This is a genomic window from Actinomadura miaoliensis, assembly GCF_039536785.1.
Lineage (GTDB): Bacteria > Actinomycetota > Actinomycetes > Streptosporangiales > Streptosporangiaceae > Spirillospora > Spirillospora miaoliensis.
Genome location: NZ_BAAAZG010000020.1, coordinates 114,586 through 170,083, shown reverse-complemented (window position 1 = coordinate 170,083; position 55,498 = coordinate 114,586). Strand labels below are relative to the sequence as shown.

At 73.1% G+C, this 55,498-nt stretch carries 55 protein-coding genes (2 of these 55 running past the window's edge); 26 read left to right on the top strand and 29 right to left on the bottom strand.

The genetic code is table 11. The features are described from left to right. Positions 1-1,019, bottom strand: partial view of a thiolase C-terminal domain-containing protein gene (locus ABD811_RS17715; RefSeq protein WP_344948440.1) — the 5' portion only. 142 nt of this gene lie to the left of the window's left edge; the window shows 1,019 of its 1,161 coding nt (coding positions 1-1,019); its start codon is at positions 1,017-1,019; its stop codon lies beyond the left edge, outside the window. A gap of 364 nt (positions 1,020-1,383) precedes the next feature. Between ABD811_RS17715 and ABD811_RS17710 the strand changes: the two genes are divergently transcribed. Continuing rightward, complete coding sequence (locus ABD811_RS17710; RefSeq protein WP_344948437.1) at positions 1,384-1,914, top strand: flavin reductase family protein; 531 nt, start codon at positions 1,384-1,386, stop codon at positions 1,912-1,914. Positions 1,915-1,939: 25 nt separating this feature from the next. Here the strand turns inward: ABD811_RS17710 and ABD811_RS17705 are convergent, their stop codons facing one another. The 6 genes from ABD811_RS17705 to ABD811_RS17680 form a co-directional block, all read right to left on the bottom strand. Next, on the bottom strand, positions 1,940-3,199 hold the full coding sequence (locus tag ABD811_RS17705; RefSeq protein ID WP_344948511.1) for an ROK family protein: 1,260 nt from the start codon (positions 3,197-3,199) through the stop codon (positions 1,940-1,942). Then, positions 3,199-4,032 carry an ATP-binding cassette domain-containing protein gene (locus ABD811_RS17700; protein ID WP_344948434.1) on the bottom strand — a complete coding sequence of 278 codons (834 nt, stop codon included), beginning with the start codon at positions 4,030-4,032 and terminating at the stop codon, positions 3,199-3,201. The genes ABD811_RS17705 and ABD811_RS17700 overlap by 1 nt, the downstream gene beginning before the upstream one ends. Before the next feature lie 227 nt (positions 4,033-4,259). Then, positions 4,260-5,540: a sugar ABC transporter permease gene (locus tag ABD811_RS17695; protein ID WP_344948431.1), complete on the bottom strand. Its 1,281-nt coding sequence runs from the start codon at positions 5,538-5,540 to the stop codon at positions 4,260-4,262. Positions 5,541-5,551: 11 nt separating this feature from the next. Continuing rightward, on the bottom strand, positions 5,552-6,337 hold the full coding sequence (locus ABD811_RS17690) for an ATP-binding cassette domain-containing protein (RefSeq protein WP_344948428.1): 786 nt from the start codon (positions 6,335-6,337) through the stop codon (positions 5,552-5,554). A gap of 106 nt (positions 6,338-6,443) precedes the next feature. Further along, entirely contained in the window at positions 6,444-7,517 is a 1,074-nt protein-coding gene (locus ABD811_RS17685; RefSeq protein WP_344948425.1) for a sugar ABC transporter substrate-binding protein, read from the bottom strand. Between the two features lie 409 nt (positions 7,518-7,926). Further along, positions 7,927-8,235 (bottom strand): hypothetical protein, encoded by a 309-nt coding sequence (locus ABD811_RS17680; RefSeq protein WP_344948422.1) that lies wholly within the window; start codon positions 8,233-8,235, stop codon positions 7,927-7,929. A 188-nt stretch (positions 8,236-8,423) separates the two neighbouring features. Here ABD811_RS17680 and ABD811_RS17675 point away from each other — a divergent pair, with 188 nt between their 5' ends. Beyond that, positions 8,424-9,107 (top strand): hypothetical protein, encoded by a 684-nt coding sequence (locus tag ABD811_RS17675; protein ID WP_344948419.1) that lies wholly within the window; start codon positions 8,424-8,426, stop codon positions 9,105-9,107. A 13-nt stretch (positions 9,108-9,120) separates the two neighbouring features. Here ABD811_RS17675 and ABD811_RS17670 read toward each other — a convergent pair whose 3' ends face one another. Further along, positions 9,121-9,792 carry a hypothetical protein gene (locus ABD811_RS17670; RefSeq protein WP_344948416.1) on the bottom strand — a complete coding sequence of 224 codons (672 nt, stop codon included), beginning with the start codon at positions 9,790-9,792 and terminating at the stop codon, positions 9,121-9,123. A gap of 191 nt (positions 9,793-9,983) precedes the next feature. Here ABD811_RS17670 and ABD811_RS17665 point away from each other — a divergent pair, with 191 nt between their 5' ends. Beyond that, positions 9,984-11,072 carry an Rv1352/Rv1906c domain-containing protein gene (locus tag ABD811_RS17665; protein WP_344948413.1) on the top strand — a complete coding sequence of 363 codons (1,089 nt, stop codon included), beginning with the start codon at positions 9,984-9,986 and terminating at the stop codon, positions 11,070-11,072. Between the two features lie 4 nt (positions 11,073-11,076). On the opposite strand, the gene ABD811_RS17660 is transcribed toward ABD811_RS17665, so the two are convergent. Then, complete coding sequence (locus tag ABD811_RS17660) at positions 11,077-11,838, bottom strand: putative protein N(5)-glutamine methyltransferase (RefSeq protein ID WP_344948410.1); 762 nt, start codon at positions 11,836-11,838, stop codon at positions 11,077-11,079. A gap of 3 nt (positions 11,839-11,841) precedes the next feature. Next, positions 11,842-12,435 (bottom strand): HAD family hydrolase, encoded by a 594-nt coding sequence (locus tag ABD811_RS17655; RefSeq protein WP_344948407.1) that lies wholly within the window; start codon positions 12,433-12,435, stop codon positions 11,842-11,844. Between the two features lie 122 nt (positions 12,436-12,557). Here ABD811_RS17655 and ABD811_RS17650 point away from each other — a divergent pair, with 122 nt between their 5' ends. Both ABD811_RS17650 and ABD811_RS17645 read left to right on the top strand, forming a co-directional pair. Beyond that, positions 12,558-13,220, top strand: a complete 663-nt coding sequence (locus tag ABD811_RS17650) for a TetR/AcrR family transcriptional regulator (RefSeq protein WP_344948404.1) — start codon at positions 12,558-12,560, stop codon at positions 13,218-13,220. A 247-nt stretch (positions 13,221-13,467) separates the two neighbouring features. Further along, a complete protein-coding gene (locus ABD811_RS17645) occupies positions 13,468-13,698 on the top strand; it encodes a hypothetical protein (RefSeq protein ID WP_344948401.1) in 231 nt (76 codons plus the stop codon). A 15-nt stretch (positions 13,699-13,713) separates the two neighbouring features. Here ABD811_RS17645 and ABD811_RS17640 read toward each other — a convergent pair whose 3' ends face one another. From ABD811_RS17640 to ABD811_RS17630, 3 genes are all read right to left on the bottom strand, one after another. Then, on the bottom strand, positions 13,714-14,859 hold the full coding sequence (locus tag ABD811_RS17640; RefSeq protein ID WP_344948398.1) for a thiolase C-terminal domain-containing protein: 1,146 nt from the start codon (positions 14,857-14,859) through the stop codon (positions 13,714-13,716). 155 nt (positions 14,860-15,014) lie between these two features. After that, positions 15,015-15,317 (bottom strand): Dabb family protein, encoded by a 303-nt coding sequence (locus ABD811_RS17635; protein ID WP_344948396.1) that lies wholly within the window; start codon positions 15,315-15,317, stop codon positions 15,015-15,017. 28 nt (positions 15,318-15,345) lie between these two features. Next, positions 15,346-15,801, bottom strand: coding sequence for a flavodoxin family protein (locus tag ABD811_RS17630; protein ID WP_344948393.1), 456 nt, complete (start codon positions 15,799-15,801; stop codon positions 15,346-15,348). A 117-nt stretch (positions 15,802-15,918) separates the two neighbouring features. Here ABD811_RS17630 and ABD811_RS17625 point away from each other — a divergent pair, with 117 nt between their 5' ends. The 5 genes from ABD811_RS17625 to ABD811_RS17605 all read left to right on the top strand — a co-directional run bounded on the left by ABD811_RS17625 (position 15,919) and on the right by ABD811_RS17605 (position 22,595). After that, the gene (locus ABD811_RS17625) at positions 15,919-17,559 is read left to right on the top strand and encodes a bifunctional lysylphosphatidylglycerol flippase/synthetase MprF (RefSeq protein ID WP_344948390.1); all 1,641 of its coding nucleotides are present in this window, start codon (positions 15,919-15,921) and stop codon (positions 17,557-17,559) included. A 204-nt stretch (positions 17,560-17,763) separates the two neighbouring features. Next, positions 17,764-18,822 carry an LLM class flavin-dependent oxidoreductase gene (locus ABD811_RS17620; RefSeq protein WP_344948508.1) on the top strand — a complete coding sequence of 353 codons (1,059 nt, stop codon included), beginning with the start codon at positions 17,764-17,766 and terminating at the stop codon, positions 18,820-18,822. A 66-nt stretch (positions 18,823-18,888) separates the two neighbouring features. Beyond that, a complete protein-coding gene (locus ABD811_RS17615; protein WP_344948388.1) occupies positions 18,889-20,421 on the top strand; it encodes an AMP-binding protein in 1,533 nt (510 codons plus the stop codon). A gap of 254 nt (positions 20,422-20,675) precedes the next feature. Further along, positions 20,676-20,879 carry a cold-shock protein gene (locus tag ABD811_RS17610; protein WP_344948385.1) on the top strand — a complete coding sequence of 68 codons (204 nt, stop codon included), beginning with the start codon at positions 20,676-20,678 and terminating at the stop codon, positions 20,877-20,879. Between the two features lie 282 nt (positions 20,880-21,161). After that, a complete protein-coding gene (locus tag ABD811_RS17605; RefSeq protein ID WP_344948382.1) occupies positions 21,162-22,595 on the top strand; it encodes a DEAD/DEAH box helicase in 1,434 nt (477 codons plus the stop codon). A gap of 142 nt (positions 22,596-22,737) precedes the next feature. Here the strand turns inward: ABD811_RS17605 and ABD811_RS17600 are convergent, their stop codons facing one another. From ABD811_RS17600 to ABD811_RS17565, 8 genes are all read right to left on the bottom strand, one after another. Beyond that, on the bottom strand, positions 22,738-23,649 hold the full coding sequence (locus ABD811_RS17600; RefSeq protein WP_344948380.1) for an ABC transporter substrate-binding protein: 912 nt from the start codon (positions 23,647-23,649) through the stop codon (positions 22,738-22,740). After that, a complete protein-coding gene (locus ABD811_RS17595; RefSeq protein WP_344948377.1) occupies positions 23,646-24,845 on the bottom strand; it encodes an LLM class flavin-dependent oxidoreductase in 1,200 nt (399 codons plus the stop codon). Before ABD811_RS17595 ends, ABD811_RS17600 begins: the two co-directional genes overlap by 4 nt. Further along, positions 24,842-25,762, bottom strand: a complete 921-nt coding sequence (locus ABD811_RS17590; RefSeq protein WP_344948375.1) for an LLM class flavin-dependent oxidoreductase — start codon at positions 25,760-25,762, stop codon at positions 24,842-24,844. Before ABD811_RS17590 ends, ABD811_RS17595 begins: the two co-directional genes overlap by 4 nt. Beyond that, complete coding sequence (locus ABD811_RS17585; RefSeq protein ID WP_344948372.1) at positions 25,759-26,790, bottom strand: ABC transporter substrate-binding protein; 1,032 nt, start codon at positions 26,788-26,790, stop codon at positions 25,759-25,761. Before ABD811_RS17585 ends, ABD811_RS17590 begins: the two co-directional genes overlap by 4 nt. 11 nt (positions 26,791-26,801) lie before the next feature. Next, a complete protein-coding gene (locus ABD811_RS17580; protein ID WP_344948370.1) occupies positions 26,802-27,527 on the bottom strand; it encodes an ABC transporter ATP-binding protein in 726 nt (241 codons plus the stop codon). After that, complete coding sequence (locus ABD811_RS17575; RefSeq protein WP_344948505.1) at positions 27,524-28,366, bottom strand: ABC transporter permease; 843 nt, start codon at positions 28,364-28,366, stop codon at positions 27,524-27,526. The genes ABD811_RS17580 and ABD811_RS17575 overlap by 4 nt, the downstream gene beginning before the upstream one ends. A 2-nt stretch (positions 28,367-28,368) precedes the next feature. Continuing rightward, positions 28,369-29,430 carry an NrtA/SsuA/CpmA family ABC transporter substrate-binding protein gene (locus tag ABD811_RS17570; RefSeq protein ID WP_344948367.1) on the bottom strand — a complete coding sequence of 354 codons (1,062 nt, stop codon included), beginning with the start codon at positions 29,428-29,430 and terminating at the stop codon, positions 28,369-28,371. Between the two features lie 309 nt (positions 29,431-29,739). Beyond that, on the bottom strand, positions 29,740-30,669 hold the full coding sequence (locus ABD811_RS17565) for a cyclase family protein (RefSeq protein ID WP_344948365.1): 930 nt from the start codon (positions 30,667-30,669) through the stop codon (positions 29,740-29,742). A gap of 35 nt (positions 30,670-30,704) precedes the next feature. Between ABD811_RS17565 and ABD811_RS17560 the strand changes: the two genes are divergently transcribed. After that, positions 30,705-31,892: a serine hydrolase domain-containing protein gene (locus ABD811_RS17560; RefSeq protein ID WP_344948362.1), complete on the top strand. Its 1,188-nt coding sequence runs from the start codon at positions 30,705-30,707 to the stop codon at positions 31,890-31,892. Positions 31,893-31,917: 25 nt separating this feature from the next. Here the strand turns inward: ABD811_RS17560 and ABD811_RS17555 are convergent, their stop codons facing one another. Both ABD811_RS17555 and ABD811_RS17550 read right to left on the bottom strand, forming a co-directional pair. After that, positions 31,918-32,652 carry an SDR family NAD(P)-dependent oxidoreductase gene (locus ABD811_RS17555; RefSeq protein ID WP_344948360.1) on the bottom strand — a complete coding sequence of 245 codons (735 nt, stop codon included), beginning with the start codon at positions 32,650-32,652 and terminating at the stop codon, positions 31,918-31,920. Then, the gene (locus ABD811_RS17550) at positions 32,649-33,275 is read right to left on the bottom strand and encodes an isochorismatase family protein (RefSeq protein ID WP_344948357.1); all 627 of its coding nucleotides are present in this window, start codon (positions 33,273-33,275) and stop codon (positions 32,649-32,651) included. Before ABD811_RS17550 ends, ABD811_RS17555 begins: the two co-directional genes overlap by 4 nt. Positions 33,276-33,326: 51 nt before the next feature. On the opposite strand from ABD811_RS17550, the gene nfi reads away from it, so the two are divergent. From nfi to ABD811_RS17520, 6 genes are all read left to right on the top strand, one after another. Beyond that, positions 33,327-34,028, top strand: a complete 702-nt coding sequence (gene nfi / locus ABD811_RS17545) for a deoxyribonuclease V (RefSeq protein ID WP_344948354.1) — start codon at positions 33,327-33,329, stop codon at positions 34,026-34,028. Between the two features lie 89 nt (positions 34,029-34,117). Next, entirely contained in the window at positions 34,118-34,519 is a 402-nt protein-coding gene (locus ABD811_RS17540) for a Zn-ribbon domain-containing OB-fold protein (RefSeq protein WP_344948351.1), read from the top strand. Continuing rightward, positions 34,516-34,860: a VOC family protein gene (locus ABD811_RS17535; RefSeq protein ID WP_344948348.1), complete on the top strand. Its 345-nt coding sequence runs from the start codon at positions 34,516-34,518 to the stop codon at positions 34,858-34,860. Before ABD811_RS17540 ends, ABD811_RS17535 begins: the two co-directional genes overlap by 4 nt. Before the next feature lie 91 nt (positions 34,861-34,951). Next, positions 34,952-36,526 carry a class I adenylate-forming enzyme family protein gene (locus ABD811_RS17530; protein ID WP_344948345.1) on the top strand — a complete coding sequence of 525 codons (1,575 nt, stop codon included), beginning with the start codon at positions 34,952-34,954 and terminating at the stop codon, positions 36,524-36,526. Between the two features lie 8 nt (positions 36,527-36,534). After that, positions 36,535-38,649, top strand: a complete 2,115-nt coding sequence (locus ABD811_RS17525) for an acetate--CoA ligase family protein (RefSeq protein WP_344948343.1) — start codon at positions 36,535-36,537, stop codon at positions 38,647-38,649. Next, positions 38,636-39,397 carry a glucose 1-dehydrogenase gene (locus ABD811_RS17520; RefSeq protein WP_344948340.1) on the top strand — a complete coding sequence of 254 codons (762 nt, stop codon included), beginning with the start codon at positions 38,636-38,638 and terminating at the stop codon, positions 39,395-39,397. The genes ABD811_RS17525 and ABD811_RS17520 overlap by 14 nt, the downstream gene beginning before the upstream one ends. Here the strand turns inward: ABD811_RS17520 and ABD811_RS17515 are convergent. Next, the gene (locus ABD811_RS17515; RefSeq protein WP_344948337.1) at positions 39,378-40,772 is read right to left on the bottom strand and encodes an amidase; all 1,395 of its coding nucleotides are present in this window, start codon (positions 40,770-40,772) and stop codon (positions 39,378-39,380) included. The genes ABD811_RS17520 and ABD811_RS17515 overlap by 20 nt on opposite strands. A 105-nt stretch (positions 40,773-40,877) precedes the next feature. Between ABD811_RS17515 and ABD811_RS17510 the strand changes: the two genes are divergently transcribed. After that, entirely contained in the window at positions 40,878-41,438 is a 561-nt protein-coding gene (locus ABD811_RS17510; protein WP_344948333.1) for a TetR/AcrR family transcriptional regulator, read from the top strand. A 325-nt stretch (positions 41,439-41,763) separates the two neighbouring features. Here ABD811_RS17510 and ABD811_RS17505 read toward each other — a convergent pair whose 3' ends face one another. The 3 genes from ABD811_RS17505 to ABD811_RS17495 form a co-directional block, all read right to left on the bottom strand. After that, positions 41,764-44,052, bottom strand: coding sequence for a M28 family peptidase (locus tag ABD811_RS17505; protein WP_344948331.1), 2,289 nt, complete (start codon positions 44,050-44,052; stop codon positions 41,764-41,766). Positions 44,053-44,180: 128 nt separating this feature from the next. Next, positions 44,181-44,993 (bottom strand): hypothetical protein, encoded by an 813-nt coding sequence (locus tag ABD811_RS17500; protein WP_344948328.1) that lies wholly within the window; start codon positions 44,991-44,993, stop codon positions 44,181-44,183. Continuing rightward, complete coding sequence (locus ABD811_RS17495) at positions 44,993-46,156, bottom strand: SMI1/KNR4 family protein (protein ID WP_344948324.1); 1,164 nt, start codon at positions 46,154-46,156, stop codon at positions 44,993-44,995. Before ABD811_RS17495 ends, ABD811_RS17500 begins: the two co-directional genes overlap by 1 nt. A gap of 132 nt (positions 46,157-46,288) precedes the next feature. Between ABD811_RS17495 and ABD811_RS17490 the strand changes: the two genes are divergently transcribed. From ABD811_RS17490 to ABD811_RS17470, 5 genes are all read left to right on the top strand, one after another. Then, complete coding sequence (locus ABD811_RS17490) at positions 46,289-46,903, top strand: dihydrofolate reductase family protein (RefSeq protein ID WP_344948321.1); 615 nt, start codon at positions 46,289-46,291, stop codon at positions 46,901-46,903. 76 nt (positions 46,904-46,979) lie between these two features. Further along, positions 46,980-47,852, top strand: coding sequence for a LysR family transcriptional regulator (locus ABD811_RS17485; protein WP_344948318.1), 873 nt, complete (start codon positions 46,980-46,982; stop codon positions 47,850-47,852). A gap of 70 nt (positions 47,853-47,922) precedes the next feature. After that, complete coding sequence (locus ABD811_RS17480; protein ID WP_344948315.1) at positions 47,923-48,984, top strand: tartrate dehydrogenase; 1,062 nt, start codon at positions 47,923-47,925, stop codon at positions 48,982-48,984. Between the two features lie 41 nt (positions 48,985-49,025). Continuing rightward, on the top strand, positions 49,026-50,366 hold the full coding sequence (gene dctA, locus ABD811_RS17475; protein WP_344948313.1) for a C4-dicarboxylate transporter DctA: 1,341 nt from the start codon (positions 49,026-49,028) through the stop codon (positions 50,364-50,366). A gap of 66 nt (positions 50,367-50,432) precedes the next feature. Continuing rightward, positions 50,433-51,317, top strand: a complete 885-nt coding sequence (locus ABD811_RS17470; protein ID WP_344948309.1) for an alpha/beta fold hydrolase — start codon at positions 50,433-50,435, stop codon at positions 51,315-51,317. Positions 51,318-51,440: 123 nt separating this feature from the next. Here ABD811_RS17470 and ABD811_RS17465 read toward each other — a convergent pair whose 3' ends face one another. Continuing rightward, the gene (locus ABD811_RS17465) at positions 51,441-51,851 is read right to left on the bottom strand and encodes an HIT family protein (protein ID WP_344948306.1); all 411 of its coding nucleotides are present in this window, start codon (positions 51,849-51,851) and stop codon (positions 51,441-51,443) included. Positions 51,852-52,046: 195 nt separating this feature from the next. Between ABD811_RS17465 and ABD811_RS17460 the strand changes: the two genes are divergently transcribed. Further along, complete coding sequence (locus ABD811_RS17460) at positions 52,047-52,556, top strand: hypothetical protein (protein WP_344948303.1); 510 nt, start codon at positions 52,047-52,049, stop codon at positions 52,554-52,556. Positions 52,557-52,742: 186 nt separating this feature from the next. On the opposite strand, the gene ABD811_RS17455 is transcribed toward ABD811_RS17460, so the two are convergent. Next, the gene (locus tag ABD811_RS17455) at positions 52,743-54,011 is read right to left on the bottom strand and encodes a flavin-dependent oxidoreductase (RefSeq protein WP_344948301.1); all 1,269 of its coding nucleotides are present in this window, start codon (positions 54,009-54,011) and stop codon (positions 52,743-52,745) included. Positions 54,012-54,114: 103 nt separating this feature from the next. Here ABD811_RS17455 and ABD811_RS17450 point away from each other — a divergent pair, with 103 nt between their 5' ends. After that, positions 54,115-54,873: an IclR family transcriptional regulator gene (locus tag ABD811_RS17450; protein ID WP_344948298.1), complete on the top strand. Its 759-nt coding sequence runs from the start codon at positions 54,115-54,117 to the stop codon at positions 54,871-54,873. A gap of 212 nt (positions 54,874-55,085) precedes the next feature. Next, on the top strand, positions 55,086-55,498 hold the beginning of the coding sequence (locus tag ABD811_RS17445) for a UbiD family decarboxylase (RefSeq protein WP_344948295.1). It continues 1,072 nt past the right edge of the window; 413 of the gene's 1,485 nt are visible here — the first part of the coding sequence; its start codon is at positions 55,086-55,088; the stop codon falls past the right edge of the window.

The window sequence follows — 55,498 nt, the reverse complement described above, 5'->3', positions numbered from 1 at the left end:
TTGATGCCGTGCACGTATCCCTCGGACAGGAACCCGCCGTGGGTGTTGACGGGCAGCTCGCCGTCGAGGGCGATCGCCCCGGACGCCGCGTACGGGCCGCCCTCTCCCTTGGCGCAGAAGCCGTAGTCCTCCAGCTGCACCAGCACCGAGTAGGTGAAGCAGTCGTACAGCTCGGCCACGTCGATGTCTCCCGGGCCCACGCCCGCCATGGCGTACAGGCGGGGCGCGAGGCGGGCGGCCTCGGTGACGGTGAAGTCGGTGCCGGTCCCGGAGAAGAGGCTGTCGCCGCCGCCCCAGGCCGCGCCGGACACCAGCACGGGCGGCCGCCGCAGGTCGCGGGCGCGTTCGCGGGAGGTGACGACGACGGCGCAGGCCCCGTCGGTCTCCAGGCAGCAGTCCAGCAGGCGCAGCGGTTCGGCGATCCAGCGCGACGCCAGGTAGTCGTCCAGGGTGATGGGGTCGCGTTTGAGCGCGCGGGCGTTCTTCACCGCGTTGGCGCGCTGGGTCACGGCGATGTGGCCGAGGTGCTCGTGCGTGGTGCCGTAGGCGTTCATGTGCGCGCGGGTGAACATGGCGAACTGCTGCGGCGGCGCGAAGTACCCGTACGGCGCCTGGTACTGCGCGTCGAAGACGGGTGCGGCGCCCCGTCCGGTGCCGCCCATGCGGAACTCCGAACGCGCGTTGATGGCCCGGTAGCACACCACCGTGTCGGCGACGCCCGCGGCGACCGCCATGGCGGCCTGGCCGACCACCGAGTGCGAGACGCTGCCGCCGCCGAACTGGTCGAGGTACCAGGAGACCTCGGGGACGCCGAGCGCGGGCGCCACCACCCAGGGCGGGGTGGAGTCGCCGACGCGGTGGGTGGCCAGCGCGTCCACGTCGTCGACGGACAGGCCCGCGTCGTCCAGCGCGGCCATGATGGCCCGCACGGCCAGGGTGAGCGTCGACACACCCGAGTTCTTGCTGAACGGGGTGTAGCCGACCCCGGCGATCGCCGCCCGGTCACGGAAGCCCGCCACGCACACCCTCCTTACCAAGCAATCGCTTGTTTACCAGGACCCTACTCCGCCGAAGGTCCTAGGTCCAGGATGGGACTTTCGTCGCGTCCCGCCGGTTACGGGAATCGATCGGGCGCCGGGTGCATTGTGATGCCACGCGGGGGCGGGCGGTCCCGTACGGCCTGACGCCGGAGCCGACCCGGCTTGACACCGCGAACGGGGCCGCCCTATCGTCCAAGCAAGCGCTTGGCTAAGAGAAGGGATCGGGCAGATGGCCGACGCCGCGACAGCGGCCGTGCCGGACGGGGCGGCCACCGGGCCGCCGACCGGCCGGGCCGCGCGCCGCCCGGCCGAGCGACCCGCCGGCCAGGGAGTGGATCGTCGTATGCACGGATCGCCCAACGGCTCGTCGGCGTCCCCGGCCAACGGGGCGGTGACCGACATCGACTCCGCGCGGTTCCGGTCGGTGCTGGGCCGGTTCGCGACCGGGGTGGTCGCCATCACCGGCATCGAGGCCGGCGGCCGTCCCACCGGCCTGGCCGCCAACTCGTTCACCTCCGTGTCGCTGGACCCGCCGCTGGTGGCCTTCTGCGTGGCGCACACCAGCACGACCTGGCCGCGGCTGCGCAGCGCACCCCGCCTGTGCGTCAACATCCTGGGCGAGCGGCAGCTGGACGTGTGCAAGCAGCTGGCCGTCAAGGGCGGCGACAAGTTCGCCGGCATCGGCTGGAGCGCCTCGCCCAGCGGCGGGCCGGTCATCGACGGGGCGCTGGCCTGGATCGAGTGCTCGGTCGAGGACGAGCACGTCGCGGGGGACCACATGATCGTGGTGGCGCGGGTACACCACCTGGACAAGCTGCACGACGGCGAGCCCCTGCTGTTCTACAAGGGCGGCTACGGCCGCTTCGACGGCTGAGCCGCGCGCCCGCGCCCGCCGGCCCTCACGGAACCGGCGCGTCCTCCGGCGTGGTGCGCAGGCGCGCCAGCACCTGGACGGGGTCGGACAGCACGTCGGCGAACGCGAACTCCGCCGCCCCCACCAGCGTGGTGTCGTCCCCCAGCGCGGCCGTGCGCAGCTTCACCCGCTCGCGCGGCGCGGCCAGCGCGCCCGTCGCCAGCACGCTGCGGATCTGCGCGGCCGCGCCGAGGTAGACGTCGCGCAGCGTGCCCCCGAAGATGACCATCCCGGGGTTGAAGATGTTGACCAGGTCGGCGACGCCGCGGCCGAGCCAGGTGCCGACCCGGTGCAGGGCGTCGCGGGCCACGACGTCGCCGCGCGCCGCCGCGTCCACCACCGCGCGCACCGCCTCGCGCCCCGGCACGTCCGGCGACTCGCGCCGCCCGGCCAGGTCGAGCAGGGTGCGCTCGCCGACCTCGGCCTCCAGGCAGCCGCGCGACCCGCAGGCGCAGCGGCGGCCACCCGGGTTGACGACCATGTGGCCGATCTCGCCGCCGTAGCCGTCCTCGCCGCCCAGCAGCCGCCCGCCGGTGATGATGCCGCCGCCGACGCCCACGTCGCCGTGCAGGTAGATCAGGTCGCTGACGCCCACGCCCGCGCCGCGCTCGTGCTCGGCCAGCGCGCCCAGGTTGGCGTCGTTGCACACCGCGACCGGCACGCCGAGGCCGAGCCGCCGCGACAGCACCTCGCCGACGGCCACCTCGCGCACGTCCAGGTTCGGGCCGAACATGACGCGGTCGTCGGAGCGGCGCACGATGCCGGGGAACGCCAGCGCCGCGCCCACGCAGGTCGCCTCGTCCCCGGCCTTGCGCATCAGCGAGCGCGCCGCCGCCGCCAGCGCGCCCACCATCTCGTGCGGATCGGCCGCCGCCCCCGGGGCGGCGGCCGCGGCCGCGGCGGGGCGGGCGGCCTCACGGCGGTCGAGGATGACGCCCCCGAGCCCGACCCGCGCCACGGTGAGCCGGTCGACGCCCACGTCGAACGCCAGCACGTACACCCGCGTCGACTCCGGCCGCACCACCAGCGACGGCCGTCCCGCGCGGCGGCCGGGACGGCGCGGCAGCTCCTCGCGCACCAGCCCGGCCGCGGTCAGGTCGGACGTCAGCGCCATGATGGTGCTGCGGTTGAGCCCGAGGGTCTCGGCGAGGGTGGCCCGCGACGCCGGGCCCCGGACGTGCACGAAGCGCAGCAGCGCGCCCAGGTTGTGCCGCCGGATCTCCTCCTGGGACGGGCCTGCCTTCATCATGCGGGCGGCTCCGCCGCCTGCGGGGTGACGTCCGCGCCGAGCGGGCCGCCCGCCGGTCCGCCCGGACGCTCGTCCGGCGGCTCCAGGGTCGCGCTCCGCCCGGCGGTGATCAGCTCGACGACCTGGGTGTGGGTGACGTCGGCGGTGCGCACCTGGGCGACCATGCGGCCCAGGTACAGCGCGGCGATCCGGTCGGACACCGCGAACACGTCGTTCATGTTGTGCGAGATCAGCACCACGGCCAGGCCGCGGTCGGCCAGGCGCCGCACCAGCTCCAGCACCTGCCGGGTCTGCGCCACCCCCAGCGCCGACGACGGCTCGTCCAGGATGACGACCTTGGAGTCGCCGAGCACCGCGCGGGCGATCGCGACGGTCTGCCGCTGCCCGCCCGACAGCGCCCACACCGGCTGGCGCACCGAACCGGTCATCCGCACCGACAGCCCGGCCAGGATGTCGGCGGCGACCTCCTCCATCTCGGCCTCGTCCAGCACCATGCCGCGGCGGCGCTCGCGGCCGAGGAACAGATTCTGCACGATGTCGAGGTTCTCGCACAGGGCCAGGTCCTGGTGGACGACCTCGATGCCGAGCGAGGCCGCCTCGCGGGGGTTGTCGACCCGGACCGGCCGGCCCTCGAACAGGTACTCGCCGCGGTCCCGCCGCACGATCCCGGCCATGCACTTGACCAGCGTGGTCTTGCCCGCGCCGTTGTCGCCGACCAGCGCGGTGACCTCCCCGGGGTAGGCGACGAAGTCGACGTCGTGCAGCACCGTGACGGGTCCGAAGCTCTTGTGGACGCCGCGCAGGTCCAGGACGGGCGTGACTGCTGACATGCCGAGGGGCTCCCACCGTGCCGCCCCGCCGAGGGCTGCGGAGCGGTCCTGACCGGTGAGCCTAGCAGTTCCCCAGCTGGCGGCACCGGCGTCCGGCGCCGCGCGGCCGGCGGGCTGAGCGGGACCGGCCCACGCGGCCCCGCCCGCCGGGGACCCGGTACGGGCCGGGTCCCCGGCTCGGTCGCCGCCCCTGCCGCGCGGGAACCATCCGGACAGGGCGGGCAGGTTCACCGCCCCGTCGCCGCCCGCCGCCGCCGGGCCAGCGCGTCGATGCTGGCGGCCAGCAGCAGCACCGACCCGGTGATGAGGTAGTTGGCGTACGCCTTGGCGCCCAGCAGGCCGAGGCCGTTGGCGATGGTGGCCACGACCAGGCCGCCCAGCACCGCGTCGCGGGCCTTGCCCCGCCCGCCGAACAGGCTCGTCCCGCCGATCACCGCGGCGCCCACGCCGAGCAGCAGCGTGTTGCCCGCGCCCGCGTCGGGGGTGACCGAGTTCAGCCGGGACGCGGCCACGATCCCGCTGAGCGCCGCCAGGCCCGAGCAGATCATGAACACGGACATGCGGATGCGGGTCACGTTGATCCCGGCGCGGCGGGCGGCCTCGGCGTTGCCGCCGACGGCGTAGATGTGCCGCCCGTAGGCGGTGCGGGCGAGCACGAACGTGCACACGATCAGCAGCACGCCCACCAGCGGCACGCCCCACGGGATGCCCGCCAGCGTGATCAGCGGGCTGGGCGCCCGGTCCAGGCTGAGCAGGTAGGTGCCGAACAGCAGCGCCGCCGCGACCACCGCGGACTGGGCGACCACCAGTTCCAGCGGACGGCCCGCCAGCTCGCGCGCCCGCTGCTGCTGCCAGCGCCGCAGCTGGATCGCGGCGTAGCCGACGGCGCAGACCAGCGCCAGCACCCAGCCCAGCCAGACCGGCATGTTCTTGTTGGCCAGCGCGACGATCACGTCGTCGCGCACCGGCACCGTGCCGCCCTCGCCGATCAGCCGCAGCGTGATGCCCTGCAGGCCGAGGAACAGCGCGAGCGTCACCACGAACGACGGTATCCGGATCACCGCCACCAGCCAGCCGATGGCGGTGCCGATCACGATGCCGGCGGCCACCGCCGCCAGCACCGCCACGTACCACGGCTGCCCGGCGTCGACGATGAGCTTGGCCATCACCGCGGAGCACACGCCGCTGGCGACCCCGGCCGACAGGTCGATCTCGCCGAGCAGCAGCACGAACACCAGGCCCATCGCCAGGATCGTCACCGGCAGCGCCTGGACGAACAGGTTGGCGATGTTGCGCTCGCTCAGGAAGGTCTCGGGGCGCAGCGCGGTGAACAGCACCACCAGCCCGACCAGTCCGAGGATCGCCGGGAGTGCGCCGAGGTCGCCCGAGCGCACCCGGCCCCAGTAGTCGAGCGCGGCCGACCGCACGTCGTGCGTCCTGCGGTCGACGGCGAAGTCGGAGTCCGCCAGCGTCGCCGCGGCGGCGCCCTTTGACATTTCGGTGGACATCGCGGTTTTCCTTAGATGGTCTCGGCCGCGGTCGCCGGGGCGAGCCCCAGGTCGCCGGACCGGCCCGCGGTGATCAGTTCGACGACCTGGGCGTGGGTGACGTCGGCGCGCCGCACCTCGGCGGCCACCCGGCCCAGGTAGAGGGCGGTGATCCGGTCCGCCACCTCGAACACGTCGTTCATGTTGTGCGAGATCAGCACGACGGCGTGGCCGGTGTCGGCCAGCCGGCGCACCAGATCGAGCACCTGCCGGGTCTGCGCCACGCCGAGCGCCGCGGTGGGCTCGTCCAGGATGACCACCTTCGACTCCCACAGCGCGGCCTTGGCGATCGCGACGGTCTGCCGCTGCCCGCCGGACAGGCTGGCCACCTGCTGCCGGACGGACTTGACGGTGCGGACCGACAGCCGGGCCAGCGTCTCACGCGCCGCCTCCTCCATCGAGTCCTCGTCGAGCACGATGCCCCGGCGCCGTTCCCGGCCGAGGAACATGTTCTGCACGATGTCCAGATTGTCGGCGAGGGCCAGGTCCTGGTAGACGACCTCGATGCCGAGCGCCGCGGCGTCGCGGGGGCCGCCGATCTGCACCGGCCGGCCCTCGAACTCGATCCGCCCCGAGTCGATCGGGTGGATACCGGCGATGCTCTTGATCAGGGTGGACTTGCCCGCGCCGTTGTCGCCGACCAGGGCCATCACCTCGCCGCGGTGCACGGCGAAGTCCACGTCGTGCAGGACGTGGACGGGACCGAAGCTCTTGTTGACCCCGGTCAGGCGGAGTACGGGTTCACCGTTGTCTGCCACGTGTTTCCCTTCGGGAGCGGGTGGCCCGCGGCGGGCCCCGGGCGCGCGCGGCGCAGCACGGCGCGGGAGGAGCGCGCGCCCCCAGCGGAGGGGCCCGCCACGGGGGTCACTGGATGCCGGCGTCCTTGCACTTGGCGGCGTACTCGCCCTTGCAGAGGTCTTCCTTCTTGACGAACCCGTCGTCCACGACCTGCTTGACGTTCTCCTTGTACACCGCGATCGGGTTGAGCAGCACCGAGGGCACGTCGCGCTTGCCCTGCGGGTCGTTCACCGTGCCGGTGGTCTCGGCCTTCTCACCCTTCAGCAGCGCGACCGCCAGCTTGGCCGCCGCGTCGGCCTCCTGCTTGACCGGCTTGTAGACCGTCATGCACTGGTTGCCGTCCAGGATGTTCTGCAGCCCCTCCAGGGTGGCGTCCTGGCCGGTCACCGGCACCTTGCCCGCCTCGGAGTTCTTCTTCAGGATCGAGATGGCCGCGTTGCCGACCCCGTCGTTGGCGGCCAGCACGCCGTCGATCTTGCCGTTCTGCTGCGTCCACATCTGCTCGAAGATCGTGGCGGCCTGCTGGTTGTCCCAGTTCGGCACCGCCTGCTCGGCGACCTTCTTGTAGGTGGAGACCTTGTCGAGCACGCTGTGCGCGCCCTGGGCGAAGAGCGTGGCGTTGTTGTCGGTGGCCGCGCCGTTGAGGTAGACGATGTTGGCGTTCTTGTCGCCGAGGCACTTCTGCAGGCCCTTGCCGAGCTCCTCGCCGACCTTGACGTTGTCGAACGAGACGTAGTAGTCGGCGACGCCGCCCAGGGTGAGCCGGTCGTAGTCGATCGTCTTGACGCCCTGCTGCTGCGCCTTGCGCTGCACGGCCGCGGCGGAGTTGGAGTCGATGCCGTCCACCACCAGCACGGTGACGCCGTTGGTGATCATCTGGTCGGCGATGGTCTGGAACCGCTGGGTGTCGCCCTCGGCGTTCTGGATGTCGTACTGCACCCCGGCCGCCTTGAACGCCTGCTCCAGGTACGGCCGGTCGAAGCTCTCGTAACGGACCGACGACTTGGTGTCCGGGAGGATCACGCCGATCTTGCCCTTGGACGACTCGGACGAGGTCTCGCCGGAGTCGTCCCCGCACGCGGTGAGCGTGAGCGCCGCCGCCACCGAAACGGCGGTGAGGCTGAGGATCCCCTTGCGCATCTGCACGGGTCCTTTCTCGGGGGTCGGCCGCGCCGGCGCGGCCGGGGGTTGACGGGGTGGGAACGCGCGCGGCACCGTGACCGGGATCACGAACCACGCGTATGTTGTGCCCCGCAACATATGTCGCGCCCCCGGGGAACGCCAAGACACTGCCGCCACCTAATTTGTTGGAGCCGGTAACAATCCCGTAACACGAGATCAACCTGGGTGCCCGCCACCTGCCCGGTCCCGCCGGGCATGCGGCGGCACATCACCGCAGCGTGAGTCGAATGTTTCCCGCCTCAACATTCGCCCGGCCGGAGGCCGCGGGCGGCGGCGGGGGGAGGGCATGCCGAAAGCGTGATCATGCAGGCCCGGTTGCCGGCGGCTGCATGATCACGCCGTCTCGTCCGTCATGCGGCGCGCGGGGTCAGTCCGCGGCCAGGACCGCCGCGACGCGGGCGGCCGCGGCGGTGACGTCGTCGGCGGCCGCGATGCGCTCCGCCCACGACCACCAGTACCACCACCCGTCCGCGCCGTCCTCCACCAGGATGTTCTCCGTGAGAACGGATGCGGCCGGATTCATCACGTGCAGGCTGGGCGAACCGTCGCGCGGGACGGTGAGCCGCGCGCGCATTCCCCGCCGCCGCAGCTCGTCGCCGAGCTTCTCCAGATAGTCGATCCGCGTTGCGGACAACGCGGCCGTTCCCGTGTCAGGCGCCATCTCGTCAGGCGTCATCTCGCTTCTCCAACCTGGGGCGCCCCCGCGCCCCGCCATGGACTCCGCGCGGCCCGACGAGGCCAGCCTTACGCGTCACCGGGACGGACGCAAGCACTTCGAGCAGGTCAGCGCGGCCATCCGGCCCCCATGGCAGGCGATCCGGGATATCTTGCGCGTAGGACACGCATGCGGAAGGCAGGAGACCGATGACGCAGGGTTCCGCGAAGCTCACCAGGCCCGACCTGCCGCTGCCGGGCCGGACCGGCCGCGCTCCCGGCACCGGAAACTGGCACCGCTTCCACTACCCGATCGGCGTGTTCGTCATCGCCTACGGGGCGACCGGACTGCTCACCGCGCTGATCTCCTGGGATGACCGCCGCGCCGAGCTGGCCGACTACCTCGGCTCCGGCCCGGCCGCCCCGGCACTGGTGCTGGTCAAGGTCGTCGAACTGCTGCTCGTGCTGCTCACCGTGGCCGGTCTCGTCCGGCGGCGGGACGTGTGGCTGCTGCCCGCGCTCACCGGCTGGGCGGCCGGTTTCGCCCTGTTCGCCGTGGTGGACGTGGTCAAGGGCCGCTGGGGCGGCCTCCTGGAGCACACCCTGTACCTGGCCGGGTTCGCGTTCCTGCTGTTCCTGTCGTATGCGCTGAGCGTGCGGGCGCGGGTCGGCCGCGGCGCCGTGCGGCGCCCGGGAGAGCGCCCGGTGGCGGGCGCCGGCGCGGGTTCCGACGCGAATTCCGATTCGGGTTCCGATTCGGGTTCCGGCTCGCCGGACTCGGATCTGCGGCCGAGCGGACTCACCCGCACCCAGGAGCTGGCGCTGGAGGCGCTGAACCGCTGGCAGCAGCGCCTCGAGCGGCAGCGGCAGCAGCAGCAACAGCCGCCCGCCTAGGCAGGCACCTGGGTCAGGTGACGATCCAGCCGATGGCGGTCATCGTGCCGGGCGGGACCTCGGTGAACGCCGCGTCCCGCACCGCCACCGTCGCGTGCTCGACGCACCGCCGCCAGGGCACGTCCCTGATGACGTACACCCGCAGGCCGCCCTCGATCCACGCGTGCGCCTGCGGCGGGGGCGCCTGACGCAGCAGCAGGTGCGCGGCGTGCCCGCTCTGCGCCGCGGCCTTGCCGGTGCTCATCGTCACGTCCGGGTTCAGCGCGATCGCCGCGTACGGGGGTTCGGGCGGCGGCTTGGGCTCGTCCTCGTCGGGCAGGTCCAGGCCGGCGACCTGCAGCTTGGCGATCTCGGGCGGCACCTCGTCGACGGCACCGGGCACGAACGCCCGCACCTGCGCGCCCTGGACGTCCACGGTCACCCCGGGGAGCCGCTGCACGTCCGACCACCGCGCCCCGCGCGCCCGCCGCGTCACCTTGCGGATGCGGCCCGCCTCCCAGCGGGCCACGAACGGGTGCCACTCCCCCTCCGGGTCGGCCGCCCGCGGATCGGTGAGCAGCGTCGCGACCGCGGTCGCGGCGGCCGCGCACACCGCGCCGTGGGCGGGCGGTGACGCCTTCTCGGCGCGCGCCACCAGCTGCATCGCCCACGGGGGCTCGTCGAACGGGTCGGTGGAAGGTCGCACGCCTGGAGTATTCCATTCCCCGCCCGGTGCCAAGAGCATGGCCCGTCCGGGACTTCCCCCGGCCGGTTCTGGGTAAAGCAACCCGTATCGTCCCGCCGGACGTATGCACGGGTGCAGGGGAACGTCCGCGGGGCGCGCCTCGTAGGAGGGAACGAGGGAACACGGCGGAGAGGTCGGCTCGGAGGTCGCCGGTGACCAGTGGTGCCTGGAGCAATTCCATACCGGGAATCGGAACGTTCTTCGTCGGCATCGACGTGGCGCCCGGACGCTACCGGTGCGAGGACGGCAAGGGCGGCTGGTGGGTGCGGTTCACCGGACCGGGCGGGGGCGAGCCGGTCGGGTCCTGGCCGCTGCCCGCGGGCCCCACCGAGATCGAGATCGCGCCCACCGACTTCGCGTTCGAGACCCACGTCGGGACGTACTGGCGCAAGATCGCTCCGCCGCGCGGCGAGGACGGTGAAGGGGGCGCGGCCGACGTGCGCCCGGTGGCCGACCCGTCGCTGCGCGCCGAGCTGGACCGCATCGTCGCCCGGCAGCGGCCGCTGATGTGGCTGGCCCCGCTGACCGTGCTCGGCGTCGGCCTGGTCGGCTCGCCCGTGCTGGGGTCGCTGTGGCTGCTGGGGCTGGCGATGCTGGCCATGCTGGTCGCGCTCGGCTCCCCCGCGTTCTCGCTGGACCTGCGGCGCGCCCGCGAGCTGGCCCGCCGCCGCGACCGGTACCTGACCCCCGAGGACTTCGACGAGGAGGGCCGCGCGCTGCTGGCCCGCGTGCAGGCCGCCGTCGACGCGGTGCGCGACTCGGAGGTCAACCAGGAGGGGCTGCTCGACGCGCTGGACAACGCCGTCACCCTGCCCCGCCAGGAATGGGAGATCGCGCAGGTGCTGGCGCGGCAGTCCCGGCTGCGCGGCGAGCAGCGCGAGGTCTCCGAGTCGGCCGGGCTGCCGGAGGTGGAGGCGGCGCTGCGTCCGCTGCGCGAGAAGCTGGACGTCTCCGTGGCGGCCGTGACGCGCCGCGTGGAGGCGCTGGAGCGCTACGCCGAGCGCACCCGCGCCGCCGACGAGGCGCTGCGCGCGCACCGCCACCTGGAGACGCTGGCCGCCAAGGCGCACGAGTACGACGAGCTGCTGGCCGACACCGTCCGCGACGACCTGGCGATCCCGGCCATCGAACGGCTCACCGAGCACAGCGAGGAGCTCGTCCGCACGCTGCGCAGCCGTCTCGCCGAGGCGGCCGAGGCGGGCGGCGAGGCGGGGGGCGAGCTACCGCCGCCGCCCCGGTGACCGCTCAGGCGAGGGCGGCGACGACGATGGTGGCGTCCAGGTCGTCGCAGGCGGCCGGCTCCGGTCGCAGGCCGTGCTCGGCGGCGGCCCGCAGGGCGTCCGGGAGCTGGCGCCGGCTGGTCTCGAACAGCAGGTGGCCGCCGGGCGCCAGCCACGACGGCGCCTCCGCGATGACGCGCCGGGCGACCCGCAGGCCGTCCGCGCCTCCGTCGAGGGCCGTCCGCGGCTCGTGGTCGCGGGCCTCGGGCGGCAGGAGGGCGACCTCGCCGCTGGGGACGTACGGCACGTTGGCGACCAGCACGTCCACCCGGCCCCGCAGCGCGGACGGCAGCGGGTCGAACAGGTCCCCCTCGTACACGTGCGCGGCGGCGAGGTTGCGGCGGGCGCAGGCCACCGCGGCCGGGTCGATGTCGGCGGCGTGCAGGTCGAGGCGGCCGGCGGACGCGGCCAGCACGGCGCCCACCGCGCCCGAGCCGCAGCACAGGTCGACGGCGACGCCGCCCGGCGGGACGAGGGCGGCCGCCCGCCGGGCCAGGAACTCGGTGCGGCGGCGCGGGACGAACACGCCGGGGTCGACGGCGACGCGCAGCCCGCAGAACTCCGCCCAGCCGACCACGTGCTCCAGGGGCATGCCGTCGGCGCGCCGGACGACCATGGCGTCCAGTTCGGCGGGGGTGCGGGCGGCGGCGAGGAGCATGCGCGCCTCGTCCTCGGCGAAGACGCAGCCGGCGGCCCGCAGCCTGGTGACGACGTCGGAGAAGGGCAAGAACTACACCAGCTCCCGGACCTGGGCGGGCGAGCGGAACACCTCGGCGCGCATGCCGACCTCCCGCGCGGCGACGACGTTGCCCTCCCGGTCGTCGAAGAAGAGCACCTCACCTGGGGCGACGCCCAGCCGCTCGGCGCAGATCAGGTACGCGCGCGGGTCGGGCTTGGCCACGCCGATGCGGCAGGAGTAGGTCAGCGCGGCAAAGCGCGACAGCCAGTCGCCGTGCCGGGCCTCGAAGCGCGGCACCAGCTCGTCGATGATGTTGGACAGCAGGCCGAGGGTGCGGCCCCGGTCGGCCAGTTCCACGACCAGTTCGACCATGGCCTCGTCGACGTCGACCCAGCTGTCGAGATCGGCCTCGACCAGGCCGGGGACGTCGGGGAAGCGAGTGCCGAGCCGGTCCGCCACCGCCGCCCAGTAGGCCGCGCCGTCCTGGCCGGCGTCGTAGGGAGGACGGCACTCCCAGTACGCCTCCCAGAAGGCGGTGGCGGACTCGCCGGACACCCCGGCCACCTTCTCGATCCGCCGGATCGCCTCGGGGCTCTGGGTTCGGGCGATCACTCCGTACAGGTCGAACACGATCACATCGGCCATGCGTCCGAGCCTACGGCCCGGTCCGGACCGGAAAGGATCACCAAGCGCTTGGTGCGCGGCGTTAACCTGGTGGTGACAGGCGACTTGAACAAGCGGTTGGGCGCGAGCGGCATAATGAGAGGGTGACGACCACGAGCACCAATTCAGGACGACCCAAAGCCCGCACCACCGGTGAGGGCGCCACCCGCCGCCGCGGCCGCGGTTCGCCCGCGCTGGCCTCGGAGCGGCGTGAGCACCTGATCAGGCTCGCGGCCGAACTGTTCGCCGAGAAGGGCTACCAGGCCACCACGGTACGCGACATCGCCAAGGAGGCCGGGATCCTGTCCGGCAGCCTCTACCACCACTTCAACTCCAAGGAGTCGATCGTCGACGAGATCCTCTCGGGGTTCTTCGACGAGGTGATGTCGTCCTACCGGTCCGTCATCGAGGAGGGGCGCGATCCCCGGGAGACCATCGCCGGGCTGGTGCGCATCGCGTTCGGCACGCTGGAGCCGCACCGCGCCGCCATCACGGTGATGCAGAACGACTGGAACTACCTCAAGGACCGCTTGGACTACCTGACCAAGTCCGAGGACGAGGTCGAGAAGATGTGGGTCGACACCATCCGGGCGGGCCAGGAGCAGGGCCTGTTCCGCGCCGACATCGACCCCAAGCTCACCTACCGGATGATCCGCGACACGATCTGGGTGGCGGTCCGCTGGTTCCGCCCCGGCGGCCGCCTCGACGCCGCCGGGCTGTCCGAGCACTACCTCAAGGTCATGTTCGACGGCATCAACACCCACTGAGACACCGGCCGCACAGAGCCCGGGCGCCCGCCGGCGCCCGGGTTTTCCGTTGCCTGCCGGGCGGGTTCGCCCCTTACCCCATGGAGAGTCCATCGGGCGGTGAAAGCACCGAAACGGAGTGTCGGCGTCTCGTCCACTCTCCTGCCCGCATATCGTGGTAACGATCGCATATTGCCTGGTCAGAGTGACGCTCCGCGCCGACGGGACGCTGCTATCCATATGGGTGGACCGGGGGGAAAGGGGCACGATGACGGCTCAACGGGGTGCCGCCGACCACGGCGAGCCGCCCGAGGCGGAGTTCCGGGCCGCGATGGTCCGCGGCCTGCAGGAGCAGTTCCCCGGCGTCCGCGTCTGGTACGGCGAGGCCACCGGTTCCTGGTGGGCGATGGTCGCGCTGCGCGGCGGTCCCCGCCTGCTGGAGGCCCCGACACCGCAGCAGCTCCGCGAGGCCATCCTCAGCGCCCTGTCCATCGGCTGACCCCCTGTCCCCGCCCTATCCTCCCGGGCGCGTGAGGACGGCCGCGCTTCCGTAGCCGCCGCCGAATCCGGTGACGAGCGCGACGGCGGCGTCCGCGACCTGGTTGACGCCCGTGCCGCGCAGTTGCCGGACGGCCTCGGCGACGTTGTTCAGGCCGTGCACGTACCCCTCCGACAGCAGCCCGCCGTGCGGGTTGACCGGCACCCGCCCGTCCCAGGCGATCTCCCGCGAGCGCAGGACGGCCCCCAGGTCGTCACGGGCGGCCAGGCCGAAGTCCTCGAGCTGGCGCGGGACGAGCCAGCTGTAGGCGTCGTAGAGCAGGGCCACGTCGATGTGGTCGGGTTTCATGCCCGCGGCCTCGTACAGGGGCCCGGCCAGATAGGCGGAGAACACGCGCGTGACGTCCTCGGCCTTGTCCATGGCGGACGCGCCGGGCCCGCCGCCGCGGACGACGGCGTGCACGCGCGGCGCGTCGGGGGCGCGGTCGGCGCGGGTGACGACCAGCGCGCACGCCCCGTCGGTCTCCTGGCAGCAGTCCAGGCGGCGCAGCGGCGAGGCGACCATGGGGCTGTCCAGGTAGGCGGGCAGGTCGACGCGGTCGCGGCGCATGGCGCGGGGGTTGCGGGCGGCGTGCGCGCGGGACTGGTCGACGACGGCGTGGGTGTGCTCCTCGGTCAGGCCGGTGTCGTGCAGGTAGCGCTGCCCGGCGAGCGCGAACTGGTGCACCGGGCCCGCCATGCCGTACGGATGCGTGAACTGCTCCTCGGCGCCCTCGCCGAGCTTGAGGCCGAGGGCGTTCATGCGCCTGCCGGAACGGCCGTTGAGGGCCCGGTAGATCAGGACGGTCCCGGCCAGGCCGGCGTCGACGAGCATGGCGGCGTCGGCGAGGATCGAGGCGCTCTGCGTGCCGCCGCCGTAGATCTCGTTGTGCCAGCCGACCTCGGACATCCCCAGCGCGCGGGCCAGGTACAGCACGGGCGCCGAGTCGCCCAGGTGGTAGCACAGGATCGCGTCGGGACGGTCGACGCCCGCGTCGGCCAGGGCGGCGCGGCACGCCTCGGCGGCCAGCTCCAGCTCGGTGCGGCCGGACGCGCGCGACAGCGCGGTCATGCCGATCCCGGAGATCGCCGCCTTGCCGGAGAAACCCTGTCCGCCGGTCACCGCCCGTCCCTCCGCGCACGGATGCCGACCGCCGGAGACGGGGCGCGATCCGTCCCCGGCGGGCGGCGTCCCAGCGGCCCGCGCGCCCCTGGATGCGCGCGGCCCTATGAGGCGACGCTAACCCGAACCGGCTGACTAGACAAGCGCTTGCTCGGTTACCGCAGCTCGTACTGGACGGCGGCGCGCCGCGCGACGAGCGGCTTGATGTACTGGTCGACGACGGCGCGGTGCGCGGGATGGTCGCGGTAGGCCACGTAGCCGTCCCTGTCGGCGAAGTCGGCCACCACCACGAAGTCGTGGTTGCCGGGGTTGACGCCCGCGTCGGCGCCCACGCTGTACGCCTGGATCTCGGGGATGATCCCCGGCAGTTCCAGCAGCCGGTCCGCGACCTCCTGCTGCTGCTGGGTGGTCGTGCCGTCCACCCAGCCGAACATCACCACGTGACGGAATCCGCTCATGCGCGCCACGTTAGCGTCCCGTGTGCGCTCAGACCTCGCCCAGCTCGGCGGCGACCATGGCGCCCAGCTCCCAGCACTCCTCCAGGTCGGCCTTGCCGGGCTCGCCCGTCACCACCACCGGCGGGCGCACCGCCCGCCACCTCAGGCCCGTCGTGATCGCCTCCAGGGCGCGCAGGGCGCCGGTGGCGTCGTTGTTGCCGTGCAGGTACGCCCCGAACGGACGGCGGACGGTGGCCTCCAGGCAGGGGTAGTAGACGGTGTCGAAGAAGTGCTTGAGCGCGCCGGACAGGTACCCGAGGTTGACCGGGGTGCCCAGCAGGTAGCCGTCGGCCTCCAGGACGTCCACGGCCGTGCAGGTCAGCGCCGGGCGGGCCACCGCCTCCACGCCCGCGACCTGGTCGGTGCCCGCGCCCGCCCGCACCGCCTCGTACATGGCCTGCAGGGTCGGCGACGGCGTGTGGTGGACGATCAGCAGCCTTCTCATCGCAACCGGCTCCAGGGGATCATCGCCTCCGGCGATGATAGGTGAACAGGGATGAACGACCGAACCGGGGAATGAGTTCCCGAAGATCATGGTTGCGGTTCGGCGGAGGTGTCGATCGTGGAACGCACCCGGCCGGAGGCGTCCCTGCGGGCGTCGGCGGCGGTCACCGCGGCCGTCGCCGTACTGCTCGCGGTGCCCGCGCTGGGCAACGCCCCGTCCGCCGTCGTCACGCTGTCGGTGCTGGTGACGGGCAACCCGCTGGCGCCGCCGCACGCGCTGGTGCTGGCCGCGGCCGTCGCCCTGCTGGCGCGCGGCGTGCTGCTGCGCCGCCGCGCCGCCTGGTACGGCCTGCTGACCCTGGTGGCGATGGGCGTGCTCGCCGTGCTGGCGGGCCAGGACCCGCTCTGGCGGCTGCCGCTGCTCGCCGCGGCCGCGGCGGTGCTGTGGCGGCTGCGCGACGGCTTCCCCGTCCGGCCGCATCCCGAGCGGGTGCGCGCGGCGGTGCGCACCGGCGCGGTGCTGGTGGTCGCCTCGGCGGCCGCGGCGGTTCTGGTCGGCGGGGTGTCGGTCCGGTCGGTGGGCCATGACGTGGCGTTCGGCCTCGGCGCCATGGGCGCGCCGCTGGACGGGGCGTCGTGGCTGCCGGGGGTGCTGGGCCTGACCGGCGGGGCGGGGCTGCTGCTCATCGTGATCACGTTGCTGGCGGCCGATCCGGCGCCGCCGCCCGGGGCCGAGGACGAGCGGCGCCGCGTCGCCCGGCTCGTCGCGCACCCGGCGTCCGACACCCTGGCCCCGTTCGCGCTGCGCCGCGACAAGTCGTACGTGTTCAGCCCGGACGGCCGGGCCGCGATCGGCTACCGCGTGCTGTTCGGCGTCGCGGTGGCGGGCGGCGACCCGGTGGGCGATCCCGCGTCGCACGAGGCCGCCGTCGCGCGGTTCCTGGAGATGTGCCGCCGCGCCGGCTGGCGGCCCGCCGTGCTGGGCGCGGGCGCCGAGCTGCTGCCGCTGTGGGCGCCGCTGCGCTCGTTCGGCTTCGGCGACGAGGTGATCATCCGCACGGACGGGTTCGGCCTGGAGGGGCGGCGGATGCGCAACGTCCGGCAGGCCGTCCGGCGCACCCACAACGCGGGCGTGACCGTGCGGATCCTGCGCGAGGGCGAGCTGGCGCCCGAGCTGCGCGAGGCGCTCGGGCAGGTCGCGGCGCGCTCGCTGGGCGGGGCGTCCGAGCGCGGTTTCTCCATGAACCTGGACGAGCTGCTGACCGGCTACCACGCCGGCGCGCTGATCGCCGTCGCCCACGACGGCGCCGGGGAGCCGATCGCGTTCCAGCGGTACGTGGTCGCCGGGTCGGGGATCAGCCTGGACGCGATGCGGCGGGCGCCGGGCGGGCCCAACGGCGTCAACGAGCGGCTGATCGTCGAGGTCGTCGAGTACGCGCGGCGGCACGGCGTGGCGACGGTGTCGCTGAACTTCGCGGCGTTCCGCGAGCTGCTGGAGGCCGAGGAGCGCGGCCTGGCCGAGCGCGCCGGGTACCGGGCGCTGCACCTGCTCGACCCGTGGATCGCGGTGGAGTCGCTGTACCTGTTCGACCGCAAGTTCCGGCCCGCGTACCGGCCGCGCAGCATCGTCTTCCGGTCCTGGTGGGACATCGCCTGGCTGGCGGCGGCGCTGCTGACGCTGGAGTTCGGCCGGCCCCGGCCGGTGCCCGCGCCCGAGGAGCCGCTGCCCGGCGCCGCCGGGCTGCCGCAACGTCCCTGATCAGCACGCCGGGGCGGGGACGCCGCCGCGCCATGCCGGCGGCGGCGCCCGCCCGGCCGTGGTTTTGCCTGCTAGGCTTCCCAAGCGAGCGCTTGGTACGTAATGATGGGACCGGCGTTGTCCCGACCCGGCGGACGCCGGGGGCGCCCCCGCGCACGCGCCGGGCCCGGTGAAGAAGGAGCCGTAGACGTGGCCGACCGCCCGATGAAGTTCTCGACCTTCCACCTGTTCCACCAGAACGCGGGCCAGAGCGCGCGCGAGGTGTACGACTACCAGATCGAGGTGATCGAGCTTCTGGAGGAGCTCGGCTTCGACGGGGTGTGGGTCGCCGAGCACCACTTCCGGGACTACGGGGTGGTGCCCAACATCTTCACCATGCTGGCCCACCTGGCGGCCCGCACCGAACGGCTGCGGCTGGGCACCGGCATCGTCGTGCTGCCCCTGCACAACCCGATCCACGTGGCCGAGGAGGCCGCGATGGTGGACCTGCTGTCGGGCGGGCGCCTGGACCTCGGGGTGGGCCGCGGCTACCAGAGCGTCGAGTTCGAGAACTTCGGGCTCGACCTGGGCGAGGCCCGGGACCGCTTCAACGAGTGCCTCGACATGATGGTCGGTCTCTGGACGCAGGACGGCTACGAGTACAAGGGCCGCTACTACGGCACCGGCCGTCCGCTGACACTGACACCGCGTCCGCTGCAGAAGCCGCACCCGCCGCTGCACGTGGCGGCGATCAGCCCCGAGACCGTGGAGATCTACGCCGCCCGCGGCCTGCCGATCCTGGCCGACCCCGCCGCCCCGTTCCGCAAGATCGCCAAGGCGGCCGAGACCTGGCACGCCGTCGCCGCCGCCAACGACGTGGACACCGCGGGCGCCGAGCTGGTGGCCAGCCGCATCGTGTACGTGGCGCCGACCATCGAGCAGGCCCGCGAGGACCAGGCCCGCTTCGAGGCCGCCTTCGACCGCTCGCGCATCTTCAACGTGCAGAGCGCCCCCATCGACCCGCGCACCGGCGAGGCCGCCAAGGGCTTCGAGTACTACCAGAACCGCTACCTCAAGGGCGGCTCGGTCGACAACGAGTTCCGCTGGGAGCAGCTGGAGGTGATCGGTGACCCCGAGCGGGTCATCGGCCAGATCAAGATGATCCAGGAGATGGGCTACTCCCACCTGATGTGCGACTTCGGCTCGACGCGGCCGATGCCCGTCGAGGAGATGAAGAAGGTCCTGAAGTTCTTCGCCGCGGAGGTCATGCCCGCCTTCCGCTGAGCGAGCGACCGAGCCACGGCACCTCCCCGCCACCACCCCCGGTTTCCGTCACATCCAGGAGGCGCGATGTCCGTCGTACACCGGCTCACACTCGGGGACGTTCTCGGCGAGCACCGGCGGGGCCGGCCGCTCGGCACCGCCGTGGTCGACGGCGACGTGCGGCTGACCTGGCCCGAGCTGGACGCGCGGGTGAACCGCCTGGCGGGCGCGCTGGCCGCCGAGGGCGTCACGGCGGGCGGGCGCGTGCTGTGGCTGGGGCAGAACTCCTTCCGCGTGCTGGAGCTGCTGCTGGCCTGCTCCCGGCTCGGGGCGATCTTCTGCCCGGCCAACTGGCGGCAGTCCGCCGACGAGCTCGCCCACGTGCTCACCGACCTGGCTCCGGCGGTGGTCGTGTGGGAGGAGTCGGAGGCGGTGGAGAAGGCGCGCGGGCAGGTCACGCTCGACGCGCGCTGGGTGCGCTCGGGCGGGGAGGCGGGCTCGGACGGCGCGATCGAGTACGAGGCGTGGGCCGCCGCGGGCGACGCGATCGACCCCGACGCCGACGTGTCCCCCGACTCCCCCGTCCTGGCGCTCTACACCGCCGCGTTCGACGGACGTCCCCACGCCGCCCTGCTCAGCGACGCCGCGCTGGTCGCGCACAGCATGTCGCTGCTGCACGTCCGGCAGATGGAGGACGGGTTCACCTTCCTGGCGTGCGGGCCGCTGTTCCACGTCGGCACGATGATGTTCACGCTGGCCACCTTCCAGCTCGGCGGCACGGTCGTGTTCACCCCGGCCTACGAGCCGGCGGAGGTCTGCCGCCTGATCGAGCGCGAGCGGGTCACCCAGGCGTTCCTGTTCGGCCCGATGATCGACGGGCTCGTCCAGGCCAACAAGGACCGGACCTTCGACCTGTCCTCGCTGCGCTTCGTCTCGCACTCCCCCGAGTGGGACGACATGATCACCGTGGACGACAGCCCCTGGTGCGCGTCGAAGATGGGCGGCTACGGGCAGACCGAGGTCGGCGGCATGCTGACGTTCCTCGGCCTCGGCATGGGCGGCACGGGGGCGGCGGGCCGGCCGTCGCCGCTCACGCAGGTGCGGATCCTGGACGCCTCCGGCGCCGAGGTCCCGCCGGGCGAGGTCGGCGAGATCTGCGCGCGCGGCCACAGCGTGTTCTCCGGCTACTGGAACCGCCCCGAGCTGAACGCGGCCAAGACGGCGGGCGGCTGGCACCACACCGGCGACCTGGGACGGCGCGAGCCCGACGGCACCATCACCTTCATCGGCCCCAGGCTGCGCATGATCAAGTCGGCGAACGAGAACATCTACCCCGCCGAGGTGGAGCGCGCCCTCAAGACCCATCCGGCCGTCGCCGACGCCGCCGTGATCGGGGTGCCGGACGACCGGTTCGGCCAGTCCCCCAAGGCCATCGTGGTGCTCCGGGACGGCGCCGCCGCCACCCCCGACGAGATCATCGAGCACGTGCGCACCGAGATCGCCTCGTACAAGAAGCCGCGGCACGTGGAGTTCGCCGACGAGATCCCCAAGAAGGGCTTCACGCCCGATTACGACGTGCTGGACGAACGCTACGGCGGCGGCGCCTACCCCGGCTCCTGACGCACGCGGACGCGCCGATTTCCTGGGACAACTCGGACATACCGTCCGGCCTCGGCGGTCGCCGGGGCCGGACGGTGTGCGATGCTCCCGAACGTGTGCTAGTCTGACCTGAGTTGCGGTTCCCATAGACTCTGTGTGCGCCTGCCGGTTCGGACAGGCGCATTTTTGTTGTTCTGGATCCTCCGGATGGGGTCATCGCGGCGAACCCGGGTCCACAAGGTGTGCGACCCGGACCGACCCAGAAGGAGACACATATGGCCACCGGCACCGTGAAGTGGTTCAACGCCGAAAAGGGCTTCGGTTTCATCGAGCAGGACGGCGGCGGCGCCGACGTCTTCGCTCACTTCAGCAACATCGCGGCCCAGGGCTTCCGTGAGCTTCAGGAAGGCCAGAAGGTGTCGTTCGACATCGTCCAGGGCCAGAAGGGCCTGCAGGCCGAGAACATCGTCGCCGCCTGACCCTTCTGCGTCCCACTGACGACGCGCGGCGCGGTGCCGCGGCCCACGGCCGCGGCACCGCCCGCCGTCGCCGACGCTGCCCGTCCACCGTCACGGGCGACCGCGCCGAACACCCGCCCGAGCGGGCGGCGCCCATCACACCGACGCGACGGGCCCACCGGCGGCCGTCCGTCACCATCCCTGGTTCGTTCTTGAGACTTCTTCGCACGGCCTCCTACGGCCGTACCGCACCGCGCGGCGGAGCGTTCCTCGATACGTGCCACACCGAGGAAGGCCCTTCGCATGGCCCATGACACCCGCACGTCCCGCACCCGGCCCGCGCGTCTCCGCGGCCGCAGCCGCCGCCGTCCCGCCACCGGGCGGCAGGGGAACGGCGATCTCCCGCTCGATCTCCCGCTCGCACGGAGCGCCACGCCGGTCCTGCCGCCGGCCGCCTCCTTCGCGGACCTGGACATGCCGGCGGCGCTCCTCGCGACGCTGACGCGCCAGGGCGTCACCGAACCGTTCCCCATCCAGGCGGCCGCGCTGCCGGACGCGTTGCGCGGCCGGGACGTCCTCGGCCGCGGCCGGACCGGTTCCGGCAAGACCCTGACCTTCGGGCTGGCCCTGCTCGCCCGCACCACGGGACGGCAGGCCGCGCCACGGCGGCCGCTGGGACTGGTGCTCGTCCCCACGCGGGAACTCGCGCAGCAGGTCACCGACGCCCTCACCCCCTACGCCCGCGCCGTGGGGCTGCGGCTGACGACCGTCGTCGGCGGCCTGTCCCTGGCCCGTCAGGCGAGCGCGCTCGGACGGGGCACGGAGATCCTGGTCGCCACCCCCGGGCGGCTCGCCGACCTGATCGACCGTGGCGACTGCCGGCTGGACGGGGTGCGCGTCACCGTCCTGGACGAGGCCGACCAGATGGCCGACATGGGGTTCCTGCCCCAGGTCACCGCGCTGCTCGACCAGGTCGCGCCCGACGGGCAGCGGATGCTGTTCTCCGCGACCCTCGACCGCGACGTCGACCGGCTGGTCCGCCGCTTCCTCGACGACCCGGTCGTCCACTCGGTCGACCCCCCGGCGGGCGCCGTCACCACGATGGAGCACCACCTGCTGCACGTCACCGAGGACGACAAGCACGACGCCACCGCGCACATCGCCGCCCGCGAGGGCCGGGTCATCATGTTCGTCGCCAAGAAGCACGCCGCCGACCGGCTGACCCGCAAGCTGCTGTCGACCGGGGTGCACGCCGCCGCGCTCCACGGCGGCAAGTCGCAGTCCCAGCGCGACCGCGCCCTCGGCGGCTTCCGCGACGGGCGGGTGAGCGTGCTGGTCGCCACCAACGTGGCCGCCCGCGGCATCCACATCGACGACCTCGACCTGGTGGTCAATGTCGACCCGCCCGCCGACCACAAGGACTACCTGCACCGCGGGGGCCGTACGGCCCGCGCCGGGAGGACGGGAACCGTGGTCACCCTCGTCCTGCCCGCCCAGCGCCGCGACATGGACCGCCTCATGGCCGCCGCCGGGATCACCCCGCGCGTCGCCACCGTCCGCCCCGGAGACCACGAACTGGCGCGCATCACCGGCGCCCGGCCGCCGTCCGGTGTTCCCGTCACCGTCACCGTCACCGTCGCGGCGCCGTCGCCCGACGGCCGCCGGCCGGGACCCAGCCGCCGTTCCTCCACTCCCAGGCGCGCGGCACGCCGCAGGACGTCGTCCAGGAACTCCTGACCCGCCACGCCCGGCGTCAGGGCACACGACCATGGCACCGCGCATGGCCGCCGTCCGGATGTAGCGGCGGCGCCCACTCCCGCTCCTGACGTTCGCGGGAGGGGACGGGGGCGCCGCGCCCCCGTCCCCGCGGGCCGGGCGGTCAGCGCGCCGAGGCGGTGACCAGGTCGGCCAGCTCCGGCAGCACCGCGTCCGCCACAGTGATCTTCCGGTCGAGCAGCCCACTGGCGTGGAACAGGTCGGCGGCGCGCTGCTGCTCGGCGACGAACTCCTCGGTCACCGGGTTCAGCCCGAACGGGCGGTTGCGCAGCGCGTGCTCCCACTCGTCCAGGTCGCCGCCGTCGTCGGCGGCGAACAGCCGGGCGGCCTCGCGCGGGTTCTCGCGGACCCAGGCGTCCGACTCCTGCAGCGCGGCGACGATCGCGGCCAGCTCGTCGCGGTGGCGGGTGGCGAAGTCGCGGCGGGTGAACCACAGCGAGCGGTGGCTGAACAGTCCGTCGGTCTCGATCAGCGTCCGCAGCGCCGCCTCGCGCTCCAGCCCGGCCAGCCGCGGGTAGTAGCCGGTCCAGGCGTCGACCTTGCCGTCCAGCAGCAGCTGCGCGCCCTCGGGCCCGGCCTCCACCGGCTCGATGTCGGCCCAGGTGAGCCCGGCCCGGTCGAGCGCGAACAGCAGCAGCGTCGTCTGCCAGGAGCCGTGGCCGAGCGCGACCCTCTTGCCGGCCAGGTCGGCCGGGGAGGCGATGCCGGAGTCCGCCAGCGCGACGAGCCGTCCGTTGTTCACGCGCGGCCCGGAGATCGCCACGTAGACGATGTCGTGGCCCTTGCCCTGCGCGGTGACCGGCGGGGTGGAGCCGGTGCCGATGAAGTCGTAGCCGCCGTCGAACAGGTGGTCGCCGTGCGCGGACGGCAGGCCCTCGGTGGGGGCGGGACGGTCACCGGCGGGCAGCGACCGCAGGTCCACCCACTCCACGTCCGGCAGCGACCGCTCCAGGATGCCCCGGTGCCGCAGCACCCACAGGGAGTTGTTGTTGGGGAAGAAGCCGACACGGGTCATCGGGAGATTCCTTTCGCTTCGAGAGTGGGGACGGACGCGTTCGCGCCGGCGTCCGGACGGCCGCCGCGCAGCAGCGGAAGCACGTGTTCACCGACCCGGTGGGCCTCCTCCAGGTGCGGCACCCCGGCGAGGATGAACGCGTCCACGCCGAGCGCGATCAGCTCGTCGAGCCGGGCGGCGACCTGCGCGTAGCTGCCGACCAGTCCGAACGCCGGGCCGCCGCGCAGCAGGTGGAAGCCGCCCCACACGTTGGGGCTCGCCTCCAGCTCGCGGTACTCGCGCACCGGCCAGTCGATGAACGACTGGCCGCGCAGCCAGCCCACCGAGTCGCCGCTCGCCTCGGGTCCCCGCAGCAGCTCGGGGTCGACGTGCCGCCAGCCGCGCCGGATCTCCTCCCACGCCTCGTCCTCGGTCTCGCGGGCCAGCACGTCGATGCGCACGGCGAACCGCGGGGACCGGCCGATCGCGGCGCTGTGCTCGCGGACCTGGTCGAACTTGGCGGCCAGCGCGGGGAACGGCTCCAGCCACGACAGGTAGTGGTCGGCGTGCCGCCCGGCGGCCTCGATCGCCGCCCGCGACGACCCGGAGAAGTAGATCTCGGGGAACGGCTGCCCGGCCAGGCGTTCGGGCAGGCCCGCGCCCTCGACCCGGTAGAAGCGGCCGTGGTGGGTGAACGGGCCGCCGTCCCACACGCCCTTGAGCACGTCCAGGAACTCCGAGGTGCGGGCGTAGCGGTCGTCGTGCCCGACCTTGTCGCCCCACCACAGCTGGGCGGGCCCGCCGCCGCCGGAGATGATGTTGTAGACGACGCGTCCGCCGGTGGCGCGCTGCAGGCTCGCCGACATCCGCGCGGCCTGCACCGGGTGCAGGAACCCCGGCTGGAAGGCGATCATGAACCGGTAGGTGGTGGTCTCGCGGGCCAGGCTCGCGGCCGCCGCCCACGGGTCGTCGGTGAACGGGAAGGAGGGCAGCAGCCCGCCGACGAACCCCGACAGCTCGGTGGCGCGCGCCACGTCGGCCATGTGGTCCAGGTGGCTGTACCCGTCGGGCCGGCCGCCGCGCAGTCCGGGGGTGATGCTGCCCGGCACGACCGGCGACCAGTCGCCCCGGCTCACCAGTCGGCGGCGCAGCGACCGCTGGTCGCCGTGCGTGCCGATGCGCCAGTAGATGTCGATCGAGTCACTCGCCCCGGTCATTTCACGTGCTCCCGTGCGAACAGGGGCAGCAGCCGCTCCCCCAGCCGGTAGGTCTCCTCCACGTGCGGCTCGGTCTCCAGCACGAAGGTGCCGACGCCCCGGTCGACGTAGCGGCGCAGCTCGTCGGCGACCTGCTCGAACGACCCGGCGAGCGCGTGCTCGGGGACGCCGCGGACGGCGCGCGCCTCGTCCTCGTCCTCGCGCGCCACGACCGTCAGCCGCAGCCCGTAGGCGACGGTGCGGCCGTGCTCGGCGGCGCGCGCGCCGAGGTCGGCGACGAGCGCGTCGACGTCGTCGGTGACGTCGAAGACGTGCACGTCGGCGTGCCTGGCCGACAGGTCGAGCGCCTCCTCCGAGGCGCCGGACAGGTGGACGGGCGGGAAGCGCCGCCCCGCCAGCGGCCCCTGGAAGCCGCCCGCGAGCACCTGGAAGAACCGGCCCTCGTAGGTGTAGTCCTCGTGCTCCCACACTCCCTTGGCGATCGTCAGGAACTCGTCGGCGCGCGCGTACCGGTCCGGGCCGTCCAGGAAGTCGCCCTGGGCGCGTGCCGTCACCGGGTCCAGGTCGACGACCGGCCACCAGCCGAACCGGTCCCCGGTGAACCGCTGCAGCGAGGCCGACAGCTTCGCCGCGTACACCGGGGTGCCGACGCCGGGGTGGAAGCCGGCGACGCCGTGCAGCCAGCGGTTGGCGCGCAGCAGCCCGGCCACCACGACCAGCGCCTCCTCCGCGTCGTGCGCGAAGGGGGCGACGACGCCGTCGAAGCCGGTGACCTCGGCGGCGCGGCCCACCTCGGCGATCGTGTCGAACGCCCCGTAGCGGTCCCGGCGGGTGTCGGTGACGAACGAGGGCAGCGGCGCCGGGTCGGCGTACGGGCCGACCGTCGGCAGCGTGAGCAGGAACCTGGGCGCCGTCATGCCGCCCTCCTCTCGGTGACCTCGCGCAGCGGCTCGGGCGCGGCCCACGCGTGCACGTCCACGTCGGCGGCGAGGAAGCCGTGCAGCAGCAGGAAGTCCTTCTGCCGCACGAGCAGGTCGAGGCGTTCGGGTGACAGGTCGGGACGCAGCGTGCGGTGGAACCCGTCGCGGTAGGCGGTGCGCACGCCCGCCCGGCCCGACCGGGTCTCCCCGGCGAGGATCTCGCGGACGCCGTCCAGGTTGGCGGCGGCCCAGTCGGCCGCGCGCAGCGTCTGGGCGAGGAACGCGGTCACCAGTTCGGGCCGCTCGTCCAGCAGCCGCTCGTGCACGGTGATCGGGCGCGGGGTGCCGTTGTTGACGCGGGTTGCGGGGTCGGGGTGGGCGTCCAGGTCGACGCCGACGACCAGGCCGAGTTCGGCGGCCTGCTCGGCGGCGCGGGCGCCCTTGACGTAGACGGCGTCCACCTCACCGCGCGCCAGCTCGTCCAGGCCGGGCCACGACAGGCGGCGTTCGCGCGCGTCGCGTCCCACCGACGGCGAGATGTCGGCGGTGACCTCGACGAACGTCACGTCGTCGAGGGTGAGGCCGCCCTGGGCGAGCGCACCCTTGACGCCGTGCAGCGCCATCGCGCGCGGGAAGCTCTGCGCCTTCGTCCGCGCCCAGCCGGGCAGCGCGACCCGTGCGCCGCGCAGGTCCCGCGGCCCGTCGACGCCCGAGCCGGGCCGCACGAGGATCGACTGCCACTCCTCGATCCAGGTCAGCCCGATCAGCCGGGTCGGCGCGCCCTCGGCGCGGGCGGCCAGCGCCGGGACGTTGCCGCCCTCGCGGAAAAGCCCGGGCAGGTCGTGGTCGAAGTGGTGGCGGGCCAGGTCGGGTCCGGCGTCCTGCAGGACGCCCACCTCCAGCCCGTACGGCGCGAACGCCTCGGCCAGCCAGCCGTGCCGGTGGGCCAGGCCGCTGGCGGTGGGCACCGGGCAGCGCGTGAACCAGATCTTGTCGATGTCACGTTCGTTGGCATGCGTGGGCATGCGGCGGCTCCTCATGGGGATGACAGGGCGACGCCCAGGTGGGTCAGCAGCTCGCGGCGGTGCTCCAGCACCGCCGGGTCGGCCGTGCCCGACAGGGCGTCGCGGGGACGGGGCAGGTCGATGGCACGGTCCACGGCGAACGCGCCGTCGCGCAGCACGGCGACGCGGTCGGCGAGCCGCACCGCCTCGTCCACGTCGTGGGTGACCAGCACGACCGCCGGACGGTGCCGGGCGCACAGCTCGGCCACCAGGTCCTGGGCCTGCAGGCGGGTCAGGGCGTCCAGGGCGGCGAACGGCTCGTCCAGCAGCAGCACGCGCGGGTCGCGCACGAGCGCGCGGGCCAGCGCCACCCGCTGCGCCTCGCCGCCGGACAGGGTGGCGGGCCAGTCGCGTTCTCGTCCGGCCAGGCCGACCTCGGCGAGCGCGCGGCGGCCCTTGTCGCGCGCCGAGCGCGGCAGGCCGAGCGTGACGTTGGCCAGCACGCGCTTGGCCACCACCAGCCGGGGTTCCTGGTAGACGGTGGTGACGCGCGGCGCGGTCAGCACGGTGCCCGCGTCGGGCCGTTCCAGCCCGGCCAGCAGGCGCAGCAACGTGGTCTTCCCGGTGCCGCTCGGGCCGAGCAGCGCGACGAACTCGCCGCGCCGCACGTCCAGGTCGACGCCGTCCAGGACGGTGGCGGCGCCGAACCTCTTGGTCAGGCCGCGCACGCGCACGGCCACCTCGCCGGGGCCGCTCATCGCGCCGTCACCTGCCCCCGCCAGGGCGTGACGAGCCGTTCGGCGCCGCGGATCACCAGGTCGATGAGCAGCCCGAGCAGCGCGTAGATCAGGATGCACAGCACCATGTAGTCGTTGCGGTAGTACTGCTGCGCGAGCGTCACCAGGTAGCCGACGCCCTCGGTGGCGCCGAGCTGCTCGGCGGCGATCAGGCCGGTGAGCGACACCGACAGGCTGATCCGCAGCGCCATCAGCACGCTCGGCAGCGCGGACGGGATGACGACCGACACGGCCAGCCGGGGGCCGCGCAGCCCGAAGCCGCGGGCGGCCTCCACCACCTTGCGGTCGACGCTGCGCACGCCGAGGTAGGTGTAGGCGTACATGGGCGCGGACGCGGCGACCGCGATCAGCACGACCTTGAACGTCTCGCCGACGCCGAACCAGGAGATGAACAGCGGCACCAGCGCCAGGAACGGCACCGCCCGCTTCATCTGCAGGGTCGGGTCGATCAGTTCCTCGGCGAGGGCCGACAGGCCGGCGGCCACGCCGAGCAGCAGCCCCGCGCCGCAGCCCAGCAGCACGCCGAGGCCCGCGCGGCGCGCCGAGGCGAGGACGTAGTCGGCGAGCTGCCCGGTGGAGACCAGCTCCTTGAGGGCGGACAGCACCTCGCCGGGGCCGGTCAGCACGTCCGGGGGGATGCGTCCGCTGCCCGAGCCCCACCACCAGGCGACCAGCAGCGCCAGCGGAACCGACAGCCGGACGGCCAGCGACACCGCCGGGCGGCGTCGCCGCCGGCCCAGCCAGGCGGGTTCGCGCAGTTCCGTGGTGTCCGGTGGCGCGGGCGCGGCCACCTTCTCCATGGTCACTGCGCCCCCAGCTTGAACAGGACGTCCTCGGGGCGGATCTCGCCCGGCAGCACGCCCTGCTCGCGGAACAGGCCGGCGACCGCCGCGACGTGCTCGCCGTCGGCGTCGGTGACGGGGCGCGGCACGTTCTGGTGGCGGGCGGAGGCGAGCGCGTCGTTCAGCCGCGTCCCGGACACGGCGGTCGGGCCCTTGTCGAGGAAGACGTTCTGGAACTTCTCCGGTGTGCGCTTCTCCTGCTCGGTCAGCTCGCGCACCACGTCCAGGAAGGTCTGCACGGCGCGCGGGTTCGCCTGGAGCAGCTCGGTCCGGGCGGCCCAGATGTTGAGGTCCTGGTCGGGCAGGTCGCGGCCGTGCACCAGGACCCGGGCGCCCTTGGCGACGGCCTCGGGGTAGGCGTCGACGATCGCCCACCAGGCGTCCACCTTGCCGGTGGCGAACGCCGACGCGCCCTGCACCGGGTTGAGGTAGACGCGCTGGACCTGCGAGGCCGGGACGCCCGCCTGCTTGAGCGCGAGCAGCAGCAGGTACTCGCCGCGTCCGGCCTTGTTGACCGCGACGCGCCTGCCGGCCAGGTCGCGCACGGACCGGATGGGGCTGTCCGGCTTGACGACCAGGCCGTCCTCCTGCGGCGCGGCCTTGTCGGTGACGCGGTCGGTCGCGGCGAAGATGCGCAAGTCGCGGCCGTTGGCGAGGTAGCCGACCGCAGGGGAGATCGCGCCTTCCAGAACGTTCACCGATCCGGACCGCACCGCGTCGATGGTCGCGGTGAACGAGGCGTAGGAGCCGCCCCACTCCACCCGCGCGCCGACGGCCTTCAGCCGCTGGTCCAGGATCTTCTCGCGCTTGGCGTAGGCGAGCACGCCCGCGTTGCCGGGGTCCTTGAGTTTGATCACCGTGCCGGGGCCGGAGCCGCCTCCCCCGGCGTTGGCCGACCCGCCGCACGCGGCGGCCAGGCCCAGCGGCAGGGCCAGCAGCGCGGCGAGGGCGGCGCGGGCGAACGGTCTCAGGCGATGGCGGGGGCTCTTGCCGGGGGACGTGGACAGGACGGATCTCGACATGGCTGACGTGGCCCTTCACGGGTCGTGCGAGCAGGCCGACGGGGCGCCCGGGCGGACGCCGGGGCGCATGCGGCGGCAGGGCTCGCGGAGAGAACTGGGAGGAGGAGGGAGGGAAGCCGAGGCCGGATCAGCTACAGAGAGTGCTGTCCAGCCGCATGAGATCGACCACGCGCCGGACGGTCAGTGCGTGCGCCATATTCCAGATAATTCCGGTAGGGATACCAGAATGTCAACCCCGGCCACCGCGTCGACCTGCATTTCCTACCGCCGCAGTCGGTTAGCAAGGCTCACGACGGCCCGGGGAACGGCTCACAGGACGGCGATCGGGTTGATCGGGCTGGCGGTGCCGCCCTCGATGCGCAGCGGGGCCGCGACGAACAGGAACTCGGCGCGTCCGGCTCCGGCCAGCTCCTCCAGCCACAGCATCTCGGCCAGGTGGACGCCGTGCCGCCACAGCAGGATCATGTGCAGGTCGTCGGCGAGGCCCTCGTCGGCGAGCTGGCGCTCGTTGAGCCCGCCGATCGCGGCGTTGTCGGCGGCGACCATGCCGACGTCGTGTCCGGCCAGCCAGCGGCCGCCGTCGGCGCTCAGGCCCGGCTGCCCGGCCCAGTAGCCGTCCGGCCCCTCCTCCTGCCAGGTCAGCGGCCAGCCGGTGCGGACGACGGCGACGTCACCGGGGCGCAGCTCGGTGCCGGCCGCGTCCAGGCACGCCCGCAGCTCGTCGGGGCCGATCCGGTCGGCCGCCGCCAGGTGCGGGACGCCGCGCAGCCCCGCCACATCGAACAGCACGCCCCGCGCCACCACCGGCCCGGCCTTGTCGATGCCGCACCGCTGCGCCCCGTAGGAGCGCACCCGTCCGGCCGGATGCCCGTTGTAGAGCTCGTCGCCCGACCACATGTGGCACAGCGCGTCCATGTGCGTCGTGGTGCCGTGCGGCGTGACGACCAGCGCGTCGTCGGCCATCCGCAGTCCCGCGCCGATCGCCCGCGCGCCCGCCGCGTAGTCGCCGCCGTCCACGGACATGAAGTGCTGCGGCAGCGGCCTGCCCCGCAGGTGCGGGACGGTCGTGGGCGCGGGCGAGGAGGTGGCGCCGCGGATCGGCATCGCCAGGCTCACCACGCGCCCCTCCCGCACGCACCGGGCCGCCGCCACGACCGCCTCCGGGGTCAGCAGGTTGAGGGTGCCGCGCTCGTCGTCGGCGCCCCAGCGCCCCCAGTTGCCATACTGTTCGAACGTCATTCGGTGAAACCTTCCTCGACGAGCGGAGCGGGAACGTGGCGCAGACGGCGGTACAGGGACAGTGCGATCCGGCCTTCGCGGCGGTACGGGACGTCTTCGAGCGGCACTTCGCCGACGGGCTGGAGCTGGGCGCGGCCGTCGCGGTGTACGCGGGCGACCGCAAGGTGGTGGACCTGTGGGGCGGCGTGGCCGACCGGCGCACCGGACGCGAGTGGCGGGCCGACACCCCGTGCTTCGCGTTCTCCTGCACCAAGGCGCTCACCGCCACGGCGGCCCTGCTGCTGGCCGAGCGCGGCGCCTACGACGTCGACGGCCCGGTGACGGCGTGGTGGCCGGAGTTCGGCACGCACGGCAAGGAGGGCACGACGGCGGCGCACCTGCTGTCCCACCAGGCGGGGCTGCCCGCGTTCGCCCGTCCGGTCTCCGCCGAGGAGGCCGCGGACCCGGCCGCGCTGGCGGCCGAGCTGGCGGCGCAGGAGCCCGAGTGGACGCCCGGCGAGGGCCACGGCTACCACGCGCTGACGTACGGGTGGCTCGCCGGCGAGATCGTCCGGCGGCTGTCGGGGCGGCCGGTCGGGACGTTCGTGAAGGAGGAGTTCGCCGGGGACCTCGACCTCTGGATCGGCGCCCCCGACGACGTCATCGAACGCGGCGCCAAGCTGACCGCCGCGCGGCGCGGCCAGGCCCCGGACGGCGGGCGGCCGGCGCAGGACGCCCCGGTCCCGGATGCCTCGTCGCTGGAGCGGCTGGCGAAGGCGGCGGCCGATCCCGGCAGCCGGCTCAACCGGGCGCTCAACAACCCGCATCCCGGCAAGGGCGGCTTCAACAACCCGGTCGTGCTGCGGGCGGGCTGGCCGGGCGCGGGGATGATGACGACGGCGGCGGGCATGGCGGGCTTCTACCGCGACCTTGCGGCCGGGCGGATCCTGCGGCCCGCCACGCTGCGCGAGGCCATCAGGCCCCGCGTGCACGGCCCCGACCGCACGATGGTCCTCGAGACCGCGTTCGGGCTCGGCTACATGCGGCCGGCCTCCCCGTTCCGCGTCCCGGCGGCCGGCCGCGCGTCGGCGTTCGGGCACGGCGGCGCGGGCGGGTCGATCGGGCTGGGCGACGCCGAGGCCGGGCTGGCGCTGGCGTACCTGCCCAACCTGATGGGCGACGGGCTGACCGGCGACGCGCGCGCCTTCCGCCTGATCGAGGCCGCCTACGCCTGTCTCGCCTGAGCCCACCCCCATCAGACCGGCGCCATCAGTGCATGGTGATGCCGCCGCTGACCGACACGGTCTGGCCGGTGATGTAGGCGGCGCGGTCGGTGCACAGGAACGCGACGAGCCCGGCGACGTCGTCCGGGCGGCCGATGCGGCGCAGCGGGATCTGCCTGGCGAGCTTGTCCAGCAGCCCGGGGTGCCGGTCGGACACCGCCCGGACCATCGGGGTGTCGGTCGGGCCGGGGCAGACGACGTTGCTGGTGACGCCGCCGCGCGCGGCCTCCCGGGCGAGGGTCTTGGCGAGGCCGAACAGCCCCGCCTTGGTGGCCGCGTAGGCGCCCTCGCCGCCGGAGCCCGCGCGCGCACCGTCGGAGGAGACGAACACCAGGCGCCCCCAGCCGCGTTCGGTCATGCCCGGCAGCAGCGCCCTGGTGAGCTGCATGGGGGCGCGCAGGTTCACCTTCCACATCAGGTCCCAGTGGGCGGGGTCGCTGTCGGTGAACGGCTCGACGATGCTGACGCCCGCGTTGTGCACGAGCACGTCGACGCGCCCCACCCCGGCGGTGAAGCGGTCGATGTCGCCGGGGTCGGCGAGGTCGACGCGGTGGGCGGTCCCGCCGACGGCCTCGGCGGCCTCCTCGGCGGCGGCGCCGTCGAGGTCGGCGACGACGACGTGGGCGCCGAGGGACGCCAGGTCGGCGCAGACGGCCCGGCCGATGCCCCCGGCGCCGCCGGTGACGACCGCGACGCGCCCGTCCAGGGTCAGTCCGTTCACGCGGTCCTCCAGGCGGCGGCGAGGTCGGTGCTGGTGGCGCGGGCGGCCAGCAGGGCGACGGTGTTGGCCATGACGGCGTCGCCGTACTCGGCGGGCATCCCCGCGACCGCGTCGGTGACGACGACCACCCGGTAGCCGAGGTTGACCGCCTCCAGGCACAGGCCGGGGACGCCGAGGTTGAGCGACACGCCGAGGGCGACGACGGTGCGCACGCCGAGGGCGCGCAGCGTCTGGTCCAGGGACGTGCCGGTGAACGGGGAGAACCCGTGGTAGCGGCGCGACTCCAGGTCGGCCGGGTCGTACAGCTCCGGCAGCACCTCGATCGCGCCCGTGCCCTCCAGCATGTGCGCGGGGTCGCGCAGCAGTCCCCTGATGAACGGGCTGTTGCCGGTGTGGCTGCCGGCGCGGTCGGCGCGGAACGCGGCGGTGCAGTGCACGACGCGGATCCCGGCGGCGCGGGCGGCGGTGACGGCGCGGACGGCGCCCGCGGTCACCTCCCGCTCGGCGCACACCTTGACCAGGTCGGGGAAGCGGGCCAGGTCCCCGACCACGCCGCGCTGCATCTCCATGACCAGCACGGCGGTGTGGGCGGGGGCGGCCAGTGCGGCGAGATCGATCGGCACGTAAATCAATCTAGCACTTGCTTGGTAGACGGGGCCGGTAACGTCCCGTCCATGGACGTACGCGACCTGCACGGCTGGCCCGCCACCGCCGAGGAGGCCGAGGAGATCCAGGACCGGCTGCGCCCCCTGCTCGACCTGGACGGCCCGGGGCCGCAGGCGCCCCGCCTGATCGCCGGGCTGGACGTGTCGTACGAGGGCGACGGGGGCGGGCAGGGCGGACGCCTCGCCGCCGCCGTGGTCGTGCTGGACGCCGCCACGCTGGACGTGGTGGAGGAGTCGGTGGTCACCGGCACCGCCGCGTTCCCGTACGTGCCGGGCCTGCTGGCGTTCCGCGAGCTGCCCGCGCTGGTGGAGGCGCTGCGGCGGCTGTCGGCGACGCCCGACCTGCTGGTGTGCGACGGCTACGGACTGGCCCACCCGCGCCGGTTCGGCCTGGCCTGCCACCTGGGCGTGCTGACCGGGCTGCCGTCGATGGGCATCGCCAAGACCCCGTTCGTCGGCGCCTACGACCCGCCGGGAGAGCGGCGCGGCGACGCGAGCCCGGTGCGGCACGACGGCGAGGTCGTCGGGCGCGTGCTGCGGACGCGCGACGGCGTCAAGCCGGTGTTCGTGTCGGTCGGGCACCGCGTGGACCTCGACACCGCGTGCCGTCACGCCCTCGCGCTGACCCCCCGCTACCGCCTGCCGGAGACCACCCGCCGGGCCGACCGGCTGTCCCGCGACGCCCTCGCCGACCTGGCCTCGCCCGCCTGAGCCGGGCGGTCTTCCGCTGGATTGCCGACCTTCGCGAACCCGGTTCGGCGCCTTGTTCGCCAACCAAGCGTGCGCTAGGTTGGCTGGCGATGGACCGCCCGCGCCCCTCCCCCGCGCCGACGCCGCTGACCGAGCCGTACTGGACGGCCTGCCGGCGCGGCGAGCTGGTGCTCCAGCGCTGCCGGGAGTGCGCGCGGTTCGTCCACTTCCCCGAACCGTCCTGCCCGTTCTGCGGCGGCGCCGAACCGGCGTACGAGGCGGTGTCCGGACACGGCCAGGTCCACACGTTCAGCGTCGTGCACCGCAGCTTCCTTCCCGGGTTCACCCCGCCGTACGTCGTCGCGTGGATCGACCTGCCGGAGGGCGCCCGGGTGTTCGGGGACGTCACCGGCTGCCCGCCCGAGGACGTGCGGATCGGGATGCCGGTGCGGGTGACCTTCGACGACCTCGACGGCTTCGGCCCGATCCCCCACTGGAGGCCAGCAGCATGACGCGCATAGGCAACGTCCTGTACGTCGCGAAGGACGTGGACGAGGCGGTCCGCTTCTACCGCGACGCCCTGGGCCTGGCCGTGAAGTTCACCGACGGCGACCGGTTCGCCGCCTTCGACGGCGGCGGCACCACGTTCGCGGTGGCCGGGCCCGGCGAGGACGTGACCGGCGGCGTGCCCGCGGTGTCGTTCAAGGTCGACGACGTGGCCGGGGCGGTGGAGCGGCTCACCGCGGCCGGGGCGCGGCTGGTGCGCGGGCCCGAGGAGGGGCCGCACGAGATCCGCGCCGTGCTGCGCGACCCGGCCGGCAACGCGTTCGTCCTGTACTCGCCCCGCCCCTGATCGGCTGACAGGTCCCCGTTCCTCGAAGGCACGTCCCCCCGCCACCGTCCCGCGACCCCACCCCCCGAGCCGGAGCCGAAGGAGCCGAGCCGTGGCGCGAGAGAACTCCCCCTTCAGCAACTACGCCTACGCCATCCTCACCGCGAACGCCCGGCGCACCCCCGACAAGGTGGCGCTGACGTACTGCGGCGAGCAGAGCTTCACCTACGACCGGCTCAACCGCAGGGTCAACCGGGTGGCGCACGCGCTGCTGGCGGCCGGGGTGACGCCCGGCATGCGGGTGGCGTCGCTGATGAACGAGACCCTGCACGTCGCCGAGGTCTACCTGGCGCAGATGAAGATCGGCTCGGTCGTCGCCGCGCTCAACCCGTACTGGCCCGCCGACACCCTCCGGCAGGTGGTGGAGCGCTCCGAGTGCACGGCGTTCGTGTACGACGCCACGGTGGAGGACGCGGTGGCCTCCATCCGTCCCGAGCTGCCGAACGTGAAGCTGTGGCTGCGCGTCGGCGGGCCGGGCGCCGACGCCGTCGACCTGGACGCGCTGGCCGCCGAGGCGAGCGAGGCCGAGCCGCCGCTCGGCGGGTTCGGCAACGACCTGCTCGCGCTGTTCTACACCTCCGGCACGACCGGCCTGCCGAAGGCCGTCATGCACACCCACTTCAGCTCGCTGGCGTCGGCGCAGATCTGGCTGGACGTGGGCCGCGACCAGGACTCGGTGATGGGCACGGGCGCGATCATCTGGGGCATCGGCTTCCCCGCGCTGGTCGGCCCGGCGTTCTACGCGGGCATGAAGCTGGTGCTGGAGCAGGACTGGGGCCCGGCCAACTTCCTCACGGTGGTGCCGCGCGAGAAGGTCACCCACGTCAGCCTGATCCCCAGCTTCTTCTCGGCGCTGCTCGGCTCGGACGAGCACCGCGACGCCGACCTGTCGTCGCTGCGCGCGATCGTGCTGGGCGGCGAGCCGCTGCTGCCGAGCCTGCGCGAACGCATCATGCGGCGGCTGCCGGACGCGGCGATCTACAGCTACTACGGGCAGACCGAGGCGCCCTACACCTGCTTCGGCCGCCAGGACGACGGCAGCCAGGACATCTCGTCGGTGGGCCGGGCCCGCATGTCCTGCGCGGTGCGGATCACCGACCCGGGCGGCGAACGGGTCGTCGGCGAGGTCGGCGAGATCAACCTGTCCGGCCCCAACCTGATGGCCGGCTACGACGGGCAGCCCGACAAGACCGCCGAGGTGCTGCGCGACGGCTGGTACGTGGGCGGCGACCTGGGCCGCATGGACGAGGCCGGGTTCCTGTACGTGCTGGGCCGCCGCGAGGACTCCATCCTCAAGGGCGGTCAGTGGACGCAGCCCGCGCAGATCGAGGAGGCCGCGATCGAGGTGGACGGCGTGGCCGAGGCCGGGGCGGTCGGGGTGCCCGCGCATCCGGAGGGCCGCGACGCGGTCGAGCAGAAGATCCTGCTGGCCGTCGTCCCGAGATCGGGGGCGACGCTGGACGCCGACGCGGTGCGCGCCGCGCTCGCGGGCCGGCTGCCCGCCCACCGGGCGCCCGACACCGTCGTGGTCGCCGACGAGCTGCCGCACACCCAGGACGCGTCGGGCGGGCCCGGCAAGCTGCTGCGGCGCGGCATCCGCGACCGGTACGCCGACCGCGTCCGGTGACCGGCCCGATGAAGTCGGTTCCCGAGCACGCCGTCAAGGCGTGGATCCGGGGGTTCGGGGTGGCCGTGCCGCGCGGCGCGACCGCCTCGTCCCCCGAAGGCGTGGGAACGGCCGCGCACGGCCTGACGAGCCCGCTGGTGGTGAAGGCCTACGGGCCCGGCCTCGTGCACAAGAGCGACGCCGGGGCCGTCCGTCTGGGGCTCGAGTCGCCGCCTGCCGCCTGCGACGCCGCCGCCGAGATGCTCACCGCTCTCACGGCCCGGGGCGTGACGCCGGACGGCTTCCTGGTGGAGGAGCAGGCCGCGCCGGGCGTGGAGGTCATCGTCGGCGCCGTCCGCGACCCCGCGTTCGGCCCGGTGCTGCTGGTCGGCCTGGGCGGCGTGTGGACGGAGGTGCTGCGCGACACGGCGCTGCGGCTGTGCCCGGTGACCGAGGCCGACGCGCACTCCATGCTGGACGAGCTGCGCGGCGCCGCCCTGCTGAACGGCTCGCGCGGCCGGCCGGGCATCGACCAGGACGCGCTGGTCCGGGTGATGCTGGCGGTCGGCAGCCCCGGCGGGATCGTCGACCGGCTCGGCGACGGGTTCACCGAGTTCGAGCTGAACCCGGTGATCTGCGGCCCGCACGGCGCCGTCGCGGTGGACGCCCGGCTCCTGGGCGCCGACACGCTGCCCACCGGCCGCCGCCCCGCGGGCGACCGGCAGCCGCGCGCCGCGTCCGGCTTCGACCGCCTGTTCGCGCCGCGCGGCATCGCGGTGGTGGGCGCCTCCACCAGGAAGCCCGGGTTCGGCAACATGTTCCTCGGCTTCTACAAGGCGGCGGGCTACAAGGGGACGCTGCTCGCGGTGCACCCCACGGCCAGCGACATCGACGGCGTGCCCTGCGTCCCGTCCCTGGCCGACGCCGCCCCGGACGTCGACTACGCGCTGGTGGCCGTGCCCGCGGCGCGCTGCGCCGAGGTGGTGCGGCAGGCGGCCGGGATCCCGTACGTGCAGGTGATGAGCGGCGGGTTCCGCGAGATGGGCGCGGCCGAGCTGGAGGCCGGCCTGCTGGCGGCGGCACGCGAGGCGGGCGTGCGGCTGCTCGGCCCCAACTGCATGGGCGTGTACGCGCCTGCGGGCGGGCAGACGTTCCTCGGCGGCGAGCCGGGACGCCCCGGGCGCATCGCGATGATCTCGCAGAGCGGCGGGCTCGCGGGCGAGGTGATCAAGGTCGGCGAGCGGCGCGGGCTGGCGTTCTCCAAGGTCGCCACGGTCGGCAACAGCGCCGACGTGACGCCCGCCGAGCTGCTGCGCTACCTGGCGGCCGACGACGACACCGCCGTCATCGGCCTCTACCTGGAGGACCCCCGCGACGGCCGGGGCCTGTTCGAGACGCTGCGCGAGGTCGGCAAGCCGGTCGTCGCGCTGGTCGGGGGCCGCAGCCGCCAGGGCCGCACGGCCGCCGCGTCCCACACCGGCGGCATGGTCAGCGACACCCGCGTCTGGTCGGCCCTGGCCGCCCAGACCGGCGTGGCCCTCGTCACCGGCCAGGACGACCTCATCGGCGCCCTGGACTTCCTCGACCTGCACTCCGCGCGCGACGTCGGCCCCGGCCGGGACGTGCTGGTCATCGGGCCGAGCGGCGGCGCGAGCGTCCTGGCCGCCGACGTGTTCGACACCGCGGGCCTGGAACTGACCGCGTTCCCCGACGAGACGAAGGCCGCGCTCCGCGACCTCGGCCTGGGCGCGGGCAGCTCCCTGGCCAACCCCCTCGAAATCCCCGTGGGTCCGCAGGCCGACCCGGACCTGGTGCGCGGCGCCGTCACCGCGATCGTGGCGGACCGCCCGTTCACCGACGTCGTCGCGCACGTCAACGTGCAGAGCTTCGTCACGTTCGGCACCAGCGTCGAGCCGCTGCTGACCTACGCGCGCAGGCTCGGCGCGCTCCAGGAGGAGCTGCCCCGCACGCGCGTCACGCTGGTGCTGCGCAACAGCGAATGCGCACCGGCCGGGGTCGAGGACGACGTCCGGCGCATCGCCCGCGGCGCCGGGATACCGGTGTACCGCACCATGGAGGCCGCCGCCGTCGCGGTGGCCGCGGGAAAGACGTTCTCCGCGAGGAGCAGGCATGGGACAGCTTGACGGCAAGGTCGCGCTCATCACCGGCGGCGCACGCGGCATGGGCAAGGCGCACGTGCGGCGTTTCGTCGCCGAGGGCGCCAAGGTGGTGTTCGGCGACGTGCTGGAGGAGGAGGGCGCCAAACTCGCCGCCGACCTCGCCGACGCCGGTCGGTTCGTCCGCATGGACGTGACCTCGCCGGAGGACTGGCGGAGCGCCGTCGACACCGCCGTGAACGCCTTCGGCCGGCTCGACGTGCTGGTCAACAACGCCGGGATCATCCGGCACAAGAGCATCGAGGAGATGTCGCTGGACGAGTGCCGCCGCATCCTGGACGTCAACCTCGTCGGCCAGTGGCTCGGCATCAAGTCCGTGACAGCGGCCATGCGCGCCGCGGGCGGCGGCTCCATCGTCAACGTGTCGTCCACCGAGGGGTTCATCGGCGCCGCCGGGCTCGCCGCCTACTCGGCCAGCAAATTCGGCGTGCGCGGCCTCACCAAGGCCGCCGCCCGCGAGCTCGGCCCGGACGGCATCCGCGTGAACTCCATCCACCCCGGCGGCATCATCACGCCGATGTCGATGCAGGACGACGTCGTCAACGCCACCGCCGCCAGTGCCGACGCGTTCATGAAGGCGCTGCCGCTCGGCCGCCTCGGCTCGACCAGGGAGGTCACCGGCCTGCTGGTGTACCTGGCCTCGGACGAGTCGAGTTACTGCACCGGCAGCGAGATCCTGGTGGACGGCGGGATGCTCACCGGCGCGGGCTACTGACCCGTGGACGAAGCTCCGTCCATCCCTCCACGGCCTCCAGTTCGGCGGCCAGCGAGATGAGCGTCGCCTCGTCCGAATCGTGCCCGAGCAGCTGCGCCCCGATCGGCAGCCCCTCCCGGCTCAGCCCCGCGGGGACGTTGACCGCCGGCCACCCCAGCACGTTCCACGTCCAGCAGTAGGGGCAGGCGGCGGCCACCCCCGACTGCGTCCTGCGGTAGGGAACGCCGTCGTAGGCCCCCACCTTCGACGGAAGCTGCGCGGTCGTCGGGGTGAGCACGACGTCCGCGTACTGGAAGATCCTGCCGATCCTCCTGCGCAGCCCCGGGTCCAAGCGCCTGGCCAGCGGAAGCAGCCTTCTGCCGACCGTCCTGCCGATCCGCGCCTCCATCTCGGTGCGCGGCTCCGGCGTCGCCCCCGGGAGGGAGTCCAGCCAGTCCGCCACCCCGGCCGTGCCGCGCGGAACCAGCCCCAGCACCACCGGCCCGTAATCGGGGTCGGCCGGGAACACCTTGTGCCCCAGGTCGGTGAGCCTGCGGGCCATCCTCTCCACCGCCGCCCGGATCTGCGGATCGAGCCTGCCGCTCACCCCGAACGCCGTCCTGAACGACACCGCGATCTTGAGCCGGCGCGGCCTGGTCCGGGCCGCCTCCAGGAACGGCGTCACCGGCGCGTCGAGCCGGTACACGTCCTCGGGATGGCTTCCGGTCAGCACGTCCAGCAGCAGCGCCGCGTCCTCGACGCTCCTGGCCAGCGGCCCCCAGACCGTCAGCCCGTTGAACGGATCCCGGTGCGGGAAACCGGACACCCTGCCCCGCTGCGGCTTGATGCCCACCAGGCCGGTCCAGGCCGCCGGAATGCGGATCGACCCCGCACCGTCCGACCCCACCGCCGCCGGAACCATCCCCGCCGCCACGGCCGCCGCCGAACCCCCCGACGACCCTCCCGGCGTGTGCTCGGGGTTCCACGGGTTCCTGGCACACCCGAACCCCGGCGACTCGCTGAACGGCCACAGCCCCAGCTCGCACGTCGTCGTCTTGCCCACCACGACCGCCCCGGCCGCCTTCAGCCGCCGCACCAGCTCGGCGTCCGCCGTCTTCGGCAGGTGGTCGCCCGGCACCCCGAACGGCGTCGTCTCCCCCGCCAGGTCCGTGTCGTCCTTGATCGCCACCGGGACGCCCAGCAGCGGCAGCCGCTCCCCGTCGGCCAGCCGCCGGTCGGCCTCCGCCGCCGCCTCCCGCGCCGCCTCGGCGCACACCACCCGGAAGGCGCCCAGCCCGTCCAGCTCCGCGATGCGCTCCAGCGACCGCTCGACCAGCTCCTTGGCCGTCACCTGACCGTCCGCCAGCGCCCGCGCCTGCTCGGCCAGCCCCTCCACGCCGCACCTCCGGATCGGCCCGGGCGGACAACTCGCCCACCCGGGGTATCGTTCGTTCGAACGAACGATAACGGGAACACCACCCGATCCGGAAGACTGGGGTCGATGAACGCCCGTGACCGCATCCTGCACGCCGCCCTGCGCCTGATCGGCGAGCAGGGCGTCGGCGCCGTGACCAACCGTGCCGTCGCCCGCGCGGCCGGCGTCTCCCTCGGCTCGCTGACCTACCACTTCCCGAACCAGTCCGACCTGCTCCGGGAGGCCCTGCACACCTTCGTCGACGAGGAGATCGCCCGGATCACCGCCCACGTCGAACGGCTGCGCACCGCGGGCATCGACGCCGACCAGGCCGCCGACGAGGTGGAGAAGGCCATCGTCGAGTTCTCCTACGGCCCCGAGCAGCTCGCCAACCTCGAACTGCACCTGCACGCGGCCCGCGACCCCGCCGTCCGCGCCACCTCCACCCGCTCCGTCGAGGCCTACGACCGCCTCGCCACCGCCGTCCTGACCGCCCTCGGCATCCCCGACGCCGAACGCCACGCCCCCGCCGTCGTCGCCATGCTCTACGGCCTGGCCGTCCGCCGCCTGTCCACCGGCGACACCACCGCCACCGGCACCGCCGACGCCTTCCGCCTCCTCCTCCACGGCGCCCTCCCCCGCGACTGACCCCCGCTCCCGAGCGTGAAAACGGCTCTGGCCCGCACGACCCCAGAGCGGATTAAGGGGTCGTACGGGCCAGCCGCCTGTCTCAATCAGGAACCTCGGGTCGGAACCTCAGCCGACGTTCGCTCTGCTCTCCAGCCTCTGCACCTCCGCCAAAAGTCTTGCTGTGACACCCAAGACGCTAAGCCGCCCACCCCCCGCGACGACCTCTCTTAAGGTTCACTTAGGGAACGCCTGAGCCACCCTTATTCCGGTCCACTCCGGGGCTCCGCTGTTGGACGAGAAGTCTGCATTCACCTGCGGTAACGCATGGTTCGCAGGCGGCGTCTCAGAGGGTGTACGTACGGGTGACCGCCACGAGTCCGCCGTCCTCGCGGGTCGAGGCGACCAGATTCGGCGGCATGGCCGTGAATCCCGGGACGCTCCGCAGGCCGTCGGTCTCGGCGATGGCGGTGACGCGGAGCCGGCCCGTCCCCGGCACGCGCAGCGTGATCTCGGCGCCTTCGGCGGGCAGGCCGCGGAAGCGCACCTCCCCCGGCCAGGTCCGGGCCCGTGTTCCCGTGACGGGGACGGTCACGGGGGTCAGGCCGCGGACCGCCGCCGTGGCCTGAGTGAGAGGGCGTTCGACGCGGAGGGTGACCGATCGGGCGCCGCGGCCGACGCGCACGCGCAGCCTGAGCGTGTCACCGGAGCGGCTCACCAGCGACAGGCGGGGGGCGGCGGCGCGAACGGCGGGGGCGGGCCCCGTCCAGAGAGTGCCGCGCGCGTAGCCGGGTGGGAGGGCCGCGGTGTCATGGCCGGAGACGTAGCGCTTGGTCCAGGCGGGCGGTTCGGTGTCGGCGCTGACCCAGTGGGCCTTCCGGCCGTCGGCGTCCACCACGTACGACAGGTGCGTGCGCCCCGGGTTGTCCGCGTCGAAGCGATCGACGGCCAGTCCGGCGGCGACCAGCGCGCCCGCCAGCACCACGCCGACGGCCGGGACGGCGAGCCGCCACCGGCGGCGCTCGGGCAACGCGAGCTCCGCGAAGGGCAGCAGCGTCAACAGGAACAGCGCCACCATCAGGGCGGCGGCACCGCCCAGCGCCAGCCCCATGCCCGCGAACACCGTCCTGGCCAGCGCGGGCAGCAGGATCGCCGACACGATCGTCCCCGCCGTCAGCGTGGCCATCCGCCCCCGGGGCAGCAGCAGCGCCCCCAGCCCGCCCAGGGCGCACGTCAGCGCGGGGAGGGTGAAGACGAACGCGGCGCCCGGCGCGTAGGCCGCGCACGCCACTCCGAGCGCGGCGGGCCAGCCCAGCGCGCCGACCGCCAGCGCACAGGGCCCCACCACGCGCCGCAGCGCCAGGTACCAGGCCAGCACCGAGACTCCGGCCAACATCGCGACGGCCGCCTGGAACGGCCCGGGTCGATGCAGCAGCCCGCCCATCACGTCGTACGTGGGCCGCACCCCGGCCAGCAGCGCCCACACCACCTGCGCCAGCACCACCGACAGCAGCAGCGGCAGGATCCCCGACAGGGTGCCCACGGCCAGGCGGGGCAGGCTGAGCAGCCGCCTGCGGCGGGCGGCCAGCGCCAGCGCGGCGACCGCCGCCACCGACAACACGGCAAGCGGCCACACCAGCCACTGCGGATACGTCACCATCACGCCGAAGATCCGGAAGTAGGTGGCGTCGTGGTCGGCCTTCATCGTCGCCAGGTCCGCGTCGCCCAGGGTGCGCGCCAGCGCCAGCATCGTGGAGCCGTGATGCTGGAGGCTTCCCCGGTCCATCTGGGCGAGGGAGTCCTGGGCGGTGTGGTAGCGCGAGGAGCGTTCGATGTAGGCGAAGTTCATGCCGGTGAAGCCGGCCTTGGTCAGCGGTGTGAAGTCGGTGTTGTTCGGCAGCAGCCGGTACAGCGCCACCATGGACGAGTCGCCCCGGGGGTGCGGCACGGCCTGCGCGAACGTCCGCACGAGCCCGGCGTTGTCCTCGGACGTCTCGAACATCATGGAGGGCCCGGCGACCCCGCGCGCCTCGAAGTTCAGCAGCACCCCGCCGGCACGGCCCAGCGGGTGCAGCCGGGCGAACGCCTCCGCGCCGAGCACGCCGTCCTCCTCGCCGTCGCTCATCAGCAGCACCAGGTCGTTGCGGAGCCCGGCGTTCCCGAGCGCCCGGACGGTCTCCAGCATGGCCGCGACGGCCGCGGCGTCGTCGGAGGCGCCGGGCCCCATCGCCGCCGAGTCGTAGTGCGCCGCGATCAGTACGGTCCCGGTCGGATCGGTGCCGGGCCGCGTGGCCACCACGTTGTGGACCTGCCCGAACGACGCCAGCCCCCGGGAGGAGTTCGCGCCGACCGCCCGCTGCGTCTCGACCCGCAGTCCCGCCGCCCGCAACTGCTCCACCAGGTAGTTCCTGGCGCGTTCGCCGGCCGCGCTGCCGATCGGGCGCGGTTCGGCGGCGAAGCGTTCCAGGTGGCGCATGGCCCGTTCGGCGCTGAACTCCCCGCTCGGCGCCGCGGCGGGCAGTGGCCGCATGGCACCGCCGGTCGCCGCGACCAGAAAGGCCACCGCCGCCAGGCCGAGAAGACCGGCCAGCCCGGCCCGGATCCGGTGCGGGACCTCGATCAACGTTCCCCTCATGGACACGGAACGCTAGGCCCGGGGCTCTGCCCGCCGTAATGATGCGCGTGCCCCGATCCGCCTGCGGTTTTCCGCACGGCGGGGCGGCGGAAAACCGCCACGGCGCCGCACGGCACGGACGCGGCGGGTCAGGCGATGACGCGGGGTCCGGTCCGGGGCCGGTTCCAGATCTGCAGCAGGCCGCGGGTGCCGGCGGTGTGGAAGCGCAGGCGGTAGTCGCCGTGCCCGGCGGGCAGCGGCGGGAGATCCAGGGCGCGTCCGGCCAGCTCGTGGAGGGTGACGTAACCGGTGTGGAAGCGGCAGCTCAGTTCCGCGATGCGGGGGTACGAGCGGTCCGGCCCAGGGTCGGCCGGTGAGATCAGGACGGTCAGCGGAAGATCGCCGTCGTGGACGGGCGCCCACAGGAGCGCCGCACCGGGGACGGCGTCGATCAGCTCGCCCGCGGACTCGGCGTGCGGGGGGACGGGGATGATCTCGCCGAGGGATCCGCCCCTGTCGACCAGGGCGAACTGGCCCGCCCGGACGCGCACGGTCAGGTCGAGGCGCTGGGGGGTCGCGGTGGTACGGCGGTCCGGGGCGAACCCGGACGGGACGCCTCCTGGGAAGCCGCGCCGTGCGAGGGCGGCGGCGTACTCGTCGTCGGTCATCTGGAGCGCGCGTTCGGCGACCCCCGGCACGTCGCCCGGCTCGGGCCGTTCGTGGGTGCCGATGACGGCGATGAGCTGGGATGCCGCGGTGGGGTCGGGCGGATGCCACCGGGTGATGCGGACCGTTCCGCAGCGGCGGCACGGGTCGCGGCGGACGTTGACGGCGCGGCCGTCCGGGTCGGTCTCGGTGCCGGTGGGTTCCAGCACGTTCAGCTCGGGGAAGTCGTGTTCGCCGCCGCACTCCTTGATGATCAGTTCCATGGCGACGTCGTCGCGGCTGGGAAAGGGCGTCATCAGCGGTCACCTCTGGGCCGGGACAGCAGGGCGCGGCCGCGTTCGGGGGTGAGCGTCTCGGCCAGGACCGGCTCGGTGAGCAGGACGACCGGCGCGATGTGGTCGGTGGATCTCGGCCGCCAGTGGGGCAGCGCGTCGCCGACGGCCCGCCACAGCGCGTCCGGATCGCTCGCATGCCGCTCCAGCGCCGCACGGACGAGCTCGGTGAACTCGGGGTTGCCGTAGTCCGGCCGGGCCTCGGAGCGGCGCAGGCGCGCCTGGTATTCGGCGACGAGGACCACGAGTTCGGGGTCACTGCCGATCGCCGTCTGCAGGATGGAGTTGCGGTTGGGCGAACTGGCCTGCCGGTGCTCGACGAACAACAGGGGCAGGAACTCCTCGGTGAACAGCGGATCGGAGAGGAACCCGTCGGGGGTGAACGACGGGTGCAGCAGTCGCCTCAAGAGCTGTTCGGCGTCATAGGCGCGTCCGAGAAGGAGCAGCATCTGCGCGCGCAACACGGTGGCGCGCACGTGGCCGAAGTTCTCGGCCTGCGCCAGGACGGCCTCGGCCCCGTCGACGTCACCGGCGAGGGCGTCGCGGCGTGCCTGATCCACCTTGGCCGCCCACGAGTCGCGCGTCGCGCCCTCGGGCCGGCGCATCTGGTGGAACTCGGCGTACAGGTCCTCCATGAGCGCGACGAACGACGGGAAGCGCTCAGGCGGCGCGGCGCGCCAGGAGAACAGGCTGTAGGCGGCCCACTCCCCGTTCTCGTCCACGTCCCCTGGATCGAGGTACAGGATGCCCGCGTCCGTCTCCAGGGAGATCAGCAGCCCCCGGCTGATCGGACCGTCGCCGCCGTCGGACTCCTCCTCCTCTTCGACGGGCTCGTCCCAGTCCTGCCAGTACGGCTCCAGGTCGCGCACCCAGCCGAGGTCGGACGTGCCGCGCATGCGCCATACGAAGATCCCCGCGTCGCGCCAGCCGTCGGTGGTCAGCAGGAACTCGCGGTAGGACGGCGGCAGACGCGTCCCGAGCCGCTCCTCCGCGGCGGCGACGGCCTCAGGGGTCGCCGGATCGAACCCGAGCCATCCGTCGCGGACCACTTCCGGATCCAGCTCGTCGGGCTCGGTGCAGCCGATCCATTCCTCGCTCCACCTGGTCAGCCATGGTCTCCAGTCCATGGCAAGACCCTGGCGCACACCTCCGACAAAACGCGGAAAGGGACTCTCAGCGGGCGGACGACGCGTCCACCCGATGAGTTTCGGACGCGGCACCTGTCTCCATTGGCACACGCAACCGAGGGGAGCACGGCGATGAGGATCACCCTGGCGACGTTCCTGACGCTGGACGGGGTCATGCAGGGCCCGGGGGCACCCGACGAGGACACCCGCGACGGGTTCCGGCACGGCGGCTGGCAGGCCCCCTACGCGGACGAGGGACTGGCGACCTACACCGCCGAGTGGTTCGCCGAGGCCGACGCCTTCCTCCTGGGACGCAGAACCTACGAGATCTTCGCGGCGTACTGGCCGAACGTCACCGCCGAGAACCACCCGATCGCGACACCCCTCAACACCCTCCCCAAGTACGTCGTCTCGACCACCCTGGACAAGGCGGAGTGGAACAACTCGACGCTCATCCGGACCGACGTCATCGAGAAGATCGCCGAACTGAGAAGCCGCCCCGGCCGGGAACTGCAGATCCACGGCAGCGGCGTGCTCGCCCAGTCGCTGCTTGACCACGGCCTGATCGACGAACTCCGCCTGTGGACGTACCCGGTCGTCCTGGGCACCGGCAAGCGCCTGTTCGAGCCGGGCCGCACCCCCACGGCCCTGCGCCTGGTCGACTCCAGGCCGACCAGCAGCGGCTGCGTGCTCAACGTCTACCAGCCGACGGGCAAACCCACCTACGGCAAGTTCACCGAGGAATGACACCTCGCCCAGCAGACCCGCGCGCTCGCGCGTCGGCCTGGGACGGTTGTGATCGCCCGGGTGCCAGACTGCGGCCATGGACGTTCGGCAGCTCGAGTACTTCCTGGCGGTCGTGGATCACGGCAGTGTCAGCAAGGCGGCGATGGCCCTGTACCTGGCCCAGCCGTCGCTGTCCCAGGCGATTCGGTCTCTCGAGCGGGATCTCGGACAGACGCTGTTCCATCGCATCGGGCGCCGGTTGGTGCTCACCGAGGCCGGCCGGGTGTTGATCGAGCCGGCTCGGCAGGTGGTGCGCGGGCTGGAGAACGCGCGGGCGAGCGTGGAGTCGGTCGCCGGGCTGGCGGTGGGACGGGTCGAGATCGCGGCGATGCCGTCGCAGGCCGTGGAGCCGCTGGCCAGGATGATCCAGGCGTTCGTCGAGCGGCACCCGGGGATGTCGGTGTCCGTGCGGGCGGCCTTCACGGCCACGGCGGTGATCGACCAGGTGCGCGGAGGGCAGGCGGAGGTGGGGCTCCTGGCCGCGACCGACCTGCCCGTGGCGTCGGGCGTCACCCTGGAACCGATCGGCCGCCAGCGGTTCGTGCTGATCGCGCCCGCCGACGGTCCGTTCGCGGCGGGCTCCACCGTGCGGACCGAGGATCTGGCCGGGCAGCGACTGATCGTGGGCCAGCCCGGGACCGGGATGCGGCGGGTGGTGGACGAGATCCGCGCCTCCGGGGTCGAGCTGACGCAGGTGGTGGAGACCGAGTTCAGGGAGGCGATCCTGCCTCTGGTGCTGGGCGGCGTCGGGATCGCGGTGCTCGCCGACTCGTGGGCGCCGCTGGCCCGCCGGGCAGGTGCCCTCGTCCTGGAGCTGGACCCGCCGAGGTATCTGCACCTGGCGCTGGTGCGGCGTGAACAGCTCACGCCGACCGCAGACGCCTTCCTCACAGCGGCGCGCGAACTATAGGCCGCGCCTATAAGGCGCGCTCACTCTGCGTATTGGACGCGAGCCGGTATCTGCTGATGCCATCTGTGGCATGACGGATTACCGGATCGCTCTCATTCCCGGAGACGGAATCGGCAGGGAAGTGACACCTGCCGCATGCGCGGTGCTGGACGCGGTCGGCGCTCGCCACGGCATCGCATTCACCTACGACGAGTTCGACTGGTCGTGTGCCCGGTATCGCGCACTCGGCGCGATGATGCCCGATGACGGCCTTTCCCGGATCCGGCGGCACGACGCGATCTTCCTCGGCGCCGTCGGCGACCCGTCGGTGCCCGACCACGTCTCACTGTGGGGCCTGCTCATTCCCATCCGCCGGGGATTTCGGCAGTACGTCAATCTGCGCCCGGTCAAGGTGTTCGAGGGAGTGGAAAGCCCGGTGCGGCGTGCGGTGGCGGGCGAGGTCGATCTCGTCGTCGTCCGGGAGAACGTGGAAGGGGAGTACAGCGAGATCGGCGGCCGGCTGGGCCGAGGCTTCCCCGAGGAAATGGCCGTGCAGGAGGCCGTTTTCACCCGCGCCGGCGTGACCCGGGTCGCCGACTACGCGTTCTCGCTCGCTGCGTCCCGCCGCAACCGGTTGACCTCGGCGACGAAGTCGAACGGGATCGTGCACACGCTGCCGTTCTGGGACGAGCTCGTCGCGGAAGTGGGGACGTCCTACCCGGACGTCACGTGGGATGCCGAGCACATCGATGCCCTGTGCGCCAAGGTGGTCCTCGATCCGGCGCGTTTCGACGTGATCGTCGCCTCGAACCTGTTCGGCGACATTCTCAGTGACCTGACCGCGGCGGTGGCGGGCAGCATCGGCATCGCACCCGCGGCGAACATCAACCCGGAGCGGGAGTTCCCGTCGATGTTCGAGCCGGTGCACGGTTCGGCACCGGACATCGCCGGCCGCGGGATCGCCAACCCGCTCGGTGCGGTCTGGACCGCGGCCATGCTGCTGGACCACCTCGGGCACCCGGAAGCCGCCAAGGAGATCGAGCAGGCGATGGCCGCCGTGCTCGCCAAGACACCGATCCGCACCCCCGACCTCGGCGGTTCGGCCACCACCGAGGCGTTCACCAAAACCATTCTGGAATTCCTCGGAATGTAGTTTCCCCACCCCCCGGCCGGTTGCCACGAGGAGGAACAACCATGGCCGCTACCTCGACGACCCACCCCGATGACGTCCGCAGACCTTGGCACCGCCAGCTCTACGTATGGGTGCTGGCCGGAATCGCGGCGGGTGTCATAGTCGGTTTGTGCTGGCCCGCCTTCGGCGCTTCACTCGAGCCGGTCGGCAACATGTTCATCGCGGCGATCAAAATGGTGGTCGCGCCGGTCGTTTTCGTCACCGTCATCACCGGCATCGCCGGTGTGGACAGCCTGCGCCGAGTGGGCCGGATCGGCTGGAAGGCGCTGCTGTACTTCCAGTGCGCCACCCTGGTCGCGATGCTGCTCGGGCTCATCTCGATCAACGTGTTCCGCCCGGGCGAGGGCATGCACGCCGATCCGGCGAAGATCAAGCTGACCGAGTCGGCGGCCGGTCTGGTCACCCGGGGCGAGCACCAGGACTGGTGGCATTTCGTCACCGACATCGTTCCGTCGAGCATGGTCGCGCCCTTCGTGGAGGGCAACGTTCTGCAGGTGGTGTTCATCGCCGTGCTCACCGGCATCGCGCTGCACGCGGTCGGCCCCGTCGGCGCACCACTCGTGGACGGCCTGAGCCGTGCCGGCGCCGTCATCTTCAAGATGCTCGGTTACGTCATGTACGCGGCGCCGGTGGGCGCGTTCGGCGCCATGGCCTACACGGTCGGGAAGTTCGGCGGTTCCACGCTCCTCGGGCTCGGGAAGCTCATCCTGGTGTTCTACGGAACCGCGGCGTTCTTCATCATCGTGGTCCTCGGCGCGGTCGGGCTGGTCATCCGGGTCAACATCGTCAAGCTGCTGCGGTACTTCCGGGAGGAACTGCTGCTGGTCGTCGGCACCTCGACCACCGACACGGTGCTGCCCCGGCTGATGACCAAGCTCGAGAACCTCGGGGTGCCGCGTGACATCGTCGGCCTGGCCGTGCCGACCGGGTACTCGTTCAACATGGACGGCATCGCGATGTACCTGTCGCTGGCCGCCGTGTTCATCGCCCAGGCCACGGACACCCCGTTGTCGCTCGGCGCCCAACTGGCCCTCGTCGCGGTGATGATCCTGACCTCGAAGGGCTCCGCGGGGGTCACCGGTGCGGGGTTCGTCGTCCTCGCCGCGACCCTGTCCACCACGGGGGTGGTCCCGGTCGCGGGCCTGATGCTGATCTTCGGGATCGACAAGTTCATGTCCGAATGCCGCGCCGTCACCAACTTCTGCGGCAACGCCATCGCCTCGCTGGTGATCGCCCGCTGGGAGCGGGCGCTCGACCCCGCCCGGGTTCGCCGCGTCCTCAACGGCGACCCGCAGACCGCACCTGCCGCCCTCAGCGCCGAACGCAGCGTCTCCCATGCATGACCGGCGACCCCTGCTCGCCCGAATCGGCGTCCGAGCGCAGTTCCCTGACCGAACCGAGAGGATCCGATGAGCGTTCCGCTCCCCACCTCGTTCACCTACCGGACCATCGACGCCGACGGCGTGCGCATCAACTGCGCGGTGGGCGGCGACGGGCCGCCGATCCTGCTCCTGCACGGTTATCCGCAAACGCACCTGATCTGGCACCACGTCGCACCCAGACTCGCCACCGACCACACCGTCGTGCTCACGGACCTCCGCGGTTACGGCGACAGCGACAAACCGCGGCCGGGCCAGGACGACGCCGAATACTCCAAACGCGCCATGGCCCGCGACCAGCTGCTGGTCATGCGCTCCCTCGGATTCGACCGGTTCGGCATCGCCGGCCACGACCGCGGCGGACGCGTCGGCCACCGCCTCGCACTGGACGCACCGGATGCCGTCACGGCGCTGGCCGTCCTGGACATCGTCCCGACGCACCACGCCTTCGGCCACGCGGACATGACCTTCGGCCTCGGCTACTACCACTGGTTCTTCCTCGCCGCCGGCAACGGCATCCCGGAACGGCTCATCGGCCGCGACCCCGAATTCTGGATCACTGCCCGGATGACCGCCCGTCACCACGGCGGCACGCCGTTCGACCCCGCGGCCGTCGCCGAGTACGTGCGGTGCTTCTCCGACCCGGCCGCGATCGCCGCCTCCTGTGCCGACTACCGGGCCGCGGCGGGCATCGACCTCCGGCACGACGAGGCGGACGCCGGCCGCACCATCGCCTGCCCGCTGCTGGCCCTGTGGGGCGAGCACAGCTTCGTCGGCCGAACCTACGACGTCCTGGCCGCCTGGCGCGGCTATGCCGGTGACGTCCGCGGACGGGCACTACCCAGCGACCACTACCTCCCCGAAGAACAACCCGAGTTGGTGACCACCGCCCTGCGCGACTTCTTCTCCTCCTAGGCCGCATCGAGAACTCGTCACGGGCCGGGGGCTAGGCCAAGTCGCACTCACCGCGCTTCACACAAGCCATCAAAACGGCACAGTCCTCGGCCCGCTCAAGGCCGAGGACTGATGCGTGCGCCGTCAGCGGGCCGCAGCGATCAGTTCCAAGGTCTGTTCCAGTTCACGGCCCGGAGCCGGCTCGGAGCTCCACATCAGCCGCAGATCATCGCCATGCCGGCGCGGGACCACATGGGTATGGAAGTGAAAGACCTCCTGCCAGGCGGCCGCGCCGGTGGAATGCACGACGTTCACGCCGTCGGGAGCCAACGCCGCCTTCACCAGCGCGGCGACCCGATGCACCATCCGGGCGACATGCGCGTGGGCGGTCTCGGAGATCGTCCACACGTCGGCGGCATGTTCTCGCGGAACGACCAGCGTGTGTCCCGGCGACGCAGGGGCGATGTCGAGGAACGCCACCGTGTGCTCGTCCTCGAGGATCCGATAGGACGGCAGCCGCCCGGCAACGATCTTGCAAAAGGTGCAGTCGTTCACGCACCCGATAATCGCATCCGCCAACCCCGCCCCGCCAAGGCGAAATGCCCCGGACGCGTGCGGCGCCGGTGCCGCTTCCGCTGCTGCGACAGGCAGTGCGGTCGTCCAGCTGCCGAGGTCGCACGCGCCTTGCGGTGTGGCCGGTGATCCTTGTGCAGGTCTGTAGATCTATCGCGGTGGGTAGGGTGCGGGGGCATGTCGTCGTTCAGTGGGTGGGCGGTCGTCGATCTGAAAGATGGGCGAGACGCCGAAGAATTCGTCAAAGTGCTGGACGAAGTGGTCGAGGGCGCCCGCGCCGTCCTGGTGGAAGGGCGGCGGGTGTTCGTGTACGCGGATTTCGAGCCGCTGCTCTACAGCGAGATCGCGACGCTGATGCCGGAATGGGGGAACCGGGCGGTCACCGCCGGGGACTTCGACGAGTACGGGGTCGTCAACGAGGTGCTCGGGCCGGACGGGACGGCCGTGCACACGGCTTCGATCGACGAGGAGGGCGGTGCGCTGCCGCACAACGACACTCCCGAGGCGCGGCGGGCGGCCGCGCGGCTGTTCGACGTGGACGCCGGTGCCCTGGACGAGGTTTCGGCCACGTGGGCCGCGGAGGGCGCCATGCCGTCCGTACTGGGCGAGCCCTATCTGAGGTGGTGGCGGGCATTGGGCGTGCCGTGGCCGGACGACTTCGGGCAACGAGCCGTCGAACGCGGATAGACGCCGGAAACGTCCGGGGCGCGGGGTCCTGCTCTACGTGGACGGCTACGAATACCGTCGCCTCGCCCACGACCGCAGGCTGCGGGCGCCCGCCCGAAGCCCTGGCCCGCGTGCTGCGATCGCCCTGGCGTCCCGGCGCCCCGTCGTTTCACCTTCCGCCTGGTGCGGGACGCGGAACCGGCGTGCCTACAACGACTCCGACCTCACAGCTTCGGCCGAGTAGCCGGCGACTTCCTTGTAGCGCTGGGAGATCTGGGCCAGTTCCTCGGGCTTGATGACGTTCTCGATCGAGTCGAAGGGGCGGTCGCCGGTGCGGCGCCACACCTCGTGGATGATCAGGTCGGGCGGCGCGGTGCGGTTGGTGAGGACGACCTGGGAGGTCGCGGGAAGGCGTTCCGCCTCGTAGGCGCGCAGGGCCGTCGCCGGGTCGTCCCGGTCGGCCGCCAGGTGGCGGCGCAGGGCGCGGGCGTCGAGGATCGCCTGGCCGGCGCCGTTGGAGCCGCGCGGGACCATGGGATGGGCGGCGTCCCCGAGCAGGGTGACCCGGCCGAAGGTCCACCGGTCCAGCGGATCCTGGTCGACCATGGGGTACTCCAGGACGGTCTCGGAGGCGCGCATCATCGCGGGCACGTCCAGCCAGTCGAAGTGCCAGTCCTCGAAGGCCCCGATGAAGTCCTCCAGACGGCCCCGCCGGTTCCAGTCCCGCTGCCGGTGGTGGGGCGTCCGTATCTCGGCGACCCAGTTGAGCAGCTGGTCGCCGCCGGGCAGGTTCCGGATGGGGTAGGCCACGAGCTTGCCCTGGTCGATCCACCCTGCCCGCACCATGCTCGCCCCGGAGAGGAAGGGCGCTCCGACGGTTACTCCGCGCCACATGTTGATGCCGGAGTAGCGCGGCGCGCCCTCATGGGGATGGAACTGCTTGCGGATCGCCGAGTGGATGCCGTCGCACGCGACCACCGCCCGGGCGCGCACGGCGGGCAGTTCCGCATCCCGCGCCGAGGATCGGAACCAGGCGGTCACGCCGGTGTCGTCCGGCTCGACCCGTACGCACCGGTGGTCCAGCACCACCGCGTCGGATCCCAGCCGCTCCCGCACCGCCCGCAGCAGCACGGCCTGCAGGTCGCCGCGGTGGATGGAGTACTGGGGATACGGGTAGCCGGCGTGCCGCCCCGCGGGCTCCCGGTAGATGAGCTGGCCGAACCGGTTGAAGAACACGGCCTCCCGGGTGAGGACGCCGACCTCGTCCAGCGGCTCCCCCAGACCGAGCTGGTGCAGGATCCGGGTGGCGTGCGGCAGCAGGTTGATGCCCACCCCCACCGCGGCGACCTCTGGTACGGCCTCGTACACACGGCAGCCGATCCCCGCGTCATGCAGCTCGAGCGCGAGCACCAGCCCGGCTATGCCCGCGCCGACGATCAGGACCTCAGCTTCCGGCTCGGTGGAACGTCCCCGCATCAACACTCCTCGGTTCACTGCGCCCGGTCGAGCGCGGGCCCATCGTGCCATGTGTTGCAGAGAACGGACGTTCTTGCGCAAGGTTTTCTGTTATACACAACACATGTCGGAATCACTGCCCCCATACACCGTCGGCTCGGTCGACAAGGCGGCGCTCATCCTGCTCATGATCCGTGACCGCGGCGAGGTCCGGGTGACCGACGTCAGCGACGAGCTCGGAGTGGCCCGCTCCACCGCGCACCGCCTGCTGCTGACCCTGGCGCATCGCGGGTTCGTCGCGCAGGACCGCGTCGCCAAGTCCTACCGGGCGGGACGGGTGCTGGTGGAGATCGGGCTGTCCGCGGTCGGCGGACTGGACGTGCGGCGCAAGGCGAGGCGCCATATGGAACGGCTGGCCGAGGAGTTGCACGAGACGGTCAACCTGCTCGTACTCGAAGGCAACGGCGTGCGCTTCATCGACGGCGTCGAGGGCGACCGGCCGCTGCGCGTATCCTCGCGCACCGGCGTGCTGCTGCCGGCGCACGCCACCTCGGGCGGCAAGGTCCTGCTCGCGGAGTTGCCCGACGAGGAGGCCCTCGCGCTGTTCCCGGACGGCCTGCCCCGGGTCACCGAGCGCACCATCACCGACCCGGACGCGCTCCGCGCCGAGCTGCGCAGCGTGCGCGACCTGGGATACGGGGTGAACCACGAGGAGAGCGCGTCGGGCCTGGACGCGGTCGCGGTCTGCGTCCGCGACCACCTGGGCCGGGCGCTGGCGGCGCTGGCGGTGAGCCTGCCGCACCAGCGGATGACCCAGGGCCTGCTGCACACCATCCTGCCGCCGCTGCGCGCGACCGCCGAGGCGATCAGCCGGGACCTCTGACCGGGCCCGCAGCCCCCCGACGGTCCAGTTGTTGCGTCATACAGAATCCGTTGTCGGTGGATTCCCTTTCACGGAACGAGGGCGTTACTTTCGGGCAACGCACGAGCCGATCAGAGCTCCGGGCTCCGCGCCACGAAACGGGTAGATGCCATGAATCACCGCCACAACGGCTATGACTGTATGACCTCGCGTGCCTGCCGGGGCACCGCGCGATGAGCTACAACGATTACGACGGACCGCACGCCGACCTGCGGGAACTGATCGAGCGGATCGACCGGGCCGGTCAGCTGGTCCGGGTCGGCGGCGTCGACCCCCATCTGGAACTGGGGACGCTGATCGAGCTCATCGCGCACCGCGGCGGCGAGGGCGGGCCCGCGGTCCTGTTCGACGAGCTCGTCGGGGCCAGGCCCGGTCACCGGGCCTTCTCCGGCGCGACCAACTCGGCCGAACGGCTGGCGCTCACCCTCGGCCTGCCGGTCCCGGATCATCCGCTCGACGTGGTCCGTGCCTACCGCGACCGGATGAAGACCCATACGCCGATACCGCCGGTGACCGTTGACACCGGTCCGGTGCTGGAGAACGTGCACCGCGACGACGAGGTCGACGTGACCTCGCTCGTCGCGCC

Bases quoted from the DNA above. Each gene is read 5' to 3' on its own strand.
- ABD811_RS17710 (WP_344948437.1), top strand. From the start codon at position 1,384: ATGCACGGATCGCCCAACGGCTCGTCGGCGTCCCCGGCCAACGGGGCG.
- ABD811_RS17705 (WP_344948511.1), bottom strand. From the start codon at position 3,199: ATGAAGGCAGGCCCGTCCCAGGAGGAGATCCGGCGGCACAACCTGGGC.
- ABD811_RS17700 (WP_344948434.1), bottom strand. From the start codon at position 4,032: ATGTCAGCAGTCACGCCCGTCCTGGACCTGCGCGGCGTCCACAAGAGC.
- ABD811_RS17695 (WP_344948431.1), bottom strand. From the start codon at position 5,540: ATGTCCACCGAAATGTCAAAGGGCGCCGCCGCGGCGACGCTGGCGGAC.
- ABD811_RS17685 (WP_344948425.1), bottom strand. From the start codon at position 7,517: ATGCGCAAGGGGATCCTCAGCCTCACCGCCGTTTCGGTGGCGGCGGCG.
- ABD811_RS17680 (WP_344948422.1), bottom strand. From the start codon at position 8,235: ATGACGCCTGACGAGATGGCGCCTGACACGGGAACGGCCGCGTTGTCC.
- ABD811_RS17675 (WP_344948419.1), top strand. From the start codon at position 8,424: ATGACGCAGGGTTCCGCGAAGCTCACCAGGCCCGACCTGCCGCTGCCG.
- ABD811_RS17655 (WP_344948407.1), bottom strand. From the start codon at position 12,435: ATGGCCGATGTGATCGTGTTCGACCTGTACGGAGTGATCGCCCGAACC.
- ABD811_RS17645 (WP_344948401.1), top strand. From the start codon at position 13,468: ATGACGGCTCAACGGGGTGCCGCCGACCACGGCGAGCCGCCCGAGGCG.
- ABD811_RS17635 (WP_344948396.1), bottom strand. From the start codon at position 15,317: ATGAGCGGATTCCGTCACGTGGTGATGTTCGGCTGGGTGGACGGCACG.
- ABD811_RS17630 (WP_344948393.1), bottom strand. From the start codon at position 15,801: ATGAGAAGGCTGCTGATCGTCCACCACACGCCGTCGCCGACCCTGCAG.
- ABD811_RS17620 (WP_344948508.1), top strand. From the start codon at position 17,764: ATGAAGTTCTCGACCTTCCACCTGTTCCACCAGAACGCGGGCCAGAGC.
- ABD811_RS17615 (WP_344948388.1), top strand. From the start codon at position 18,889: ATGTCCGTCGTACACCGGCTCACACTCGGGGACGTTCTCGGCGAGCAC.
- ABD811_RS17610 (WP_344948385.1), top strand. From the start codon at position 20,676: ATGGCCACCGGCACCGTGAAGTGGTTCAACGCCGAAAAGGGCTTCGGT.
- ABD811_RS17605 (WP_344948382.1), top strand. From the start codon at position 21,162: ATGGCCCATGACACCCGCACGTCCCGCACCCGGCCCGCGCGTCTCCGC.
- ABD811_RS17600 (WP_344948380.1), bottom strand. From the start codon at position 23,649: ATGACCCGTGTCGGCTTCTTCCCCAACAACAACTCCCTGTGGGTGCTG.
- ABD811_RS17595 (WP_344948377.1), bottom strand. From the start codon at position 24,845: ATGACCGGGGCGAGTGACTCGATCGACATCTACTGGCGCATCGGCACG.
- ABD811_RS17590 (WP_344948375.1), bottom strand. From the start codon at position 25,762: ATGACGGCGCCCAGGTTCCTGCTCACGCTGCCGACGGTCGGCCCGTAC.
- ABD811_RS17585 (WP_344948372.1), bottom strand. From the start codon at position 26,790: ATGCCCACGCATGCCAACGAACGTGACATCGACAAGATCTGGTTCACG.
- ABD811_RS17580 (WP_344948370.1), bottom strand. From the start codon at position 27,527: ATGAGCGGCCCCGGCGAGGTGGCCGTGCGCGTGCGCGGCCTGACCAAG.
- ABD811_RS17575 (WP_344948505.1), bottom strand. From the start codon at position 28,366: ATGGAGAAGGTGGCCGCGCCCGCGCCACCGGACACCACGGAACTGCGC.
- ABD811_RS17570 (WP_344948367.1), bottom strand. From the start codon at position 29,430: ATGTCGAGATCCGTCCTGTCCACGTCCCCCGGCAAGAGCCCCCGCCAT.
- ABD811_RS17565 (WP_344948365.1), bottom strand. From the start codon at position 30,669: ATGACGTTCGAACAGTATGGCAACTGGGGGCGCTGGGGCGCCGACGAC.
- nfi (WP_344948354.1), top strand. From the start codon at position 33,327: ATGGACGTACGCGACCTGCACGGCTGGCCCGCCACCGCCGAGGAGGCC.
- ABD811_RS17540 (WP_344948351.1), top strand. From the start codon at position 34,118: ATGGACCGCCCGCGCCCCTCCCCCGCGCCGACGCCGCTGACCGAGCCG.
- ABD811_RS17535 (WP_344948348.1), top strand. From the start codon at position 34,516: ATGACGCGCATAGGCAACGTCCTGTACGTCGCGAAGGACGTGGACGAG.
- ABD811_RS17525 (WP_344948343.1), top strand. From the start codon at position 36,535: ATGAAGTCGGTTCCCGAGCACGCCGTCAAGGCGTGGATCCGGGGGTTC.
- ABD811_RS17520 (WP_344948340.1), top strand. From the start codon at position 38,636: ATGGGACAGCTTGACGGCAAGGTCGCGCTCATCACCGGCGGCGCACGC.
- ABD811_RS17510 (WP_344948333.1), top strand. From the start codon at position 40,878: ATGAACGCCCGTGACCGCATCCTGCACGCCGCCCTGCGCCTGATCGGC.
- ABD811_RS17505 (WP_344948331.1), bottom strand. From the start codon at position 44,052: ATGAGGGGAACGTTGATCGAGGTCCCGCACCGGATCCGGGCCGGGCTG.
- ABD811_RS17500 (WP_344948328.1), bottom strand. From the start codon at position 44,993: ATGACGCCCTTTCCCAGCCGCGACGACGTCGCCATGGAACTGATCATC.
- ABD811_RS17495 (WP_344948324.1), bottom strand. From the start codon at position 46,156: ATGGACTGGAGACCATGGCTGACCAGGTGGAGCGAGGAATGGATCGGC.
- ABD811_RS17490 (WP_344948321.1), top strand. From the start codon at position 46,289: ATGAGGATCACCCTGGCGACGTTCCTGACGCTGGACGGGGTCATGCAG.
- ABD811_RS17485 (WP_344948318.1), top strand. From the start codon at position 46,980: ATGGACGTTCGGCAGCTCGAGTACTTCCTGGCGGTCGTGGATCACGGC.
- ABD811_RS17480 (WP_344948315.1), top strand. From the start codon at position 47,923: ATGACGGATTACCGGATCGCTCTCATTCCCGGAGACGGAATCGGCAGG.
- dctA (WP_344948313.1), top strand. From the start codon at position 49,026: ATGGCCGCTACCTCGACGACCCACCCCGATGACGTCCGCAGACCTTGG.
- ABD811_RS17470 (WP_344948309.1), top strand. From the start codon at position 50,433: ATGAGCGTTCCGCTCCCCACCTCGTTCACCTACCGGACCATCGACGCC.
- ABD811_RS17460 (WP_344948303.1), top strand. From the start codon at position 52,047: ATGTCGTCGTTCAGTGGGTGGGCGGTCGTCGATCTGAAAGATGGGCGA.
- ABD811_RS17455 (WP_344948301.1), bottom strand. From the start codon at position 54,011: ATGCGGGGACGTTCCACCGAGCCGGAAGCTGAGGTCCTGATCGTCGGC.
- ABD811_RS17450 (WP_344948298.1), top strand. From the start codon at position 54,115: ATGTCGGAATCACTGCCCCCATACACCGTCGGCTCGGTCGACAAGGCG.